The organism is Stenotrophomonas geniculata ATCC 19374 = JCM 13324 (assembly GCF_001431625.1).
GTDB classification, from domain to species: domain Bacteria; phylum Pseudomonadota; class Gammaproteobacteria; order Xanthomonadales; family Xanthomonadaceae; genus Stenotrophomonas; species Stenotrophomonas geniculata.
Window position 1 is genome coordinate 1 of record NZ_LLXT01000108.1, and the last position, 52,723, is coordinate 52,723.

At 66.5% G+C, this 52,723-nt stretch carries 58 protein-coding genes and 1 pseudogene; 28 read left to right on the forward strand and 31 right to left on the reverse strand.

Features of this window, described 5'->3' with window-relative positions:
- Position 1 precedes the first annotated feature (1 nt).
- The 15 genes from ARC63_RS11780 to ARC63_RS11845 form a co-directional block, all read right to left on the reverse strand.
- Complete coding sequence (locus ARC63_RS11780) at positions 2-496, reverse strand: hypothetical protein (protein WP_057503376.1); 495 nt, start codon at positions 494-496, stop codon at positions 2-4.
- A gap of 162 nt (positions 497-658) precedes the next feature.
- Complete coding sequence (locus tag ARC63_RS11785; protein WP_057503377.1) at positions 659-1,615, reverse strand: hypothetical protein; 957 nt, start codon at positions 1,613-1,615, stop codon at positions 659-661.
- 56 nt (positions 1,616-1,671) lie between these two features.
- Positions 1,672-2,025, reverse strand: a complete 354-nt coding sequence (locus ARC63_RS11790; protein ID WP_057503378.1) for a capsid cement protein — start codon at positions 2,023-2,025, stop codon at positions 1,672-1,674.
- A gap of 53 nt (positions 2,026-2,078) precedes the next feature.
- Positions 2,079-3,284, reverse strand: a complete 1,206-nt coding sequence (locus tag ARC63_RS11795; protein WP_064968337.1) for a hypothetical protein — start codon at positions 3,282-3,284, stop codon at positions 2,079-2,081.
- Between the two features lie 296 nt (positions 3,285-3,580).
- The gene (locus ARC63_RS11800) at positions 3,581-4,150 is read right to left on the reverse strand and encodes a phage virion morphogenesis protein (RefSeq protein WP_057503380.1); all 570 of its coding nucleotides are present in this window, start codon (positions 4,148-4,150) and stop codon (positions 3,581-3,583) included.
- Entirely contained in the window at positions 4,150-5,427 is a 1,278-nt protein-coding gene (locus ARC63_RS11805; protein WP_057503381.1) for a phage head morphogenesis protein, read from the reverse strand. The genes ARC63_RS11800 and ARC63_RS11805 overlap by 1 nt, the downstream gene beginning before the upstream one ends.
- 3 nt (positions 5,428-5,430) lie before the next feature.
- The gene (locus tag ARC63_RS11810) at positions 5,431-6,957 is read right to left on the reverse strand and encodes a DUF935 domain-containing protein (protein WP_057503382.1); all 1,527 of its coding nucleotides are present in this window, start codon (positions 6,955-6,957) and stop codon (positions 5,431-5,433) included.
- Positions 6,954-8,693, reverse strand: a complete 1,740-nt coding sequence (locus ARC63_RS11815) for a hypothetical protein (RefSeq protein WP_057503419.1) — start codon at positions 8,691-8,693, stop codon at positions 6,954-6,956. The genes ARC63_RS11810 and ARC63_RS11815 overlap by 4 nt, the downstream gene beginning before the upstream one ends.
- 2 nt (positions 8,694-8,695) lie before the next feature.
- Positions 8,696-9,250, reverse strand: a complete 555-nt coding sequence (locus ARC63_RS11820) for a DUF3486 family protein (protein WP_064968335.1) — start codon at positions 9,248-9,250, stop codon at positions 8,696-8,698.
- A gap of 4 nt (positions 9,251-9,254) precedes the next feature.
- Positions 9,255-9,578, reverse strand: coding sequence for a hypothetical protein (locus ARC63_RS11825; protein ID WP_231298635.1), 324 nt, complete (start codon positions 9,576-9,578; stop codon positions 9,255-9,257).
- Positions 9,575-9,892 (reverse strand): hypothetical protein, encoded by a 318-nt coding sequence (locus tag ARC63_RS11830; protein WP_057503384.1) that lies wholly within the window; start codon positions 9,890-9,892, stop codon positions 9,575-9,577. The genes ARC63_RS11825 and ARC63_RS11830 overlap by 4 nt, the downstream gene beginning before the upstream one ends.
- Positions 9,889-10,395, reverse strand: coding sequence for a lysis system i-spanin subunit Rz (locus ARC63_RS11835; protein WP_057503421.1), 507 nt, complete (start codon positions 10,393-10,395; stop codon positions 9,889-9,891). Before ARC63_RS11835 ends, ARC63_RS11830 begins: the two co-directional genes overlap by 4 nt.
- Positions 10,395-11,054: a lysozyme gene (locus ARC63_RS11840; RefSeq protein ID WP_219629382.1), complete on the reverse strand. Its 660-nt coding sequence runs from the start codon at positions 11,052-11,054 to the stop codon at positions 10,395-10,397. The genes ARC63_RS11835 and ARC63_RS11840 overlap by 1 nt, the downstream gene beginning before the upstream one ends.
- Positions 11,055-11,107: 53 nt before the next feature.
- Entirely contained in the window at positions 11,108-11,581 is a 474-nt protein-coding gene (locus tag ARC63_RS23715) for a hypothetical protein (RefSeq protein WP_231298636.1), read from the reverse strand.
- 34 nt (positions 11,582-11,615) lie between these two features.
- Complete coding sequence (locus ARC63_RS11845) at positions 11,616-12,002, reverse strand: helix-turn-helix domain-containing protein (RefSeq protein ID WP_064968338.1); 387 nt, start codon at positions 12,000-12,002, stop codon at positions 11,616-11,618.
- A 110-nt stretch (positions 12,003-12,112) separates the two neighbouring features.
- Between ARC63_RS11845 and ARC63_RS11850 the strand changes: the two genes are divergently transcribed.
- From ARC63_RS11850 to ARC63_RS11965, 24 genes and pseudogenes are all read left to right on the forward strand, one after another.
- Positions 12,113-12,322, forward strand: coding sequence for a hypothetical protein (locus ARC63_RS11850; RefSeq protein WP_024957605.1), 210 nt, complete (start codon positions 12,113-12,115; stop codon positions 12,320-12,322).
- Positions 12,319-12,552: a hypothetical protein gene (locus ARC63_RS11855; protein WP_057503387.1), complete on the forward strand. Its 234-nt coding sequence runs from the start codon at positions 12,319-12,321 to the stop codon at positions 12,550-12,552. Before ARC63_RS11850 ends, ARC63_RS11855 begins: the two co-directional genes overlap by 4 nt.
- Positions 12,549-12,842 (forward strand): helix-turn-helix domain-containing protein, encoded by a 294-nt coding sequence (locus tag ARC63_RS11860; protein ID WP_057503388.1) that lies wholly within the window; start codon positions 12,549-12,551, stop codon positions 12,840-12,842. The genes ARC63_RS11855 and ARC63_RS11860 overlap by 4 nt, the downstream gene beginning before the upstream one ends.
- The gene (locus ARC63_RS11865; RefSeq protein ID WP_231298637.1) at positions 12,842-13,792 is read left to right on the forward strand and encodes a DUF3102 domain-containing protein; all 951 of its coding nucleotides are present in this window, start codon (positions 12,842-12,844) and stop codon (positions 13,790-13,792) included. The genes ARC63_RS11860 and ARC63_RS11865 overlap by 1 nt, the downstream gene beginning before the upstream one ends.
- A gap of 1 nt (position 13,793) precedes the next feature.
- Positions 13,794-15,608, forward strand: a complete 1,815-nt coding sequence (locus ARC63_RS11870; RefSeq protein WP_057503390.1) for a DDE-type integrase/transposase/recombinase — start codon at positions 13,794-13,796, stop codon at positions 15,606-15,608.
- Positions 15,605-16,780, forward strand: coding sequence for an AAA family ATPase (locus tag ARC63_RS11875; RefSeq protein ID WP_057503391.1), 1,176 nt, complete (start codon positions 15,605-15,607; stop codon positions 16,778-16,780). The genes ARC63_RS11870 and ARC63_RS11875 overlap by 4 nt, the downstream gene beginning before the upstream one ends.
- Positions 16,781-16,808: 28 nt before the next feature.
- The gene (locus tag ARC63_RS11880) at positions 16,809-17,018 is read left to right on the forward strand and encodes a hypothetical protein (RefSeq protein ID WP_158003732.1); all 210 of its coding nucleotides are present in this window, start codon (positions 16,809-16,811) and stop codon (positions 17,016-17,018) included.
- A complete protein-coding gene (locus ARC63_RS11885) occupies positions 17,011-17,253 on the forward strand; it encodes a hypothetical protein (RefSeq protein ID WP_057503393.1) in 243 nt (80 codons plus the stop codon). Before ARC63_RS11880 ends, ARC63_RS11885 begins: the two co-directional genes overlap by 8 nt.
- Complete coding sequence (locus ARC63_RS11890; protein WP_057503394.1) at positions 17,253-17,555, forward strand: hypothetical protein; 303 nt, start codon at positions 17,253-17,255, stop codon at positions 17,553-17,555. The genes ARC63_RS11885 and ARC63_RS11890 overlap by 1 nt, the downstream gene beginning before the upstream one ends.
- A 1-nt stretch (position 17,556) precedes the next feature.
- Positions 17,557-17,946: a hypothetical protein gene (locus ARC63_RS11895; protein WP_024957596.1), complete on the forward strand. Its 390-nt coding sequence runs from the start codon at positions 17,557-17,559 to the stop codon at positions 17,944-17,946.
- Positions 17,936-18,211 carry a hypothetical protein gene (locus ARC63_RS11900; RefSeq protein WP_040006676.1) on the forward strand — a complete coding sequence of 92 codons (276 nt, stop codon included), beginning with the start codon at positions 17,936-17,938 and terminating at the stop codon, positions 18,209-18,211. The genes ARC63_RS11895 and ARC63_RS11900 overlap by 11 nt, the downstream gene beginning before the upstream one ends.
- Positions 18,204-18,431, forward strand: a complete 228-nt coding sequence (locus tag ARC63_RS11905) for a hypothetical protein (RefSeq protein ID WP_008265784.1) — start codon at positions 18,204-18,206, stop codon at positions 18,429-18,431. Before ARC63_RS11900 ends, ARC63_RS11905 begins: the two co-directional genes overlap by 8 nt.
- Positions 18,428-18,907 (forward strand): hypothetical protein, encoded by a 480-nt coding sequence (locus tag ARC63_RS11910; RefSeq protein ID WP_057503395.1) that lies wholly within the window; start codon positions 18,428-18,430, stop codon positions 18,905-18,907. Before ARC63_RS11905 ends, ARC63_RS11910 begins: the two co-directional genes overlap by 4 nt.
- Complete coding sequence (locus ARC63_RS11915) at positions 18,907-19,161, forward strand: hypothetical protein (RefSeq protein WP_057503396.1); 255 nt, start codon at positions 18,907-18,909, stop codon at positions 19,159-19,161. Before ARC63_RS11910 ends, ARC63_RS11915 begins: the two co-directional genes overlap by 1 nt.
- A complete protein-coding gene (locus ARC63_RS11920) occupies positions 19,158-19,769 on the forward strand; it encodes a DUF3164 family protein (protein WP_057503397.1) in 612 nt (203 codons plus the stop codon). The genes ARC63_RS11915 and ARC63_RS11920 overlap by 4 nt, the downstream gene beginning before the upstream one ends.
- A 1-nt stretch (position 19,770) precedes the next feature.
- Positions 19,771-20,442: a hypothetical protein gene (locus ARC63_RS11925; protein WP_057503398.1), complete on the forward strand. Its 672-nt coding sequence runs from the start codon at positions 19,771-19,773 to the stop codon at positions 20,440-20,442.
- Positions 20,439-20,756, forward strand: a complete 318-nt coding sequence (locus tag ARC63_RS11930) for a hypothetical protein (protein WP_064968336.1) — start codon at positions 20,439-20,441, stop codon at positions 20,754-20,756. Before ARC63_RS11925 ends, ARC63_RS11930 begins: the two co-directional genes overlap by 4 nt.
- On the forward strand, positions 20,743-21,651 hold the full coding sequence (locus ARC63_RS11935) for a recombination-associated protein RdgC (RefSeq protein WP_057503399.1): 909 nt from the start codon (positions 20,743-20,745) through the stop codon (positions 21,649-21,651). Before ARC63_RS11930 ends, ARC63_RS11935 begins: the two co-directional genes overlap by 14 nt.
- A gap of 3 nt (positions 21,652-21,654) precedes the next feature.
- Positions 21,655-22,368 carry a DUF2786 domain-containing protein gene (locus ARC63_RS11940; RefSeq protein ID WP_082587862.1) on the forward strand — a complete coding sequence of 238 codons (714 nt, stop codon included), beginning with the start codon at positions 21,655-21,657 and terminating at the stop codon, positions 22,366-22,368.
- Positions 22,369-22,539: 171 nt separating this feature from the next.
- Positions 22,540-23,004: a regulatory protein GemA gene (locus ARC63_RS11950; RefSeq protein ID WP_057503402.1), complete on the forward strand. Its 465-nt coding sequence runs from the start codon at positions 22,540-22,542 to the stop codon at positions 23,002-23,004.
- Between the two features lie 5 nt (positions 23,005-23,009).
- Positions 23,010-23,357: a Mor transcription activator family protein gene (locus ARC63_RS11955; protein ID WP_057503403.1), complete on the forward strand. Its 348-nt coding sequence runs from the start codon at positions 23,010-23,012 to the stop codon at positions 23,355-23,357.
- A 39-nt stretch (positions 23,358-23,396) separates the two neighbouring features.
- Positions 23,397-23,720 (forward strand): phage protein Gp27 family protein, encoded by a 324-nt coding sequence (locus ARC63_RS11960; RefSeq protein WP_057503404.1) that lies wholly within the window; start codon positions 23,397-23,399, stop codon positions 23,718-23,720.
- A gap of 111 nt (positions 23,721-23,831) precedes the next feature.
- A pseudogene (locus ARC63_RS23260) lies at positions 23,832-23,924 on the forward strand (BlaI/MecI/CopY family transcriptional regulator); the annotation flags it as partial.
- 3 nt (positions 23,925-23,927) lie between these two features.
- Entirely contained in the window at positions 23,928-25,919 is a 1,992-nt protein-coding gene (locus ARC63_RS11965) for a M56 family metallopeptidase (protein ID WP_057503405.1), read from the forward strand.
- 93 nt (positions 25,920-26,012) lie between these two features.
- Here ARC63_RS11965 and ARC63_RS11970 read toward each other — a convergent pair whose 3' ends face one another.
- The 4 genes from ARC63_RS11970 to ARC63_RS11985 all read right to left on the reverse strand — a co-directional run bounded on the left by ARC63_RS11970 (position 26,013) and on the right by ARC63_RS11985 (position 31,111).
- Positions 26,013-26,327, reverse strand: coding sequence for an I78 family peptidase inhibitor (locus ARC63_RS11970; RefSeq protein ID WP_019336670.1), 315 nt, complete (start codon positions 26,325-26,327; stop codon positions 26,013-26,015).
- A 78-nt stretch (positions 26,328-26,405) separates the two neighbouring features.
- Positions 26,406-27,428, reverse strand: a complete 1,023-nt coding sequence (locus ARC63_RS11975; protein WP_049408928.1) for a ribonuclease H-like domain-containing protein — start codon at positions 27,426-27,428, stop codon at positions 26,406-26,408.
- The gene (locus ARC63_RS11980; protein ID WP_049408927.1) at positions 27,425-29,914 is read right to left on the reverse strand and encodes a DEAD/DEAH box helicase; all 2,490 of its coding nucleotides are present in this window, start codon (positions 29,912-29,914) and stop codon (positions 27,425-27,427) included. Before ARC63_RS11980 ends, ARC63_RS11975 begins: the two co-directional genes overlap by 4 nt.
- 93 nt (positions 29,915-30,007) lie before the next feature.
- Positions 30,008-31,111 (reverse strand): hypothetical protein, encoded by a 1,104-nt coding sequence (locus ARC63_RS11985; protein ID WP_057503406.1) that lies wholly within the window; start codon positions 31,109-31,111, stop codon positions 30,008-30,010.
- A gap of 240 nt (positions 31,112-31,351) precedes the next feature.
- On the opposite strand from ARC63_RS11985, the gene ARC63_RS11990 reads away from it, so the two are divergent.
- Both ARC63_RS11990 and ARC63_RS11995 read left to right on the forward strand, forming a co-directional pair.
- Positions 31,352-31,870: a hypothetical protein gene (locus ARC63_RS11990; protein ID WP_057503407.1), complete on the forward strand. Its 519-nt coding sequence runs from the start codon at positions 31,352-31,354 to the stop codon at positions 31,868-31,870.
- Positions 31,871-31,910: 40 nt separating this feature from the next.
- The gene (locus tag ARC63_RS11995; protein WP_057503408.1) at positions 31,911-32,585 is read left to right on the forward strand and encodes a hypothetical protein; all 675 of its coding nucleotides are present in this window, start codon (positions 31,911-31,913) and stop codon (positions 32,583-32,585) included.
- 112 nt (positions 32,586-32,697) lie between these two features.
- Here ARC63_RS11995 and ARC63_RS12000 read toward each other — a convergent pair whose 3' ends face one another.
- The 9 genes from ARC63_RS12000 to ARC63_RS12040 are packed head-to-tail and all read right to left on the reverse strand — an operon-like array spanning position 32,698 to position 45,061.
- The gene (locus tag ARC63_RS12000; protein WP_057503409.1) at positions 32,698-34,506 is read right to left on the reverse strand and encodes a hypothetical protein; all 1,809 of its coding nucleotides are present in this window, start codon (positions 34,504-34,506) and stop codon (positions 32,698-32,700) included.
- A complete protein-coding gene (locus tag ARC63_RS12005) occupies positions 34,503-36,683 on the reverse strand; it encodes a hypothetical protein (RefSeq protein ID WP_057503410.1) in 2,181 nt (726 codons plus the stop codon). Before ARC63_RS12005 ends, ARC63_RS12000 begins: the two co-directional genes overlap by 4 nt.
- On the reverse strand, positions 36,680-37,801 hold the full coding sequence (locus tag ARC63_RS12010) for a BatA domain-containing protein (protein WP_057503411.1): 1,122 nt from the start codon (positions 37,799-37,801) through the stop codon (positions 36,680-36,682). Before ARC63_RS12010 ends, ARC63_RS12005 begins: the two co-directional genes overlap by 4 nt.
- A complete protein-coding gene (locus ARC63_RS12015; RefSeq protein WP_057503412.1) occupies positions 37,798-38,694 on the reverse strand; it encodes a DUF58 domain-containing protein in 897 nt (298 codons plus the stop codon). The genes ARC63_RS12010 and ARC63_RS12015 overlap by 4 nt, the downstream gene beginning before the upstream one ends.
- Before the next feature lie 7 nt (positions 38,695-38,701).
- Positions 38,702-39,685 (reverse strand): AAA family ATPase, encoded by a 984-nt coding sequence (locus tag ARC63_RS12020; RefSeq protein ID WP_057503413.1) that lies wholly within the window; start codon positions 39,683-39,685, stop codon positions 38,702-38,704.
- A 16-nt stretch (positions 39,686-39,701) separates the two neighbouring features.
- A complete protein-coding gene (locus ARC63_RS12025; protein ID WP_012509667.1) occupies positions 39,702-40,409 on the reverse strand; it encodes a DUF4159 domain-containing protein in 708 nt (235 codons plus the stop codon).
- Positions 40,409-41,743 carry a TldD/PmbA family protein gene (locus ARC63_RS12030; RefSeq protein ID WP_053509475.1) on the reverse strand — a complete coding sequence of 445 codons (1,335 nt, stop codon included), beginning with the start codon at positions 41,741-41,743 and terminating at the stop codon, positions 40,409-40,411. Before ARC63_RS12030 ends, ARC63_RS12025 begins: the two co-directional genes overlap by 1 nt.
- Positions 41,744-41,764: 21 nt before the next feature.
- Positions 41,765-43,399 (reverse strand): TldD/PmbA family protein, encoded by a 1,635-nt coding sequence (locus ARC63_RS12035; protein ID WP_057503414.1) that lies wholly within the window; start codon positions 43,397-43,399, stop codon positions 41,765-41,767.
- Between the two features lie 30 nt (positions 43,400-43,429).
- Positions 43,430-45,061, reverse strand: a complete 1,632-nt coding sequence (locus ARC63_RS12040; RefSeq protein WP_057503415.1) for a TldD/PmbA family protein — start codon at positions 45,059-45,061, stop codon at positions 43,430-43,432.
- Between the two features lie 685 nt (positions 45,062-45,746).
- Between ARC63_RS12040 and ARC63_RS12045 the strand changes: the two genes are divergently transcribed.
- The gene (locus ARC63_RS12045) at positions 45,747-46,361 is read left to right on the forward strand and encodes a DUF938 domain-containing protein (protein WP_010487244.1); all 615 of its coding nucleotides are present in this window, start codon (positions 45,747-45,749) and stop codon (positions 46,359-46,361) included.
- Here the strand turns inward: ARC63_RS12045 and ARC63_RS12050 are convergent, their stop codons facing one another.
- The 3 genes from ARC63_RS12050 to ARC63_RS12060 form a co-directional block, all read right to left on the reverse strand.
- A complete protein-coding gene (locus tag ARC63_RS12050; RefSeq protein WP_057503416.1) occupies positions 46,362-47,684 on the reverse strand; it encodes a type II toxin-antitoxin system HipA family toxin in 1,323 nt (440 codons plus the stop codon).
- 3 nt (positions 47,685-47,687) lie between these two features.
- Positions 47,688-47,945 (reverse strand): helix-turn-helix transcriptional regulator, encoded by a 258-nt coding sequence (locus ARC63_RS12055; protein WP_010487243.1) that lies wholly within the window; start codon positions 47,943-47,945, stop codon positions 47,688-47,690.
- Positions 47,946-48,105: 160 nt separating this feature from the next.
- Complete coding sequence (locus tag ARC63_RS12060; protein WP_057503417.1) at positions 48,106-51,792, reverse strand: indolepyruvate ferredoxin oxidoreductase family protein; 3,687 nt, start codon at positions 51,790-51,792, stop codon at positions 48,106-48,108.
- A gap of 169 nt (positions 51,793-51,961) precedes the next feature.
- Between ARC63_RS12060 and ARC63_RS12065 the strand changes: the two genes are divergently transcribed.
- Positions 51,962-52,597, forward strand: a complete 636-nt coding sequence (locus tag ARC63_RS12065; protein ID WP_057503418.1) for a tetratricopeptide repeat protein — start codon at positions 51,962-51,964, stop codon at positions 52,595-52,597.
- Positions 52,598-52,723 lie beyond the last annotated feature (126 nt).

Genomic DNA, 52,723 nt, shown 5'->3' on the forward strand with positions numbered 1-52,723 from the left:
GTTACTCCAGCTCTTCCGGGGTGGCCGGTTCGTCACCGAGGACGCCAGCATCCTGGTAGGCCTGCGCCTCTTCCCACGTCATCTCGATCCACGCCGGCGGCTTGACGACGACGTCGTTGTGCTTGAACGGGCTGAGCACTTCGAAGCAGGCAGACAGCCAGAGACCGTTGGACAACGCGGGATCCGTCGAATGGTCGCCCGTTGCAACAGCATCGAAAGAGGTAGAGGCGTCACCCGAAGGCGTACCCGCCTCGGCGCCGGCATCCTGGTCCGCTACAGACTGATCGCCCGGCGGTTGGTCGACGGCAGCGCCATCGACCTCCGAGGCGACCGTCTCGGCGGGCTGAAGTTCGCCGCGGCCTTCCTCCGGAACCCAGCCGCCCTGCGCCGGCGACGCGTCGGCAGCCTTCTCTTCCGTGACGGCCGGCACATCGGCCGGCTTGCCGTCCTGGACGGGCTTGGGTGCGCTGGGCGGCGCAGTGCGGGGCTTGGCCATGACGAGATCTCCGAATAGGTGTGGTGCCGTGCTCTCCGGCTGTCACGCATGGTTTTGCTGTGCTTCGCACGGCCAGGTCCCGCGTTCGCCTGGTGCTGCCGCTCGCTGGGTTGTACGGGTAAAGCGGCAACTACGCCGACTATCCTTCGCCGGCTCCCTTCATCACGCTGCGGGCGCGCCTGCGTTCTGGATCAGGTAGCCCGCGACCATGCCGCTGAGCACCGGAGTGCGGTTGTTGTTGACCGGGTGAATCCAGGACTGGCGGTTCTCTTCGCGATAGGCCTGACGCACATTCGGCTCGCCCGCCATGCTGTAGGTGTAGCCATAGCTCGGTCGCGCGCGGTTGCGGCGGTTGCCGCCGCTCGGCGGGGCCACGAACGCTAGGATCACGTCCTGACCCCACACATCGCCCAGGTCATCATCCTGGCCGGTAGCCACCACCGCCTCACCAATGTAGATGTTCGGGATTTCCCACATCGACGCCAGGATTTGGGTGGTCAGTGCATTGAAGCCGCGATGCTTGAGGTAGTCCTGAATCTTCGGATTGGCCTTGGCTGCTTCGAATGCCGCCGCCGACAGGATCGCCGTGTTCGGCCGCATACCGATGCTGGAACGAATGGCCTCCTTGCCGACGCCAATATCAGCAGTCGGATCACCAGAGGCGCCGCGCCAACGATTGACGCCCACCAGAGCGACCTTGTGTTCGTTGTCGTAGTTGGCCGCATTGCGCGCTACGTCAGCGCACTCACACTCGTGTTCCAGCTCCATGATGTCCAGGACGATATCCACCGCGTCCTGCGAAGCGTCCAAGCCTGGGCCGTTGGCCGCCTCATTGGCGGTTTCATCCGGAACCACCGCCTCCAGTGCTGCAGGGATGATGGCGTAAGGCTTGCCCTGGTAGCCGAACTGGACGCGCTTGGTTGCTTCGCCCGGCGCGCGCTTGGTGTTGTAGCGACGGAAGCCTTCCTTTCCGAACGTCAGGATCTGACCACCAAAGGTGGCCACATCGACGCGCGGGAAGAGGTACTGGCCAACGTTGCCGGGGCGGACGTAGCCGAGTGCATGGGTGGTCAGGATCGGATCGATGATGCGAGCCTGACGGAGAGTCTGCTGGGACATGGAAGGTCTCTCTGCGAGATGGTGAGAACGATGAGCGGCGGCAGTTGTGGCTGAGATCAGCCGGTGGTCGCTGGCGCGTTGGGGATCAGGAGCACTTCGACGCGGTCACCATCTGCCGCGGCAGGCTGCAGAGCCTGAGCAACGACAACGCCGGTAGTGCGAGCAATGAGTTTTCCAGTAGATCCCACCTGCAGGTAGGCACCGTCGTCAAACGCTCCGCCAGCAGTGGCGATGCTGGTGCCCACCACATCAACGGGCACCCGGTCGCCCACCAGTCCACTGGTGTTGGTCACACCGAAGGCGTTGCCGCCGGCGGTGGCGTACTGTCCGTCACGACCGACGACGCGCTCGGCTTCCAAGGCGACTGCTGCGATGACAGCCAGGGTGAGCAGCGAGATTTTCTGAGTCATGGTTCTGCGCTCCAGCGCGAGGAATGAGTTGAGAAGCTGCGTTTGGATACAGGTCAGGAGACCGCTTTGACTGCCGTGAGGTAGTCCACCCCCGCGTGGGTACGCTGGTAGTCCAGCGCCTTGTTGTGCAGCGCAAGCCGTTCCGGGTCGACCTGGGTGCCAGCCGGTGCAGCGAAGTTGGCCGCGCCTGGCCCCACACCTTCACCACCAGACTTCTCACTGAAGTCCACGGCCTTGGGCAGGCTGGTCAGCAGCTCGCGCAGCACCGATTCGGCCGGCTTGGACACCGTCGTTTCACCCTCGGCGAAGTTCAGCGGATCCTTGCCATTGGGCTGAGCCAACAGCAGTTCCACCACGGCCGGCTGCTGGCGCGGCAGCAGCTTGCCTTCCTTCACCAGGCCTTCGGCGAACGCCACTGCGTCTTCGCGTCGCGCGGCCTGTTCACGGGCGGCGAGGGCCTTCTCGCGAGCGTCCAGGGTGGAAGCCTGCTGGTCGAGCTGCTGCTGGCGCTGTGCGTGCTCGACGTTGTTCTGCTGGGACATGGGGTCGATCTCCGATTTGACCTGTTCACGAGTGGGAGGCGGTGCCTGGACGGGCGCAGGTCCATCGAGGGCGCTGCGCGGGAACTGGGTGAGCAATGGCGATGCGAAGAGGGCCGACGTGCGCGAGTTTTCGTCATCGCGTGTGCTGCTCTCGATGCCGCGGATCTGCCAGTCCGGAATGACCTGGTCAGCCGTCTCCAGGCCCTGGGTATCGATCAGCCAGTCGCGGAAGCGGCGGAACAGATCCGTCAGCGTCCAGCCCAGCGGGGCCAGCGACATGGCAAAGCACGCAGCGTCATCGCCTTCGGCGAAGGAGGCCGACTTGAGCCCCTTTACTGCCGGCGGCTGCGCGCCCAGGAAGCCGATGTGGCGCAGGTAGTACTTGCCCGGCGTCGGGTTCCCCGGCGAATCGGGCATGAAGATGGAGGCGCTGATCTTCTTGAAGCGGCCGTTGTTGACCAGCTCCGCGAAGGCAGGATCTACCTCGTGCGGTTCGGCCATCAGGAGGCCGTCCTTGGCCTGAAGCACTTTGCTCCAGCCATAGGCCGGGTCGTCGGTTTTGGGATGGCCCACCACAATGGGCGCTTCGTGCAGCGCCGGATCGTAGCTATCGGCGATCTGCTGCACATCCGCCTCGCTGAAGGTCAGCGTGCGGCCGTCTTCGGCAACGTGCGTGCCGGCTTTGAAGATCTGCAGGGTGGCGGCGGGCTGGTTCATGCCGCCAGTTTTCCCGCGCCAGAGGTCGCTGTCTTTGAAACTGGTTTCCAACTTTCGAGGGCGGCAGCGGACTGGCTCATGCCCTCCTTTTTCCCGCAGTACCGTCTCACGTCTTGGGACGGTGCATTGCAGAGAATTTCAACCGCAGATGCACGATGCGCGTGCGGTGATCGTCCTGCGTGGAAACAAGTGCCAGTATCGGCCGCACAGGTGTGTCAGACACCAAGCCGGTGTGGGTGACGCCCGAGTGTGGCGGCGCGCCTGTAGCGGCGCGCAGAGCGCCTCCCACGCGACGATCAATCGAAGGCGCCGCTCACGTGATCTTGAGCGATATCCAGCAGCTCTTTCTCATCCTCGCGACTGACGCCAAGCCAAGGGCGAGCAGCGATGGTGTTCGTGTAAGCAGGCATCGTGATCGAGCGCCTATAGCGCGTATTCTTGCGATTGGCTTTGACGAACCGGCTACCGCCTTTGCCAGTCTTCAAGTAGATCTTGGCCGGGCGCGCCGGGTGACGGATGGTGCCGCCGAACTGATGGATGGCGCCATAGGGCGCATTGGTACCAACCAAGACGGCCTCATTCCCATCCGTTTGCCACGATGCCATGTCGCCGAGCATGTGGAAATCAAACTTCAGAATCGGGACGCCGGGGCGCTTCTTCTGTTTCCAGCGTTTGTAGCTTGGCTCCAGTGCACGCCATCGCTGTCCGGTCGGATCACGCTCCTTCTTGGCTCGCTCGCGTGTCGACCTCAGCAGGTACTCGCCCCAGTCTCTCAGGATCAGTTGCCGTGCTTCGCCCTCCAGCTGGCGCAGCGCATCAGCCAGCGCAGGTGTTGCCGAATCCAGGGTGACTTCGAGCTGCGCCATCAGAGTGCTCCCTGCAGCAGCTGCAGCGTGCCATCGGCGACGCTGCGCTTGAGATCAGAAGGCATCAGCATCTGCAGCTGGGGCTGGATGGTGCTGACGCCCGTTTCCGAGATGGCCACGTCGACCACCATGAAGGCCGGGCGCCCCACCGCAAGGACATACCGCAGGTGGCCTGCGGCCACGTCCAATAGGATGGCCACCGCATCGAGCAGGCGGATAGGCAGCTCGGCTGCGGCGATGGCGACCGCGCCAGGCCGAGTGATGGGGAGCTGCTCAGCCAACACTGCAAAGGCCGCCGTCGCTGGTCGAACGGCAGCGCGCTGCAGCTGCGACACCAGACCGGGAGACAGTGCGCCGGCCAGGTAGCGAGCAGCGTGCGCGGCATCGGCGTCAATGCTGGCCAGCCAGCTTGCGTAGCCGGCCTGCAGGGCGTCCCTGGCACGCGGCCGCGCCAAGGCCTGGGCGGCACTGGCGGCAGCGGGCGCCGCTGGCAGCCGCGCGCCCGTCTCCAGTGCACTCTGCAGAGCGGAGGTCAGTTGGCCTGTCAGCGAGGGCGGTGTGACCGGACCACCACGGCCACTGGGCCAGTGGTCCGCCGTTGCTCCAGGCGCGTAGCCGAAGCCAGGATCGACGCCTGCCGGCGTCAGCACCGTGCGCGGTCCACCGGGACTGCGCTGCCCGACCGTCACCGACTGCATCACAACCTCAGGGGCCGTGTCGGGGCCGTCCTTGCCCAAGCGGCGCAGATCGCGTTCGTTGAGCGCATCGACGTAGCACTGGCAGCCCCAGCCGTTGGCCGGATAGTGATAGCGCCACCAGGGATCATCATGGCGTAGCACCATGCCATTCCAGGACACGTGCAGTGGCCGGGGGTGTTCGACGGCATCGTTGTGGTTGTAGCGCCAGAACGGCCGTACCTTGATCAGCTGCTGCAGCTGGGCCCAGCGCCCGGCGTTGTAGCTCTGACGCAGGTTGGTTTCGTAGATCACCCGCGAGCGCCAGTTCCGGCCGCCGTTGTAATCCCAGCCATGCGTGGCCACGATGCGGTCGAAGTCTTCGCGGAACTGCTCCAGCGTGCGGCCTTCGGCGATGACACGGTCGATGGACTGCCGGAAGTCGGCCAGCAGTGCGTCACGGTTGGCACCGGCCACCATGAAGCTGGTGTCGTGCTCGGCCTCCCATACGTCCAGGTAGCTCTCGGTGAGCACGTTCTTCTTGCGACGGAAGAACTCGATCTGCTCCTGGAATGGAACTTGGGCGTAAGCAACTCCGGCCATTGGTCAGTCTCCTACACCTTGGACGTCGCTGCGGCCGGCCAGGGTCGCGGCCGTCATCGCATCGGCCATCACCGAGGCGTAGTCGTCCAGGGTCATGTTCGGGTGCAGCTCAAACAGCCGGTCGCGCAGTTGCTCCAGCGAGTCGACCTCATCGACCAGCTGGCGGATCTGCTCGACCCATCCAGCACCAATGGGCGACAGCCGGCGATCGAGCTGCTGGCCCAGCTCGACAGCAGGATCGGGCGTCTTCGGGGTGCCGTCGGCAAAGGCGGCGGGATAGTGCCTGCGCAGCAAGCTGACCACCGCACCGCCGGCGTCGGCGAACTGGGCGCCATCGATCGCCGTCGGTACCGCAGGCGGATCCTGCGGCGCCTGGACAGGCTCGTAGTTGTCGCCGTAGGTCTGATCCATGTAGACCTGCTTGGGCCTGTAGCCCAGGTCAAGGATCTTCTTGTCACGGCTGGCGGTAGCGTCCAGATCCTCCGGCTCTTCCGTGACGCGATAGACCCGAGGAATGGCCGCGCCAGGGAAGTTCCATTCGGTGAGCCAGCGCGCTGGCCCCTTGTTGAAGGACTCGCACACCAGGTCGGCATCGGAGGTGATGATGTCGCGGCGCACCTCGCGCTGCAGCTGGTCGTTGCCCAACTTGCCTGGCGTGCCTTGGGTACTGGCGGTCTGGCCCAGCACCACCTTCTGGATGGTGGCATCCATGTAGTCCTGCAGGGCCTTGTAGTCGGCCGTGCCACTACGTCCGGCCTCCAGCAACGCCAGCTCCATTCCCTTGGGCATGATGATGCCGCTGTCGGTCTGGATCGCGCGGGTGGCTTGCAGCAGCTTGGCCTTCTCCGGATCGGTTGCGTTGGTGTCGTACTTGCCCACCGCAGTGGGCATGCCGAACTTTTCAAGGAAGATCAGCCAGAACTTGAGCCCGTTGCGCTTGAACAGCACCGGCCAGTACAGCCAGTGCGCCAGGCCCAGGCCATATGGCTCATCGTCGTGGTCGGCACCGGAGCAGAAGTTCCAGAAATAGGGCGCGTGCGCAGGCACGCCCTCGGTCATCTGGGTCTGGGTGAGTAGGCGCAGGTCACCTTCCTTGCCGTAACGGAAGCGCCGACGGTTACGAACCTTGATGTCCTTCAGGCCGATGCGGGTGCCGTCGACCTTGTACAGGATCTCCGCCACGCCATAGCCGTAGAACACGCCGAAGAGCATCTTGCGGGTGACGTTGTCCCAGCCGATGCCGTGCAGCTGCTCCTGCAGATACTCTGCCGCTTGGCGGTCGATACGCTTCTCGCCGCCGGGCTCCACCTGCCATTCGCAGGCCACCACCGAATCCTGGCGAGAGCCGAAGGTGGTCTTCACCTCCGGGTCGGACAGCACCTGTTCGTAGATCTGAAGGTCGTAGCCGCCGCGGTTGCGCAGGACACTGTCAAAGGGCAGCAGCAGTGGCCCGGTGTAACCACGGGTGATGTCGGTGCCATCGGCAGTGGTGGCAATCTCGCGGCCGATCTCTGGGCGGGCGGTCGTCATGCAAATCCTCCAAAATCATTTCCGCCGCTGACCGTGCCGAAGGCATCATCGGTCACGACGGTGGCCACGCCGTCGGCTCGGCCGTCGCCGATGTAGGCGCGCGCGCCGGCCGCCTGGAACTCGATGGGCACCGAGGTGACGTGGTTGAGTGCGGCAAACTGCATCAGCACGCCGGCGATCGCGCCGTCGCCGTGGCGCACCAGCTCCGGATCCTGTAGGTCCTTGCGCTCCAGACGCGGCACCATCGGGATGCCGTCGACGTACTCCACTGCGCGGTGGTCGTCTTCCAGGGACGCGTCCCTGGGCAGACTGAGGAAGCCGTCTTCGAACAGCGCGATGTACTTGGGCATCCATTCGCCGTACCAGGGGCGCGACAGGGTGACCTCGTGGATTGGGCCACCGATGTAGCGGCCCGTCTCGGCATCGAGCTCAGCCCGGCCGTAGCGGTCGCCGGTGTACTCCATCAAGGTCTGGCCGGGACCAGTGGCATCGCCGGCGAATGACCAGCGGCCAGGGAATCCTTCCTTCAGCGCGTCCAACAGCGCCCACAGGATCTGCTCCTGCTGTCGGGTGGGCGCGTTGGCCATCTCGATCAGGAACGGCACGTCGCGGCGCAGATCCTGCCCGACCTTGGCAGGCTTGATGACCGAAAAGTGACGGTGGCGCGCGAAGTCCATGCCGATCGCCCAGCGCCCGGTGAACCCGGCTACCGCAGCGCGCAGCACTGGCAGCAGCGTGGTGGCGATCCAGACCGAGCACCAGATCTCGCGCTCCTTCTCAGAGCGCTTGGGGAAGTCATCATCAAAGACCAGGCGCAGCACTGGCCGGGCCTCGGGCATGGCCCGATCGATCCAGACCGAGGGGATGGCAGAGCCATCGCCATCGCGCGGGATGACGTCCAGCTCCTCGCGCATGGCGGCCTTGCGCGGGCCGTAGGCCGAGCGGATCGCGGTGTACCACTCTTTCTTGCCCTCGGCGGTGGCCACCTTGCCACGCATGGCGCAGACCCGCTCGTACAGGCCATTGGACACCGCATCATCGAAGCTGATGCGGATCACACCGGCCTTCTTGCCGTAGCGACCGGCTTGGACGTCCTGGACAAGCTGGTTGAACGGGTTCTTCTTACCCCGATGGGTGGACCACACTCGGATGCGACCGCCCCAGATCAGCAGCGCGGTGGCCGATTCGAGCACCTTGGCCACGTCCTTGTGAAGCGCCGCTTCGTCGATGTTCACACGGCCCTGTAGGCCGTGGATGTTCTCCGGGCGCGAAGACAAGGCGGTGATCCGGAAACCGCTGGCGAACCGAACACGGAATGCCTGGATCTGGCGGCTTGTGCCGTCAAGCAGCTGATCGTGGAAGATGTGCTGCTCGATCCTGGTGGCTTGGCCACGCGCAATGATCGGCGCGAACTTGGCGACGTAGCCGATGTACTCCAGGCCTTTTTCCCTGGTATCGGCGATGTACCAAATGTTGTCGCCGCCGTCCTCTTTTGAAGTGGCAGCAGTGATGGTGTCGTCCAACGCCTGGGCGAAGGTGACACCGGTACGTCGCCCCTTTTCGCAGACCGCGATGTCGAGCAGCGCCTGCATCCGCAGCCACGCGGTTTGGTGGGCCATCAGAACACCGGCCGCCAACGGGTCGAAGTCGGCAGGGATCTCACGGACGCAGTCGGGCAGCTCGTCCCATTCGACGAGGCGCTCGGTATCCGGCAGAGGCCGCAAACTGTCGACCACGGTCAAACTCCCATCAGCACTTGCTCGCGCCAGAACCGCGCATCCTCAGCGGAGAGGCCACGCGCCTGCGCTGCGCTTTCCACTCGGGTGGCAGCATCCAAGAGCGCTTTCTGGCGGACCTCGCCCGCCCATTTCTCGCGAACGATGGAAGAGCGGGTCAGTTCGGCAATGGCCTTGGCCGCCTTGCTGTACAGCGCAATGCGATCGGCTGGGGAAATGCTCTCATCGTCCTGGTCGGCCGCTTCTTGGAACTGCAGCAGCGCTTCGAACAGGTCGGTCTGCAGCAGGCCCAGCAGTGCACTGCCGCGCTCGGCGGCATTATCCGGCGCCTGCTCGGCCACCAGTTTCATGGCTTCGGTGCTGGCGCTGATCGAAGCCAGGCGGCGCTTGAGCCGCTTGGCGCGTTCGTTGACGGTGGTCTTGCTGATCTCGTAGCCCTGCTCGCCCAGCCATTCGGACAGCGCGATGCTGCCGCCGAAGGCGTTGGCAACCAGACGCCGTTCCAGCTCTTCACGCACGTCGGCCGGCAGCAGGTCGATCTTGCTCACAGGAGGCATGGGGTCACCAGTACTTCGGCGGGCGCGCGATGCCCGGCCCGCAGTCGATGCTGTACTCGACAATGTCCACACCGTGGCGCGTCAGCTCAGCCGACCACGGCCCCGAAGGGGATTTGGTGATTTGGATCAAGCGGCGAGTGTCCAGGTAATCCAGCTCCCTGCGCACTTCCAAAGCGGTGGCATCCGGATACATGTCTTGGGCGGCGCCGGCCAGGACGGCTTCGCCGATCGGATACGGGCGAGAGCGATCCAGCACCAGCAGCATCAGCCAGCGCAGCTGCTCCCGGCGCAACTTGCCCAGATCCGGGCCCTGATTTCCGTGACTCACGGCGTGTTCCCCTTGCTTTGCATGTTCGTGATCTTCGAGGCCACTGCATCGAGCTTTGCCTCGATGACGCTCTGCCCGCGGGCATAGTCCTCGCGGCGGACGTATTCCTTCGCAACTTCCAGGCGGAAGTCGGTGAGGTGGTTCTCAACCTCGCGCCAGCGCTTGCTGTCGTTGATCAGGATGGCCAACTGCTGATCAGTGCGTTGCTGTAGTTGGTTCACCAGCCAGCGACCGCCGGCGATCAGGCCGCCGAGCAGGGTGATGCCGATGCCGGCGAACCACACCAGGTAGAGCGGCTGCACTTCAACGATCATGGGCTGGTCTCGGCGGAGAGGCGCTGTCCAGTGAGGGCGCTGATGGAGCGCTGACAGGCCAGGACGTGTTTGTCGGCGTCGCGCCCGACTCGAACAAAATCGCCCGCAACCTCTGCTCGTAGTTGGGCGCTCGCATCACGTTCGACGGCGCCAGAGACGGCTTCGGACAAGCGGGCGGTGTGGCAGGTGGCAAGGTCGTTGCGCAGCCTGAGATTGCCAGAATGCACGTCAGCCACAACAGCAGCTGGGATGGACGCGGACGCCTCCCGATCATGTTCATGTTCGTCTCCGATCTGGGCCATCACCGTGGCCTGGGTGTGCTCGGTGTCGCGAGCGCTGCGCTCGTCTTCCAGCTGCGATTGAAGGGTGGTCACGCGCTGCTGGGACGTGGCGTCGCGAGCCTGGGCATCCAGGGCATTGCCGCGGTAGAGAAAGGCCGCGGCAATGGCCACCAGCAGGAGCACCAGCAGCAGGGCGATCGTTACGATCAGTGCGCGAATCATCAGTACCGGCCCTCGCACATCGCGCGCTCAGCGGTGCGGCGGCGTTCAAGCCCTTTGTATGGCCGGCCGCCGGCGTTGGCCCAGTTGCTTAGCTGGGCACATGCAAGATCCCAGCGACCTTGGTTGGCGTAGACACGGATCCGCGGCTGCTGGCCGTTGCGCAGGGTGCACAGGCCGTCCTTCACCCCGGCGCCGCCAGGGCCCACGTTGAAGGCGAACGACGTCAGTGCGGCTGCCTGGTAGTCGGTCATCGGCACCTTGATGCAGCTTTGCACGGTGTTCCAGGCGACACCGAGGTCCGACTGGAGCAGGCGCTCGCACTCTGCGCGGGTGTAGGTGCGCTGTTCTACCTTGGCCGTATGGCCGTAGCAGACCGTCAGCTTGCCGACGACATCACGATAGGGCTGGGCCGAGTAGCCCTCGAAGGGCTGCACCAACCCGAGCAGCAACGCCAGCATGGTTGCCAGCATTCCGCCCGCGATGGGCAGTGCCTTGTTACCGGGTTGCTCTGCTGCCATGCGCCATCTCCAGGGAAAGATGGCCGACGGGCAGACGAGGATGCCCGCCGGCCAGGTGCGCCATGCGCACACCAAACCGATGGGCAGAGTTTCAGTCTTTGACTGATCGTCGTCTTTGAAACTGGTTTCGAGGAATCTCACGCGCGCGCGTGGGACTGTGCAGATCCCTTCGCGACGTGCGTAGCTGCAGAAGACTATTCGCCCTTGGGCTTATGCGCTTCCCACCAACTGTTGACAGAGGCAGCGGGCGGTGTTTCCGGTTTGGAAGGTTGATAACCAGGATTTACAGCGGAAGGTGCGATCGCCGCAGGACCCGGGGCTTCTACCCTGGGAATTTCAACGTCTCCACATCGCTTGGCGGCAAAAGCCCCCTGAAGCTGAGCTCGCCTTTCCACTGACGTCCTCTTTGCTTCATTCCGTTCGATCACATTTCCGATCCCAAAGTCACCCAAAAAGCTGGCAATGGACATGCCGCTGAACTTTGCTTGCTGCTCGACCTGCCTATCAAAGGCATCCACCTTGGATAGTTCAATTCGGATCTGCTCACAAGAATAGTTCAACGTCTCGTAGCCAGTTAACGGCTGCAACCGGCCATAGCGTTTGGTGGCACAGCCGCTGACAGATATCACCAGCACTGCGCCAGCAATAGCGAGCACTTTCCACTTCATGTTTTCCCCCTGGTTGATTTGCTCTTACGCCACATCACTCTGACGAGCCGTGCTTTTTCGTTTTGAGTTCCGGTTTCGACTGGGCGAACGCAGCACTTGTTTTTTCAAGAGCCACCTTCGCGTCTTCAGGACTGTTCCGGTAGTTGTTCAGCAGCATCGCCTCGCGACTTGTCAACTGCACCCCTTCTCCTGATGCGCCCATGCCGGTGAGAAGCCAGAGCGGTTGAGTACCGAATAGCAGATTCAATTTAACGAGCAGTTCGACCTCTACTGGCCGCGTTCCCGCCTCGTACCGGATGAGCGTGGTTCGCCCGATGCCGAGCAGCTCAGCGAAGTCCTTCTGGCTTCTATCGCCCCGGATCAACCTAAGCCTTTCGCCGGTGTCGCGCCGGCTGTCGTTCTCTGAGTTTCCGTCAGTCATTTTGTTCCCGCTCGGGTATTGACAAGTGTTCCCGAACGGGAACATCATTACTTCCACTGGCAGCGCCTACAGCAGCCAACCAATGGAACAAGGATCAAAGGATACACGCGATGAGCGAACCCGCCCCCAGCCTGGATCTTCACCTCAAGGTCCGCACCGCCTTCGTTGGCAAGGGCACCAGTCTCCGCGGCTGGTGCATGGAGAACGGCGTCCCCCCGCAGAACGCCCGGGACGTCCTCATCGGGCGTTGGAACGGCCCGAAGGGTCAGGCCCTGCGGCGCCGGCTGCTGAAGGCCGCAGGCCTGAGCGCCTCAGCATGAGCACCGCCGGCCGCCCCCTGGACGAAGTCCCGACCCGCGAACTGGAGCTGTTGCTTGCCTCGGCCCGTGACCAGTACGCCACCGCTGTGAACAACTGGCAGTGCGCCGTCGAATCAGACGAGCCGCTGGCCAACACCCTGCCGCTGGCTGGTGCCGTCGACGCAGCCGACCGCCGCGCCGTCCGGATCCTGACGGAGCTGGCACGCCGTCAACAGGGTGCTGCGGCATGAGCGAGCAGAGCATCTTCACCCGCCTGCTGTTCACCCTGGCCGGGCACAGCCGCACCGGTCTGCGCCTGAAGCCGATCGCCGACGGCATCGGCGAATCCCCCAGCACCACGCTGCGCAACCTGCAGCGCCTGGCCGAAGACGGCCTGGTCGAACGCTCCCCCTTCGACCAGGAAAACTGGCGCCTGGCCCCCCGAATTGTCCAGATCGCCTTGGCCCATCAAGCCGAGGTGGCTCGTGAAGAGCGCCAGCTGGACGACTTCAAGAACCGCTACAGCCGTAGCCCCAACTGATGACGAGGATCGAAATGGCAGAGAAGCAACTCAACAAGCGCGGCGCCAAGCCGCTCGCCCAGGCCGAGCCAGTTGTCCAGGATCTGGACGCGGAAAAGCTGGCCGAGCGCAGCCAGGAGCTGGTTACCCTCGGTGAGCACCAGAGCGAGGTGGTGGATCAGTTCGGTGACGGCCTGCCGTGGCACCCGGACCACTACGAGAACGCCATTCGCGGCGAACTGCGCCGGGGCTGCGAAGCCTTCCTGCGCGCCGGCCGCTACCTGGTGGTTGCCCGCGAATGCGCAACGCATGGCGATTGGCAGGGAATGCTTGAACGCCTGAGCATCGAGCCCCGGCAAGCCCAGCGCATGATGGAGGCCGCTCGTCGCGTCTCCATGCTCCCAAATGCGTCGCATGCGACGCATTTGGTGGCTGCCACCAAGACCCAGAGTCGGCTGATCGAACTTCTTTCATTGCCGGAGGAGCAGTTCACCGAGCTCGCGGAACAAGGTGAGACCGGCGGGCTCTCTCTCGATGACGTCGAGACGATGTCCCGTGCCGAACTCCGCGCCGCCATCCGCGACGCCCGCGCCGACCTTGAGGCCAAGGATCAGCGCATCACCAAGTTGAGCGACGATCTCAACAAGGCGGAGGAGAAGACGGCAAAAGCGCAGAAGAAGTGGAAGAAGGCCACTCCGGACGAGCAGTCGCAGGAACTGCTGACCCAACTGGAGCTCGCAACCTCCCAGGTCCGTCTAGCCATCGCCACCGGCAGTGAAGAAGCCGGCTTCAGCGGGGCGGTGATCGCGCTCATGCAGCACGCCGAGCAGCACGACCTCAATGTTGATGAACAGGTGGCCGGGATCATCGCCAGCCTGATCAACGACCTGCGCCTTGTCCGCGACCACCAGGAGGTGGGCGTCACGGTGATTCATGACCGCCGCCTGGCCGACTGGAAGCGGGAGGGCTGACATGGCCCTCAGCGCCAGCTTGATCGAGCAGGCCGCCGCTGACCTGCTCTGCGCCGAGCACGGCCAGAAACGCGCCATTGCCGAGCGATACGCCGCCGAATGGGGCTGCAGCGTACAGACGCTGTACCGACAGGTCTCGAAGCTGACCTGTTCGCTGAAGCCGCGCAAGCGCCGCAGCGATCGGGGCAACTCCGACTGGACCCAGCAGGAACTGGAACTGATTTCCGCTGTGTTGCTGGAGTCGCGTCGCGGCACCGGCAAACGCCTGGCCAGCATCGGCGAGGCCATCGACATGCTGCGCGCCAATGGCATGGTGCGCGGCGAGACTGTGGATGCCGGTACCGGCGAGATCCGACTGCTGAGCGAGAGCTCGGCAGCCAAGGCCTTGCGCACCAACCGCTTGCACCCTGATCAGCTGTCGGCACCCGCACCGAAGGTACAGCTGGCCAGCGAACATCCCAACCAGGTGTGGCAGGCCGATCCCAGCCTGTGCGTGCTGTATTACCTCAAGCGCCAGGACGGCCTGCATGCGATGCCGGCAAGCGAGTTCTACAAGAACAAGCCCAAGAACCTGGCGCGCGTCGAGAACGAGCGCGTCTGGCGCTACGTGTTCACCGACCACACCAGCGGCGCCTTCTACGTGGAATACGTGCTGGGCGCCGAGAGCGGCGAGAACCTGTGCCGCACCTTCATCAACGCCATGCAGTACCGCGGTGCGGCTGATCCGTTCTGTGGCGCACCGACGATGGTGATGGTGGACCCGGGCAGCGCCAATACGGGTGCGATGTTCAAGAACCTGTGCGCGGCCCTGGGTATTCGCATCTGGATCAATCAGCCGGGCCAGCCGTGGGCAAAGGGCCAAGTCGAAAAGACCAACGACCTGATCGAACGCAAGTTCGAGCACCGCCTTCGCTTCGACAACGTGCAGAGCTTGGAGCAGCTCAACGCATCGGCGTGGCGTTGGATGCGCAACTTCAATACCACCGCTCAACACACCCGGCACAAGTCCTCGCGCTACCAGGCGTGGATGACGATCAAGCCCGATCAGCTGCGCCTGGTACCGGCGACCGAGGACTGCATGAAGCTGGCCACCCGCGCACCGGAACTGCGCAAGGTCAACCCGCTGCTGCGGATCAGCTTCCTGGGCAGAACCTACGACGTGTCGGGCGTGCCGGGCGTGATCGTGGGCCAGAAGCTCACGGTCGCCCGCAATGCCTTCGGTAGCGAGTTCGGTGCGCAGGCGCTGTTTACCGACGATGCTGGCCGCGACACCTGGTACACGATGGAGCCGCTGGAAGCAGACGCATACGGGTTCACCGGTGCGGTGGCGGTCGGCACATACCACGCGCACGCCGACACCCCGGCGGACACAAACCGCAAGCGGGTCGAGCGCCTGGCGATGGATGCCGAGACCGACGAGCAAGCCAAGGCGCAGCGCAAGGCCAAGGCAATGCCGTTCGGTGGCCGTATCGACCCCTACAAGTCGGTGCAGCAGGCGCCGGAGATCCAGCACCTACCGCGCCGGGGTCATCGCGTCGACGTCGCGGTCCCCGATGTGGTCGAGGCCCCTCGCTTCACGGTCGATTCGGTCACGCCCATCCGCGCCGAGCTGCCGCCGCTGAACCATGTGGAAGCGGCCATGCGTCTGAAGCCTCTGCTGGAGGCTGCGGGTTCGGCCTGGACGGCTGACCACTATGCCCGCACCGCCCAGCGCTGGCCTGAAGGTTTGCCGGTGGATCAGGTCGAATCCTGGGCACAGGCCTTGGCGACGCCTGAGCGTGGCGGCCTGCGCCTTGTGGAAGGAGGTGCTGCATGACGCTGCGTCTGAAGCGCCTGCTCACCGAGGCTGGCATCAAGCAGGGAGACCTGGCCAGTGCTGCAGGTCTGAGCCGTCCGGCCCTCAATGCCTTGATCAACCACGGCCAGTTGCCCACCAGCTGCGATCCGGCAGCGGTGCGCGCTGCCATCAGTTCCTGCCTGACCCAGCACGGCGTAACCGACGCCCACTGGCATGAAAAGGAGGGGCCGACGTGCGGGGTCACGCCAGCCCCGGTTTCCCCACCGCAAGACACCGATAACGACAACGACATTCACGACGAGGAAGATCCCATGCTACTGCGTTTTCAGGCTTTGACTCCACAGGCCAAGCGTCACTTCGGCCTCACCAGCAATCCTTTCGCCGATCCGGCCAGCGCCGAAGAGGTGTTCCTGTCGCCGGACATTCGCTATGTCCGCGAGAGCATGTACCAGGTAGCCCGCCACGGCGGCTTTGCTGCGGTGATCGGCGAGAGCGGTGCTGGCAAGAGCACGCTGCGCGAAGATCTGGTCGATCGCATCCAGCGCGAGGAACAGGCCGTCATCGTGATCCAACCCTACGTGCTGGCCAGCGAAGGCAGCGATGCCGTGGGCAAGACCCTGCGCAGCCACCATATCGCCGAGGCGATCATGGCCGCTGTCGCCCCGCTGGCCAAGCCGAAGAGCAGCCCCGAATCCCGCTTCCGCCAGCTGCACGAATCCCTGCGTGACAGTTCCCGCTCGGGCCACAGCCATGTGCTGGTGATCGAGGAGGCTCACAGCCTGCCGCTGCCAACCCTGAAGCACCTCAAGCGCTTCCGCGAGCTGAAGGACGGCCTGCGCCCGCTGCTGTCGGTGATCCTGATCGGCCAGCCCGAGCTGGGCGTGAAGCTCTCCGAACACAACCCGGAGGTGCGCGAAGTCGTGCAGCGCATCGAAATCATCACGCTTCCGCCACTGGATAACGAGCTGGGAGCGTACCTTTCGCACCGCTTCAAGCGTGCCCAGGTGCCTCTGGACAAGGTCGTGGAACAGGGGGCCATCGATGCCCTGCGCGCCAAGCTGGTCCCTTCGCGCGGCGCAGGGTCGCTGCTGTACCCGCTGGCCGTCCAGAACGCGCTGACCGCGGCGATGAACCGCGCCGCTGACCTGGGCGTGCCAACCGTCACCGCTGATGTCGTGCGGGGGGTGTGAGATGGCGATCCGAACTGAGGGCTGGCCGGTGGCAGAAGCGATGGTGAGGGCACCGCAGGGCGACCAGTGGCCGTTCGCTACCGAGGCCATCCTGATCCCCTTCGATGTTCAGGATAAGCCCGAGCCGATCAACCTGGACATCCTGCAGGTGGTGATCGTGCCCCGCGCCAGCTGGGAACGGATCATCGCCCATGTCCCAGCCGACGTGCTTCAGCGCGAAGGGGTGGCGAATGGCTGACCGCGCCGCCACCGACGGGCTGCCGTACCTGCGCAGCTTCGCGCATCAGCTGCTGCGCGAAGCGGAACTCCCCGATCGCCAGGTGACGGTGATGCACCGGGATCTGTTCCGCCGAGCGCACATCGACTGGCGGGACGGCCAGAACATGGCCTCGCTCCTGGACAGCCTCAACCTGCAGCAGCTGCGTGCGCTGGTCGACCAGCTGCGCGACGGCGACGACGACGAGGAGGAGTGATGGCCGTTCCGACGCTCAAACGCTGCCACGGGCAGGTGCGCAACCGGAAGAGCCACAGCGCCCACCCCAAGCGCCATCGGCCCGTAGGGATGGTGGCGAGCAAGCCGCCCTTCCTGGAGGACTCAGCGGTGGCCACGCTGTACATCCTGGACATGCAGACCGGCGGCGAGTACGGGATCGATCTTCTGCCCAGCTATGGCATTCAGGTCACGTCTTCCAGCACCAGCAAGCGCTGGTACCTGGATGCGGACGCAATCGTCGACCTGGCCGTCGCCGCCGGCATTGATCGGAGGGCCGACTGACATGCAGCTGGCCCTGCTACCGCAAGAGCTGTCCCCACAGACGGTGCTTTTGCAGCTGCAGGGCCGTCGCGGCGCCGTCAACGGCATCACCGCCCGCGACCTGGTGCAGCAGATCACTTCACGTACCAGCACCGCCGACGAGCGCCGCCTGCGCCAGATCATCGAGCAGCTGCGGCGCGAGGGACACCCGATCTGCGCCCACCCGGCTCACGGCTACCACCTGGCCGCCAGTGCGGCCGAACTGGATCGCGCCTGCACCTTCCTGGTCGGGCGCGCCATGACCTCCCTGGAGCAGGTCAGCGCGATGAAGCGCGTTGCGCTCCCGGATCTGTACGGACAACTCGGGCTGGACAAGCCCGCTACCGACGAGGAATCCAACCATGAACCATGAACGCAATTCCGACGTGCTGTATGCCGCCGCCAACACGGCACGCGAGCTGGAGAACAGCGGCATCGAGATCCTGGGCCTGCACAGCAATGGCCGTCGCGCGGTGCTGATTCTGGACCGCCCTCCCACGATGGTGGGTGGCCACCTCAAGCGCCGCCAGCCCAACGGCAGCGGCGGGCAGGACCGCGTGATGGCCGCTGAGTACCAGGGCGTGCAGCTGGAGTGGACCCAGCGTCCTCCGATGCTGCGGGAGGTGGCTCATGGCTGAGCGCGGCCAGTTCCTGGTGGTCCCTGCTGAGTGGGTGGGTGGCGACACCTTCACCGACTCGGACAAGGCGATCGAAGACGCCCAGGCCCGCAGCAAGGTCGACGGCAAGCACCGCGCGGTGGTTTGCGTGGTCGCTCGCACTACGCCCAGCCCTGCACCGGTCATCGTGCTGACGCGTACGGAAGCCGGCATCACGCAGCCGCAGGTTGTTCAGCCATGAGCGCCGTCCCCAGCCCCGCGCTGCAGCATGCTATCGCCCTGTCGCTGGGCGGCAGCGTGGTCCGGTCTGACGACCTGATCGACCGGGTGATGGAGCACGGCTTCCAGTATCGCGGCTACGTGTCCAACGCGGTCGCCAAGGCGGTGCGATGCGGAATGATCCTGCGCGTTGGCGAAGGGCCGGCCCGCAACTACCGCCTCAACCCCGACTGGAAGATCGACCCGACGGCGTTGGCCGCCGCGCAGGCACAGCGCGTGCGTGGTACCCGGCCAGGGACGACAGGGACGCAGAAGGCCCAATCTGCTGCTGGCGGCTACAAAGGCCCCGCTTTCGACAAAGGCCCCCTGACGCCGTCCATCGGCACCGTATGCCAGTCCCAGGAGGATCTGGAAGGTGAGTTGCCGCCTTACCTCGGTGGCCGCCTGGTCGATTCGCTGCACAACCACTTCGATCGCATCTTCGGCGGGGTGGAGTGATGGCACGTACAGGCCGTCAGCGCTACGACCACTTGCGCGCGATGCGCTTTGCACTGTGGGCCCGTACACAGAACCCGCGCCAGCTCACCCCACAGCGCATTTCCGGCCTGCTCGGCATCTCGCTGGATGCCGCCCGCCGCTGGCGCGCCGACTGGTTCACCGCCAACAGCCCTATCCATGTCGAAGGCGTCCCGGACGTCCTTCGGCCCACTCAACCGTTTGTCACCCCCGCCGCCCAAGGAGGCGCCCAATGACCCCATCCATTCCCGAAGGCTACCGCGAGGACCGTAATGGTCGGTTGGTGCCCGAGGCACAGATCAAACCGATCGATCTGACGCGTGACCAGCTGGTGCAGGAGAAGATCCAGCGCGCCCTGGAGCTGCGCGAAGCCCTGCGCACCTTCAAAGCGGATACGTTCACCGATATCGGCGCGTTCGTGCAGCTCAGCGGCGAGCAGTACGGCGCCAAGATCGGCGGCGACAAGGGCAACGTCAGCCTGTATTCCTACGATGGCCGCTTCAAGATCCTGCGCGCCTGCCAGGACACCATCCAGTTCGATGAGCGCCTGCAGGCTGCCAAGGCCCTCATCGATGAGTGCCTGAACGACTGGACCGAAGGCTCACGCGCCGAGCTGCGCACCCTGGTCAACAGCGCCTTCAAGGTGGGCCAGGACGGCAGCATCAAGACGGCAGAGGTGCTGTCACTGCGCCGGCTGCAGTTCGATGACGCCCGCTGGCAGCGGGCAATGACCGCGATCAGTGATGCGGTGACGGTGGTGGGCAGCAAGACCTACGTGCGCTTCTACGAGCGCGATGCACGGGGTCAGTACCAGCCGATTTCCCTCGATGTGGCGGGGGTCTGACATGCCCAAGATCCGAGACACCTGCACCTTCCGCTTCGACGGCGTTCGCGGTGCACTGAATGCCAACACCCTGGTGCTGGCAGTGGCGATCGCCGACCAGGCTGCGCGTGCGAACGTGGAGATCCATGCTCCGTCCATTGAGCTGGACGGCGTGCGCGGCTACGACTCGACTTGCGGCTCTGTAAGCGGGCCAGTTCGCGGCAGCGTCCAACTGGCCTTGCAGTACATCGAGGCCCGAGGCGACGGGTTTCCCTGGCGACTGAAGCGCCACATTTCGCAGCCGACCCTGCTGTTCTTCGAGGAGCGTACCGACGTTGAGGTGGCCACCTCCGGCCCGCGCAACGCGTGCGTCAACTGCGACATGCCCACCGGCTTGGCGGAATCGCCGATGTGCGGTCCGTGCGCCCAGCGGGCGGTAGGTGCGATGGCGTCTACCACGGCTGACGCGATCCGGCGCATGGACGGGCTCGACTTCGTGTGTGGCCTGCGCGACCCGCAGACGAAGCGGAACGTGGCCACGGCCATTGCTCGCCAGGTTGGGCATGGCATGGCCGAGAAGTGCGAAGCCCAAGCCGAAGCGGCCCTCAACGCCATTCTCGAGCTGCTGCTCCACCCGCCGGTGCTGGTCTTGCAGCGCAGTGGCCCAATCAACCTCCTGGGGGTGCACTCGTGATCGCGTACTGCTGGGCCAATGGCCAGATCGGGTTCGGCACGAGTGTGCCGGACGGTGCGATTTTCATCGCAGAAGGAAGCGGCGCACAGCTGCGCAAGGTGATCAGCGTCGCAGCCAGGCACGGAAAGGGACTGCTGCAGGGGATGCTGCTTGTACCGGGCGTGCCAGAGGCGCAGACGCAGCGGGAAAAGGGTGACGCACTGGGCCTCTGGTTGGCGTGGTGTTCCCAGCATCCGCGCCGCCTGCGTTGGGGTGCAATGAGCGCCGCCAACGGTGGCACCAACTCAGAGGAGAACCGCCATGTTCGTGCGTAACCTGGTGCTGTTCCGCTTCCCAACCAGCACCGACTTCTCCGAAGTGGAGACGGTGCTGCCGTATGGCGTGCTGGAGCCGGTCGGCCCTCTGGAAATGAACTCTCGCGGCTTCATTTCCCCCTTCGGCCGCGAGGAGCAGGAGCACCTGTCCTGCCGGCAGGGCGACTTCCTTTGGCTGACCGTGGGCGGCGAGGACAAGATCCTGCCCGGCGCGGTGGTCAACCGTGCGCTGGAGAGTCGTCTTCAGGTCATGGAACAGGAACAGGGGCGTCGACCGGGTGGCCGTGAGCGCAAGCGCATGAAGGACGACGTCCTGCACGAGCTACTGCCCAAGGCCTTCGTCAAGAACAGCCGCCACGACGCTATTCTGGACCTTGCCAACGGCTATGTGGCCGTGGACACCTCCAGCCGCAAGGTGGCTGAGGCCTTCGTGTCCGATATTCGCGGCCTGCTCGGCAGCTTCCCGGCGATGCCGCTGAATGCCGAAGTCGCGCCGCGCTCGGTCCTGACCGGGTGGATCGCTGGCGAGCCTCTGCCGGAAGGCCTGTCCCTTGGCGAGTCCGCCGAGTTGCGTGATCCGGTCGAGGGTGGCGCCAAGGTGCGCTGCAGCGACCAGGAACTGCGCAGCGACGAGATCGACAAGCACCTGGATGCCGGCAAGCAGGTCACCAAGCTGGCCCTGGTGCTGGAGGACGCGCTGTCCTTCGAGCTGGGCGATGACCTGGTGTTGCGCAAGCTGAAGTTCCTGGACGGCGCGCTCTCCCAACTGGAGCAGGCCGATGCCGACGGCCGCCGCGCCGAGTTCGACGCCCGCTTTGCCCTGCAGAGCGGCGAGATCCGTCGCCTGTTCCTGATGCTGGAACAAGCCTTCCAGCTCTCTGGCCGGGAGGGTTGATCGATGACCCGTGATCAAGCTTTGCGGAAGATCCAGGCATGTCTCCGCCTGGCGGCCTCATCCAATGCCACCGAGGCGGCGACGGCACTGCGCCAGGCTCGGGCGCTGATGGACCGCTATGGCCTCACCGAGTCGGACGCGGCCACCAGTGAAATCGGCGATACCGAGGCCGCAACCGGCTTTCGTGGTGGTGATCTGCCCCAGTCGTTGATTGCCCTGGCCGCCTTGGTTGCCGATGGCTATAGGTGCCGCGTGATCGGCAATCGCCAGCGTGGGATGTCCTTCAAGGAAGAGCAGTTCATCTGGCAGGGCCGTACCACGCTCCGCTTCTTCGGTGCTGGTGCCGATCCTCAGATCGCCGCATATGCCTTCACCGTGCTGCGCCGCCAGTTGCAGCGCGACAAGGCCCGTCACGTTGCACGCGTTCGTAAGTTGGCGAATCGCCAGCGCCGCGCAGAAGAGTTTGCACTCGGCTGGGTGGCTGCGATCTACCGACTGTTCCCGCGTGCAGAGCTGCCGGAAGGGCGCCGTGAGTCTATCGACGCAGCGGTGAGCCTTCGTTGCGGCGAAGTTGAGGTCAGCACCGGCAAGCAAATCAAAGGTGGGCGGTCCAAAGCCGACGATTACGCCAGCGGCTATGACGCAGGGCGGCAGGCCAAGCTCAACCAAGGCCTGGAGGAAGGTCAGAAGAAGCTGGAGACGACCGGTGGCTACTGAACGAAGGGCTCCCCTTACCAAGAAGTCCCAGATCGCCGACGTCCTGACGGCTGGCGGCCGCATCGTGGCCGGATCCCGAGCCGGCCTGCTGCGGCTTCTGGATCAGTCCGGCCTGGAGGTTCCGGCGTGGCAGATCGCCCTCCGAGCCGCCCAGGCCGCAAGGAGCAAGGCATGACCCGCGCTCGCAAGGCCGGCGACGGCCGTAACCGGGTACTGGCCGCGATCCACGCCGGTGCCAAGAAGCTCAGCCTCTGCGAGGACGTCTACCGTGACCTGGTCGAGCGTGTATCCAGGGAGCATGGCGTTGCCCAGCGCAGCGCCGGCAAGTGCGATCGCCGGCAGCTCGATGCGATCGCCAATGAGTTGCGCCGCCTGGGTGGCATCCCCGCCAAGGCAGCGTATGCGGCCAAGCGCTGGGCCGGTCGTCCCAAGGGCGACCTGTCCCCGCAGCTGTCCAAGATCGAGGCGCTGCTGGCCGATTCGGGGCGCGAGTGGGAATATGCACATTCGGTGGCCCGCCACATGTTCAAGGTAGGACGCCTGGAATGGTGCAACCCGGATCAGCTGTCCAAAGTGATTGCCGCTCTTCAGATCGACGCCAATCGCCGTGCCCGGCGGGAGGCTCCTTCGGCATGAGGTCGATGGAGGCCCGCCGTAACGCGCTGTTGGACAATGCTGCTGAGGCGGCGGCCAAAGCTGCGCGGAAGTTCGGCCTCGATGACGATGCAGCCGAGCATATCGGAGCGGTAGTGGCCGATATGTTGGCCGAGAACTGGGGTGGCCAAACGATCTACTTTCCTCAGGATGCAGCCTTTAAGCTCACCCCTCGCGAGCGTGAGATACTCGAGGCCCAACGAACGGGCACAACGATCCCTGCCCTGGCGAAGCAGTACAGGATGTCCGAACAGGGCATTCGCAAATTGCTGGCTAGAGCCATCCTTCGGGATCGGAACCTGAACCAGATGAACCTGTTCCTCAACTCCCCTTGATTGCACCTTCCGAGAGAAGCTATGCCCAGACCGCCCAAAATGGCCACGTTGCCACCTGAAATTCTGGCCGAGGCACACGAAAGGTTGCGGAAGAACGGGTATTCCCAGTCTGTCGAGCTTTCCAAATGGCTGGCCGACCTCGGATTCTCGATCAGCAAGACGGCTATCAATGACTACTCCCAGCAACTTCGTACGCTTGATGCTGAGGGTGGGGGTGTCATCGCCACGATGATGCAGCGCCGCCGACAATCCGGGGCTTTGAACAGCAGCAAGATCGGTCTACTGGTCGAACTTGGCCAGCTGAGGGTCCGTGAGCATCAGATCCTCGCCGAGCTCGCGGCCTTGGAACGAGCAGGCGACTGATTGCACCAGGCGCAATCAGTCGCCGACGTAAGCGAGCGGTAGTCCCGCTTTGTCCGGGATAGTCCCGCATTTATCACGCCAGCGGCCCCCATATATCCCACCCCTGCACACTACCTGTCGCAGCGCCAGCAGGTCAGCGACAACGAGCTGGCCGAGCTGGAAGCGCTGGTTGCCCAACTCCAATCGCGTCGCCACGAGGGCTGAGCCATGGACACCACGATGCTGATCCCGATGCTGGAACGGCTGGGCTGGACCAGCCTGCAGACCGTGCTGCTGGTGGCCCTGGTGTATGGCCTGTGCCGCGCGCTGCCGTCGCTGTCGGCGGCCACCCGCTGCCGCCTGTGGTGGCTGGTCTCGCTGCAGGCCGTGCTCGGCCTGTTCTGGAGCCAGCCGCTGCAGCTGGCCTGGCTGCCGGCACCGCAGGCGGTGGCGATGACCGCCACCGACGTTGCCGCTGATCTGGTGTACCCACTGGCGCCGGAAGCCTCGGCGCAGCTGCTGGCCGCGATGCCGATGCCTGCGGCGGACGTGCCGGCGGTTGCGTGGTGGGCGGTCGCACTGGCTGCGCTGTGGCTGTCCGGCGTGCTGCTGATGGCGTTGCGCACCTTCGGTGAGTGGCGCCGCTGCCGCGCACTGCTGGCTGCGGCCCATCCCTGCGAGGACGAGGCGCTGGTGCAGGCCCTGCAGCTGGCCTCCGACGCGCACGGCGTGCGCCCTGCGCCGCGGCTGTGGATGAGCGCGCAGGTGGACTCGCCGCAGCTGATCGGGCCGTTCCGCCCAGTGCTGCTGCTGCCGGCCGGCGACAACGCCCTGCAGGGCGACGCGCTGGACCTGGCACTGACCCACGAACTGCAGCACCTGCAGCGGCGTGACCTGCAGTGGGGCCTGCTGCCCGCGTTGGCGCAGCACCTGTTCTTCTTCCACCCGCTGCTGCGGCTGTCGGTGCGCGAATACGCCCAGGCCCGCGAGGAAGCGGTGGATGCGGCGGTGGTCGGCCAGCACGGTGCCAGCCGCCAGGCCTATGGCCGCCTGCTGCTGCAGCTGGGCGTGGCACCGCAGCCGCACCTGGGCGTGGCCAGCGCCGCACCAAGCACCACCAGCCTCAAGCGTCGCCTGCTCTCGCTGCAGTCGCACCGGTCCTGTCCGCGTCTGCTGGCGATCGCGTTGACTGCCGCGGTGGTGGTGGTGGGCGTGGCGCCGATGCGGCTGGTCGCAGCGCCGGTGCCGCCGGCACCGCCCGCGCCGCCGGCTGCACCGAAGGCCGTGGTGCCCCCGCCGCCGGCGCCGAAGGTTCCGCCTGCTCCGCCGATGTCGGCGCGCGCGCCGGCGGTGCCGGTGGCCCCTGCGCCGCCCGCCGAGCCCGCCGACGTCGAGGAGCTGTCCGGCCCGGACGATGCGGATGTGGCGGTTGACGTGGATGTCGACGTCGACCCCGGCATCGACGCCGGCCGCAGCACCTCGCGCAGTTCCTCCATCACCACCTACGGGCGGCTGGATCTGAGCACGTCGCCGCCGCAGGCGTTCGTGCTGGTCGATGGTGATTCAACCTTCGCCAACGGCGGCATCGACGACGTGACGCTGGCGCGCAAGCAGCTCGGCAAGGGACCGGCGCTGTGGTTCCGCCAGGGCAGTGAGCGCTACATCGTGCGTGACCCGATGCTGGTCCAGTCGTTGCAGCGTGCTTACGCCGGTGCGTCCGACCTGGGGCAGCAGCAGAGCGCACTGGGTCGCCAGCAGAGTGCGCTTGGTCGCCAGCAGAGCGCACTCGGCAAGCAGATGGGCGAGATGGGCCGGCTGCAGGGCGAGGAGGCGCGCCGTATCGCGTTGGTGGCGGTCGAGGCTGCGCGCAGTGCGATGAGCGCGCACGACATCAATCGCGAAGCCGCCGCCGAAGCCGCGAAGGCGGCACGCGGGGCGACCAGCGACGCCGCAGTTGCGCGTGAAGCCGCCCGTGAGGCGGCCGCCGAGGCACGTCGCGCGATGCAGGAAGCCCGCAGCCAGGCCGCACAGTCCAGCCGCACCCGCGACATGAACCGCTTGGCCAGCCAGCAGGCCGAACTGGCCAGCCGCCAGGCGGCGCTGGGCAGCCAGCAGGCCGCGCTGGGCGAACGCCAGGCGCAGGTGCACGCGCGGGCGGCACAGCAGGCGCAGCTGGTGATCGCCCGCGCATTGGCCAGCGGCAAGGCCGAGCGCCTCTGAAAACGGCGGCAGCGCCGGGCCATGCCCGGCGAGCGCAGCGGCACACCTGAAGAGGGAAGGCGCCGGGCATGGCCCGGCGCTACCAGCGGAACATCAACCGCAGCTGGCGCGCTCGATCTTGTTCTGCGCGTCCACCTGCACGGTCACGCGGTCCTGGCGGAAGTCCATGGTCACCGCCATGCCGGGTTTGACTACCCGCGCACCGCGCGCGCCGCTGTCAGCCACCAGCTTCTTGATCGTGGCTTCGTCGGCGGTCTTGCCGGTGAAGGCGTCCAGCGCCTCCGGCCTGCATTCGTGCGCGGCATCGGCCACGGGCGCCGGCGCGGGATCGTGGGAGGTGCTGCTGCCAGCGTGACTGCAGGCGGCCAAGGGCAGGATGGCGAGCAGGACCAGGGGACTGAGGCGCATCGTCGGGCTCCAGGCGTGGATGGTGGCGGCAGTGTCACCGCTGTCACCGTCAGGGCATGTCAACGCGGCCCTGCGCCGTTACTGCCCGACCAGTGCCAGCGTCTCGCGCTCGCGTTGCTCCTCGCGTACCAACCGTTGCAGCAGCAGGGCCAGGGTCACTACGTCCTGGTGATTGTGGTCGGCCACCCGGCGCAGGTTCACCGCGTCGCCGCCACGCAGGAAACGCAGCCATGCGCCCGGGGCTTCCGAGCCCGGCAGGTCGTCCTCGCGCACCACGCGCAGCAGCTGGCGTTCGATGGTGGACAGCTTGCAGTTCTCCCACGTGCCGCGATAGCGGCGGCGCGTGGGATAGAGCAGGTCGACGTGATCCAGTGCGGTGATCGGGCAACGTTGCCGGGCCAGCCGGTAACGCGCTTTCAGCAGCGGTGCGTCATAGCTGCGGCCGTTGTAGCTGCAGAACACGGTGGACGGTTGCAGCCAGCCGGCGAAAGTGGCCAGCATCGCGTCCTCGGCGGCCATCGTGGCCATCAGCAGCTGGCGGATGCGCAGGCCTTCGCCACGCTGTGGGCACACATGCCAGTCCGCAGCGCCGATCATGAAGGCGCGGGTGCCGGTGCCGCCGGCCAGGCCGGTGGTCTCGGTATCGAAGAACAGCAGGTCGCGCGCGGCCACGTGCTCGCCGTCGCGACGGGCGAAATCCAGCGACAGCGGCTGTGCCGGGATCGCCTGCGGCTGCAGCGATTCGATCAGGAACAGGCCCGGTGCGATCTCCTCACCTGGCAACTGACGGTCCTGTGCGCTGGCGCGAGCAGGTGCGGGGCCGCCGCGCGTGCGCAGGCCGAGCAGGCGATGCAGGCTGCCCACTTCGGGCCGACGCAGCGCGGACGGCGCCGTGGCAGGTGCCGCAGCGCCGGTCGGCTTGTGGCGGATCTCCTGCTCGACCCAGGCGAACACCGAACGCTCGGCCGGTGGTTGCCGCGCATCGTTGGCGGCCACGGGTGCCGGTGGCGCAGGGGGCACGTCGGCCGCAGCCGGTGTGCTCGCCTTCGGGTCGCCGGCCTGCCTGCGCAGCAGGCGCAGCTTGTCCAGGCTCAGGCTCACGGCGCCAGCAGCTCCATCGGATCGCGCACGGGCACCACCACGTCGGGTACATGCTGGCAGGCATCGGCATCGAACAGGTCGAGCACGCGCAGTGCCAGCGCGCGCGGCGAAGTCTCATCCTCTTCCTGCGCGGCCAGGACGGGGCCGACACAGGCCGGGCAGCCGGCCTTGCAGTCGCAGCGCTGCACCAGTTCGCGCGCGCGCTGCACCAGTTCGGCCTGGCGCTGCCACAGCGGTTCGCTGAGGCCGACACCCCCGGGGAAGTTGTCGTACAGGTACACGGTGGGCACGAACTCCTGCAATAGCTCGACAACGCCAGGATCACCCTCGCTGCCACGCAGCTGGCCACGGCCGCTCTGGTCGGCGATCGCGAACCAGGAACCATCGCCGTTGCCGACCGACTTCTGCAGGTCGCGCGCATCGGCCATCACCGCCACGGTGGCGACGATGTGCAGCGCATACGCTGCGCCGAGGAAGCCATCCAGCGCATCCTGCTTGCTGGCGAACGCGCGCAGCAGCAGCGCCTGTGGCAGCTGCCACCACACCGCCGTGGTGTGCAGTTCCTGGTCGGGCAGGTTCACCGGCCCGTAGCCGATGTTTTCGTGGGTGTAATAGCGGATCTTCTTGTAGCCGGCTACGCGGCGTACCACGTGCACTTCGCCGTGGTGCGAATCACCACGGCCGGCCACGCCGCCATCGAAGCGGTCGAGCACCTTGAGCTTGGTGAAGTCGATGCTGTCGGTGTAGTAGTCCACGTGGGTGCGGGTGACGTAGGCCTTGCGCCCGTCCCAGTCCAGCGTCTCCACCTGGTACGGAGTGGACTGCACCATGTGGATGGCGCCTTCGTACAGGGTGAGTGCGGCGGCGGAATAGTCGACTTCGGCGATGATCTGCTGGCGGCCATCGCTGCGGTCGACCACCACGAAGTTGCCGTCGGCCACCGCGCGCAGGCTGACCGCATTGGCGGGATAACTGTCGGCGATCCATTCCCAGCGCTCGCCTTCGCGGTGGATCACTTCGGTCTCGGCCAGCGCTTCCAGGAACACTTCCGGATCGATCGGGCCGAAGCCATCGCCGACCCGGAACGGCAGCTCGAAGGCTGCGCAACGGATGTGGTCGAACAGGATCAGCGGCTGGTCCGGCGCGATGCGCGCGTGCTCGGGCGAGGCTTCGGCGAAGAAGTCCGGATGTCGCACCACGTACTGGTCCAGCGGCTGCGAACTGGCCACCATCACCCCCAGCGCGGGCTGCTGGCGGCGACCGGCGCGGCCGAAGCGCTGCCAGGTGGCGGCCACGCTGCCGGGGTAGCCGTTGAGGATGACCACGTCCAGGCTGCCGATATCCACGCCCAGTTCCAGCGCCGAGGTGCTGACGATGCCGTCGATGTTGCCGGCACGCATCGCGCGCTCGGTCTCACGCCGCTCGGTGGGCAGGTAGCCACCGCGGTAGGCGCGGATGCGCGGCGGCTTGCGCGGGTCGTGGTCGAAAATATCCTTCAGGTACTTGGTCAGCACTTCCACCATCAGGCGTGTCTGCGCGAACACCAGGGTCTTCAGCCCGGACTTGATCGCGATGCGCGCGATGCGGTTGCTCTGCGATCGCGCCGAGGCGCGCAGGCCCAGGTCCGGATTGATCACCGGCGGGTTCCACAGCAGCACCTGCTTCGGCCCGCTGGGCGCACCGGATTCGGTGATGGCGGTGACCGGCGCTTCGATCAGCGCCTCGGCATGTGCCTGCGGGTTGCCGATGGTGGCCGAGCACAGGATGAACTGCGGTTGCACGCCATAGAACGCGCAGATGCGCTTGAGCCGCCGCAGTACATTGCTGACATGGCTGCCGAACACCCCGCGGTAGGTGTGCACTTCGTCGATGACGATGTAGCGCAGGTTCTCGAAGAACTGCGCCCACTTGGTGTGATGCGGCAGGATCGCCTGGTGCAGCATGTCCGGGTTGGAGACCACGATGTCGCCGTGCAGGCGGATGGCCTGGCGTGCATCGCCGGGGGTGTCGCCGTCGAAGGTGAAGGCCTTCACCCCGAGGTCGCCAGCGCGGTTGAGTTCCAGCAGCTCGGCCACCTGGTCCTGGGCCAGTGCCTTGGTCGGGAACAGGTACAGCGCCTTGGCTTTGTCCTGCATGGCCGCACTGACCACCGGCAGGGTGTAGCACAGCGACTTGCCGCTGGCGGTGGGGGTGACGATGGCCACGTGTTCGCCGCGCTGGCTGGCCTCCCACGCCTCGGCCTGGTGGCTGTAGAGCTGTTCGATGCCACGCGCCTTCAGCGCGGCGGCCAGCGCCGGCGGCACCGACCCGGGAATGGGCGCGTAGCGGCCTTCGCGGCCGGGAATGGCGAAGCTGCCGGTGATGCGGTCCTGGTAGCGGCGCTGCAGGCGCGCGCTGAGCAGGGCGCCGTCGCGGGCGGGCAGGCCGTCGCGGGTAGCGAGCTTCTGCTCGGCGTCGGCGGTGCGCTTGGCGAGTTCGTAGGCCATGGAAAGTGGAGCCGGGACGGATTGCGAGGGGTCACATGGCACCACATCCACGTCTCAGGATGTGAGACATCGCGCGCGAAGGGCGTGAACCGTTCAGTGCCACGGGTCCGGACGCTGCGCGATGTCCGCGTCAAGCGCCTCGCTGCGGCGGAGGAACTGCACCATGCAGACCACAGACCGCACCGCATGCCAGCCCAACGCCAGCAATGCCACCGCCTGCCAGCCAGACGCAAGCGGCCAGCCCGGCTCCAGGCGCTGCGACCACGGCATCCAGGCGGCGCCGAAGACCAGCACGCACAACAGCAGGCCCAGCCACGCCAGTTGCCAGAACCCTCCCGTGGGCGGATAGCGCCGTCGGTCGCTGGCCAGGCACCACGCCGTGCCAGCGCCCAGCACTGCGCCGTCACAGGCGCGCACATCCAGCAGCATCGAGCGCCCGCGGGAGAATGCCGCAGCGTGCTCCCAATTCTCTGGAAGCTGCACACGCCGGTCATTGCCCAGCAACCACACCCGTGATGTCTGGGCAGTACGCTGGTGCGCGCGCAGGCGCCCGCGTACCCGCAGCACGCGCTGCGCTGTCGCAGGGCCGTTGCGGCGAGGGAAGCCCAGCCAGGCCGCAAGACCGGCGATGGCGAGCAACGGCATGGCGAGCAGGCCCGGGACGCCGGTGGCGGCCCACAGCGCCAGTGCGGCAATCAGCAGCGGGGACGGGCGCAGGCCGGGACCCCGTCGCATCGAGATTTCTTCGGGTGTCTCCAGGCGCTCGCCACAGACGCGGCTGGTGGCTGCATCCGGCCGTGCAGCAGCGATGGTGAAGCCATTGAGACGCACCACCATGGCCACGTGATCACCCAGTACCACGTCAGCTTCATTGTCTTCCGAGAGGTAGGGCCATGCCTGTCTTGGCACCAGCACGGGAATGCCACCCAGGAAGCCGTCACCGACCGGGAAGCTGTTCCGCCACGCCCCACCGGTGAAGGCGCCATGCAGCCGCTTTACCTGGTCGTCGTGGTCGCAGCCGGTCAACGCGCGCACCGGTGCCAGTGCCATGTGTTCGTCCGCGCCCAGCGTCCGCAGCGTGCTGCTGCGGCGCAGCGAGGCGAGGCCGGTGCGGACACGCGATGTCCATTCGGCGGCGGTCGCGGTGACCACCAGGCACACGACCGCCAGACCCACCAGTACTGCCGCGCGCGACATCAGCAGGCGACTGGCCGACGCGGCGGGCGTGTGGAGGGAGCTGTCATCAGGGATGGGGCTTACCGGGAAAACCGCAGGATGCCGTCCCCGCCTCCCGAGGGGAATGAAGTTCGTTGCAAACTTCGGCGCCCAGGCCGCGCAGCGATGATGCGTGACACACCCTGAATGCCCCCGCCGATGCCAACGAAATCTGAAGCCCGCATCCGTATCCTTGTTCACTGGACGCAACCAACAGGGTGGATGGCTGTGGCACAACGTGGAACGCAGGGAGTACTGCTGGCCAGCCTGTTGCTGGCGGGCGTCGCGCAGGCGCAGCAGGCAGCGCCGGTAGCGGTGTCCGATCCTGTGCCCGCTCCCCCTGCTGATGCCCCGGCAGCACCTGCCGCGCCGATCTCCACCACCCTGCCGCAGGACAATGTCACCACACTCGGCGAAGTGCGTGCGCTCAAGCCGGAAGACGAGCCGCTGGACCTGTACCGCTTCAAGAATCCGGTGAAGTTCGGCGACAACCGCTTCAGCCGCGACTGGAGCGAACCGCCTTCGCCGGAGCAGGTCAGCATGGGCGGCGGCTACATCATGATGGGCGTGGTCAAGGGGGTGATGGCGGCGGCCAAGGGGATCAACAAACTCACCGGCGGACCTGCGCAGATCCAGGCCGCCGTGGCGCGGCCACCGCCCGAGCTCAGTGCCGAGCAGCAGCAGCGTGCGCTGCGGTTCTCCCAGGAGCAGGATGCCGGTGATGCACCGCCGGTGAAGTAGACCGGTATATCCTGCTGGCTCCCCCACCGGTAGGGCTGCCATGTTCCTGCGTTCGATCTGCCTGTTGGCCGCATTGCTGCCGGTCTCCGCCTTCGCGGATGGCATTGCCGATGATGGCGCCTGCCGCAATGGCGCGTTTCCCTCCGAACAGAGCCGGTTCGCCCTGGCGCGGGTGGTCGATGCACCCCGTCTGTATCTGCTGGGTGACATGGATGGCTGCCCGGCGAAAGGCGAACCGGCCTGCCGCCAGCGCAGCTATGTGGTCAATGGCGATACCGTGGTGACCGGGCGCGACCTGGGCCGCTATCGCTGCGCGTTCTTCCCGAACAAGGTGGGTGGCAGCGCCGGTTGGGTCGACCGCAGCAAGCTGCAGGCGTTGCCGGTGGTCGTGCCAGGGCTGCAGGATTGGGCGGGCGAGTGGAAGGATGGCGACAACGGCCTGAAGATCCGCGTGCAGGGCGGGCAACTTCATGTGGAGGGTGACGCCTACTGGCCCTCAGCCAACCCCACACCGGAACAGCGTCCCTACGGGCCGAACATGGGCCAGGTGGAAGCGCGGGCGACGCCGCGTGGTGCTGATGTGGAATTCGTCGAGGACACCTGCAGGGTGCGAGTGCATTCGCTGGGTGAGGTGCTGATCGTGGCCGACAACAGCGAATGCGGTGGCATGAACGTGCGTTTCAACGGTGTGTACCGGCGCGCCGGAAAACGTTGAAGGGCGCATGAGGGATGGGGCCAGTAGATCCACGCCACGCGTGGGTGCGGGCTCGCGATCCAATCGGTGGGGTCAGAGCCCTTTCGCGAACGAAGGGGATCCGACCCCAGGCTCAGCGCCGTCGCTCCAGCCACCACAGTAGCGATGCGCACAGCACGAACGCCAGCCACCACGGCCAGCGCGAGCCCGGCACGGGGTGCATCACCGACGCGTCTGCAGGCGTGCTGGCAGCCAACGCCTGCGTGGTCGCATCGATCATCGCCTGCCGATGCAGCGTCGGTGCATCCTTCGGGTCGAACACATAGCGCCAGACAACGCTGTCGCCATGCGGCAGGCGCTGCCAGCCTGCCTCACGGGGCCACCAGCCGGCGCAGCGCAGCGCCGATGTCGCGCCATCGACAATCAGGGGTACAGCGTCACCACGTTTGTTGAAGACCTGCAGCGGCGCTTGCACGCCACACAGCGCCTGCCGTTCGCCTGCCCAGCTGATCGGCTGCGGTGACCACAGCGCATCATCGCTGCTCTGTGCGCGCGCCAGCGTGGCCACCACGCTGCTCCAGAGTTCGCCATGGCGGTCATCGCGCCCGGCCAGCACCCAGCGCCAGCTGTCGGTCAGCGGCAGCAGGCCGATGCGGCCCCTGCCAACCGCGCGCCAGCCACCGATGGCATTGCCGGTACGATCGTGCAGCAGCGCGTTGCTGCCCGGCGGCTGCAACGCCAGTGCTTCCAGCGAAGGCAGCGCGGCACTGTGCGAGCTGCGGTCGGCCTCTTCGCCGTAGCCGGTCGGCAACGTGCCGGCGGCAAGCGGGCCACGGCGTGCGGCGAGGATCGCGCTCTCGCCATCGCCGGGAAGTTCGAGGGTGCCGCTGCTGCCATCGCCCTGCACGGGCAGGTCCAGATCGCGGAGACGCTGGCGCGCACTGGCCGAAGGTGCGCCCGCGCTGCGGACCAGCACGCCCAATCCATCGCGCAGGGCCTGGCGCACGGCGGCCAGCTGGCCCGCACTCAATGCCGCCAGGCTGCGTTCGTCCAGCAGCAGCAGATCGCTGCGCGTGAGCGATGCTGCATCAATCGCCACCGCGCCATCGCCGATGCTGAGTCCGGCCCCGGTATCCGCCTGCACCTGCACACGGATGCCGGCATCGGCCGCCCAGCGGCGCAGGTACTTCAGCTCTGGACCCGGCGCGCTGGCGCGCACCAGCAGGCGCAGCGGTGCGGCCGGCAGGGTCTGCTGCGGCACCGGGACGCTGTCCACCACATGGCCGTCGGCATCGAGCAGGCGCAGCTGGAACACGCTGCGGCCTTCGGCGCGGGCGATGCCGCTCAGCTGCACGCGGCCGTCGTCGGCAACGTCCGTGCGATCGACCACGCTGCCGGCCGGGTCGAGCAGTTCTGCTTTCGCCTTTGCCGCGCCACGCGCCTGGGCGAGTACTTCGAAGCGTGCACCGGGGGCCACATCGGCCGGTGGTTGCAGCGCGATCCAGCCGCGCGGCTCCGGTGCAGCCTGCCAACGTACATCCGGTGGCAGCAGCGCGTCGCGGTCCCGTGCGGCCAGGCCCGCACCGACCAGCGTCAGCGTGGAGGCTGGATGCTGGCGCAGCGCGGTGGCCAGGTCGGGTACGCGCTGTGCGCCGGGCACATCGGCAGCTTCGGGCAACAGCAACAGTGTGCTTTCGCTGGCTGGCAGTGCACCCGCCTTGTCGGCCCCAGCGCCGAGCACGACCAGGCCAGCGGCGGATCGCTGATGCGTCGGAGGTACCAGGCAGACATACAGCAGCATGGCAGCGGCGATCTGCAGTGCGATGCCGATCCAGCGGCGACCTCGGTGCGCTGTGCTTCCACGCAACTGGCGCACGCTGGCGATGACCACGACCACAGCAAGTGCCAGCGCAATCCACAGGTTCAGGCTGGAGGGGGTCATGGCTGCGCCTCCAGCGCATCGAGGTAGCGTTGGCCCATCGCATCGGCCGCACTGCGCCGCATCGCCTGCGGCAGTGGACGTTGCAGTGCCCGCCACAGCTGTGCGCGCAGGCGCAGGCGGCAGTCGTGGCAACCGGGCTCGATGCGCAGCTGCTCGATGGCGGCGGCCAGATCCAGTGCATCGGGCAGGTAGGCGGCGTTGCGCTGCTGCCAGGTCGCGAGCGCATCGAGATCCGGTGCGCCGTTGTCATCGCCGAGGCGTTGCCAGGCTTCAACAATGGCCGGGTCCGGCGGCGTGCGCGCGGCCAACGGCAGTTCACGACTGGCCAGTCCGGCGCGATCACCGCCGAGTCGACGGCCTTCATCAATCGGTGGCAGCTCCGGCCCGACCCGGGCCAGATAAATGCGTTCGGCCTGCTGCACCTGCTTGATGAAGCCCAGCGCCTTGTACGCGAAGGGCAATGCCTGTTCCGGACGGCCCTGGCGCAGCTCGCCTTCGGCCGACCACATCTGGTCCAGCGCGGCCTTCAACGTGGCGCGGGTCTGCGGATCGAGCAGGGTCGCCGCCTCGGCGTGGTCATGGGTGTGGCCATACTCGGAGAGCACGTCGGTGGCGCTGCCGAACACCGGTGGCGTATCGGCATTGGCCGGCTTGCCGCCGTGGTCGTGGCCATGCGCGTCGTGCGCGCCTGCATCGGCGCCATGGTCGTGATCGTGCTCGTCGTCATGGTCGTGGTCGTGGTCGTCTGCGGCCGGCGTATCGCTGGTGGGCAGGTCACTGGTCGGCGGTGGCTTCGGCGCACCTTCGCTTTCCTCGCCCAGGAACTGGCCGTAGCGCAGGCGCAGGATGCGCTGGTCGACACCGATCGCATCGCTGCGCTTCACGAAGTCCTCGGCGGCCAGGCTGCGTCGCTGCCGGATCAGGGCTTCGGCATCGATGATGATCTGCCGCTGGCTGCGGAAGTACGCAGGCAGGGTCTTCTTGATGCGGCCTTCGAGCTCTGCACCAAGCGCGACTTCGGCGCTGGGCAGGCGCAGGATCACGCTGCTGCTGCGCCCGGTCTGCGGCGTGGGTGCATGATTGTCGCGCACCTCCAGCTGGGCGATCACATCGTTGCCGGGCTGCGCGCCCAGCGACGCCAGATCCAGGGTGTGGGCGAAACGCCGCGCGGTGGCTTCGCCGCTGCCGGCAAGCGTGACGCTGCGCTTCACGAAGGTGATGTTCTCACCGCTGCCCTGGGTGGTGGTGATCGACAGCGTTGCCTGCGCCGCGACACCGTAATCGTCGTTGGCTTCGAAGCGCAGTGCCCACTGTCGTTGCCCCGGCGTGCCCAGCACCAGGCTGGCCGTGGGCTCCAGTACGCGCACGCTGGGTGCACGGTCGGCCACCACATCCAGCCGATGCAGGCGGGTCTCTGCCAGTGCCGGTTCGCTCACCACGCGGTACAGCACCGGCGCGCGTGCCACATCCTGCGCCTGCCACTGTCCTTCGTGCTCGCTCAGCGGCAACCTGCGACCATCGTGGAACTGCAGCCATGCCTTGTCCGGTGCACGGTCGAAGCGTAGCGACCAGGACAGCCGGCTATCTGCGGCGACCTTGGCGTCCAGCGCATTCTGGGTAAGCGTGGCCTGGCCGGTATAGACCGGTGCGTCGATGCGCAGGCGGGTGGACTGCAGGCGTAGCGGGCCTGCGGCGGCCGTGCTGCCGGGCGCCGACGTGCGGACTGGCGCGGAACCGGGGTTCGAACGTGGCCAGCCGACTGCCAGCACAACAATGGCCAGGCCCGCGATCCAGCACAGCGCCAATGCCCCAACCGGCCAGTGTGGACGCAGCTCCGGCATCGCGCGTTCCAGCGTGGCCAGCACATGCGCACGCTGGCGCTGCTGCAGCGGATTGAGCGTGGCGGCATCGGCGAACAGCAGATCGGCACTGTCCTCGCTGGCACCGCTGCCATCAAGGTGGCGGTGCAGCCACTGCCGGTCCAGTTGGCGGGCATGCGCAGTGGCGAAGCCCGCACACGCGAGCAGGCTGATCGTACCGACGACGCAGGCGATATCGAAACCTGCCAGACGCAGGGCCAGCACCGCCGCAGCCAGCGCCCATGGCAGGCCCAGCAGCAGGGTGATGAGCGCACGGCGCCGGCGCGCACGTTGCCAGGCGTGCTGCCAGGTATTCATGCGGCCACCCTGCGGCGGGCGCTGCTGGCCATCCAGCGTTCCAGCGCGAACAGCAGCACGATGGCCAGCAACAGCCAAGGCGTCGGCTCACGCAGCGGTGGTGTTGCAGCAGGCAATGCGGCCCGCTGCGGTGCCTGGTCACGTGCATCGCCCAGGCGCGGAGCCGTGGGTGGCTGCAGCGCCAGCAGCAGGGCACGCGGCAACTTCGGATCGCGCAGCGCGGCGTTGCTCGTGGTATTCCAGTCGCCCGGCAGCGCCAGCAGATAGCCGTGGCCGACGCGTTGTTGCCACAGCAGCGGTGCGCCCTCCGCGTCGCGCAGCAGGATGCGGGCGTCGGCAGCGGGCTTGCCGGCGGTGATGACACGACCGCCGTCGCGCAGCCACGCCTGCCAGTTCGCCGGCAGTGCATCGCTGCGGCTCCACACGCCGATCTCGCCGCGTTCGGGCAGGGCATCCAGCGACAGCGGAGCGAGCGGTGCCTGCACGCCCCATGCGCGCTGCAGTGCGTTCAACCAGTGCTGGGCAGTGGCGGATGCCTCGCCGTGCGCGCGCAGCTGCGGCAATGCCGCTGCAGTCTGCGGCGGTGTGACCGGCATCGGCTGCGTGTGCCATTGCACGTCGCGCGACAGCTGCAGGCGGGCGCCATCCAAGCCGGGCAGGGGATCGGGAACGTGCACGGTCAACGCGGTGCCCGCGGGCAGCTGTGCGTCCAGTTCGCGCAACAGGCTGGGCAGGGATGCGCTGGATGCCGGTGGTGCCTGATCGATGGCGGGGAAGCCAGGTGCCAGCCAGTGCCAGTTGCCCTCTTCGGCGGTGCCGCGCAGTGCGGCGGCGTCCATCCCAGGTGCCACTACCGTCCAGGCAGCGGGGACAGGGGCAGGGCCGGTCAACGCAGGTCGTGCCAGCAGAAAGGCCAATGCAGCCAGCAACATCAGCCGCACCAGAAGCAACGGCCAGTCATCGAAGCGGATGCGCTGGCGCGGCCGGATCTGTGCACGCAGCCAGCGCAGTGCAGCGAAATCCAGTGGCGTGTACGGATGGCGCCGGGCCAGGTGGATCAGCAGCGGCAGCAGCCCTGCGGCGAGCGCGGCCAGGCCGAGCGGGAACAGCAGGGTCATGCAGCGCCCCCACGGCCGAACAGCGCCTGCAGCGGCTGGTCCAACGGTTGGTCGAGCCAGCCGGTGGCACTGGCGATGCCGCTGGCCTGCAGGCGCGCACGTAATGCGCTGCGTGCGTCAGCGAAGCGCTGCAGGTAATCGGCGCGGATCGCCGCGCCGTCGCCCAACAGTTCCTCGCCGGATTCCGGGTCGCGGAAGCGGTGGCCGGCGTCGAACGGGAAGTCGCGCTCGTCGGCGGTCAGGATCTGCAGCAGTGCCACTTCGCGGCGTGCGCTGGCCAGCTGTTCCAGCAACACGATGCCGGCGTCGTCGAAGCCATCACCGATTGCCAGCAGCAGGTCGCCCGGGCGCACGCGTTCCCACAGCGGGCGCAGGCGTTCGGCCGCAGGCCACCCACCGCGGGCCTGTAGGGCGTTCAGTTGCAGATGCACACGGTCGCGCTGGCGCGCGCCGTTCGCTGCGGGTACCAGCTGCAGGCCATCGCCACTGATTGCCAGCAGGCCAAAGCGGTCGCCCTGTTGCAGGGCCAGTTCGACCAGGCATGCGGCCACGCCGCACATGTGGTCCAGGCGCGTGCGTTGCGGCGCCGCGCGATCGGCCTGGCCGGCCGAGGCGGTGGCATCGAGCAGCAGCCAGACCGTGATCGGGCTTTCGCGTTCGGATTCGCGCACGAAAAAGCGGTCCGAGCGCGCGTACAGCTTCCAGTCGATCTGGCGCAGTTCGTCCCCGGGCTCGTAGGCTCGGTACTGAGCGAATTCGAGACCGGCACCGCGGCTGCGGCTGGCGTGCTGGCCGATGCCGCTCGCCCCGCTGGCCAGGCGCGGCCGCAACCGCAGCAGGCGCAGGCGCGCACGCAGTTCCGGTGGCAGGGTCAACGGTGTACCTGCGTTCACGCGTGGCTCAACCCGGGAACGGCACGGCCTGCAGCAGCGCAGCGACCACGTCGTCGGCACGCTTCTGCTCGGCCTCGGCGGCGAACGACAGCAGCAGGCGATGGCGCATCACCGGTGCGGCCAGCGCCTGCACATCCTCACGGGTGGCGGCAAACCGGCCCTGCAGTAGCGCACGGGCCTTGGCGGCCAGCACCAGCGACTGCCCGGCACGCGGGCCGGCGCCCCATTTCACCCATTGGTTGATGGCGGCCGGCGCGCCGTCGCCCGGACGGCTGGCGCGTACCAGGCGGGTGATCCAGGCCAGCACATCGGGGCTGACATGCACCTGGCGCACCGCGGCCTGCAGGGCGATCACCGCTTCGGCATCCATCACCTTCGGCACCGCGTCGGTGGCACCGCCGGTGGTCTGTTCCAGGATCTGCCGCTCCTCTTCTTCGCTGGGGTAATCCACCAGCACATGCAGCAGGAAGCGGTCCAGCTGTGCTTCCGGCAGCGGGTAAGTACCCGCCTGCTCGATCGGATTCTGCGTGGCCAGCACGAAGAACGGCGCCGGCAGCGCGTAGGTGGTACCGGCGTAGCTGACCGTGCGTTCCTGCATCGCCTCCAGCAGCGCGGCCTGGGTCTTGGGCGGGGTACGGTTGAGCTCGTCGGCCAGCAGCAGGTGGGTGAAGATCGGGCCCTGCTGGAAGCGGAAATGGCGATGACCAGTGCCGTGGTCTTCCTCCAGCAGCTCGGTGCCGAGGATGTCGCTGGGCATCAGGTCGGGGGTGAACTGCACGCGCCGGAACTGCAGTTCCAGCGCCTGGCCGAGCGAGCGCACCAGCAGCGTCTTGCCGAGCCCGGGCGCACCTTCCAGCAGGCAGTGGCCACCGGCCAGCAGGCCGATCAGCAGCTGCTCGACCACCGTGTGCTGGCCCACCACGGCGCGTGCGAGCGCAGCGCGCAGCTCATCCAGGCGCGGCAGCAGGGAATCGAGGTCGGGGGTGGTCATGGGCGTGCAGGTCCTATCAATTGTTCAACGCGTACATCACGATGTTGACGCCGAAGCGGGTGTTGTCCTCGGCCAGGAAGCGCTTGTTGCGCCAGTCGTAGTCCCACTCGCAGCCATAGTCCTTGTTGCTGTAGAGCAGGCCCAGGCGGCCGTCGACCTCGATGCCCTTCAGGTAGTCGTGCACCAGGTCGTCGCCCCAGCCGTTGAGTTCGAAGCTGGTGGCGGGCGGGCCATCGGGGAAGCGGAAGAAGCTACGGTACAGCGCGTGGCTGTTGGGCAGCTTCTGCAGTGCCTTCGGACCAAACAGGCGACCCATCTGCGCCTCGAATGAGGTGGCGAACAGGCCGTCGATGTCATGGTTGCAGTCGTCGACGAAGACGAAGCCGCCATTACGCACATAGCGCACGAAGTTCTGCCGCTCGGCGGCGTTGAACTCCACCAGCGTGTGCCCGGCCAGGTAGCAGAACGGTGCTTCCAGCATGCGCGGGTCGGCCAGCGCTACCACGTGTTCCTGCGGGTCCACGCGCAGCGAGGTGTAGTCGATCAGCGAGGTGATCAGGTTGGACGGCATGCGCGCGTCCACGTCCCAGTCGCCGGAGTCGTACTGCAGGCGGGTGAACCAGAAGTCGTAGCGCGAACTGCGCGGGCCTGCCTGCGCGAAGGCCGGCAGCGCCGCCGCCGAAGCGGCAGCGGCCAACCAGCGCAGGCAGGCCCGGCGATCCATCAGACCGCGTCGGACAGCGAGGTGAAGGTGAAATCGCGCAGCTTCATCGGCGGGATCATCATCACGTAGCTGGATTCATCACCGGCCACGCGCACCGGCTTGCCCAGCTCTTCGATATTGTTGAGCATGATCACCGGCGATTCGTTGAAGCGGAAGTTCTTCACCGGGTGCTTGATCTGGCCGTTCTCGATGTAGAAGGTGCCGTCGCGGGTGAGGCCGGTCAGCAGCACGGTCTGCGGATCGACCATGCGGATGTACCAGGTACGGGTGACCAGGATGCCCTTCTGGGTGCCGCGCACCAGTTCGGCGGTGCTCTTGTCGCCACCGCTCATCAGCAGGTTGCCCGGCGTGGCCTTGGCGGTCTTGCCCTGCTTCTGTGCCCAGAAGCGCGAGTAGTCCAGGTTGGCGATCCTGCCGTTCTCGATGATGGCCATGCGCTCGCGCGGCATGCCCTCGCCGTCCCACGGCAGCACCGGTGCGTCCGGATGCCACGGGTCGGCGATCATGGTCACGCGCGGGTCGTAGACCTGCTCGCCCAGCTTGTTGCCCCCGCCCTTCTTCGACAGGAAGCTGCGGCCTTCATCGGCCGAGCGTGCGCTGAAGAAGTTCATCATGAAGCTGATCAGGCCCGCGGCTGCGGCGGGCTCCAGGATCACCGTGTACTTGCCCGGTTCCAGCGCCTTGGCTTCGGCCGATTCGGTGGCCTTGCGCATGGCGATGCGGATGTCCTGATCGGCCTTGAAGTCGGCGGCATCCTTCAGGTTGCGGCCAACCCAGCCCGAACCACGGCCATCTTCGGTACGCACGGTGCAGGTGTAGTCGAAGTTGGTCGTGCGCTGGTAGGCGAAGTTGCCGTTGCTGTTGGCGGTGGCCTGGAAGCCCTGGCCGTCTTCGAGGAAGCCGGCGGCGATCAAGCCGTGGCCACGGCAAGGAGCGATCGAATCGGCGGCGACCTTGGCGCGGAAGGCCGGATCAATCGCTGCAGTGGACTCGCTGAAGGTCGGGCTGGCGCGGTAGCTCTGCTTGCCGATGGCCGGCATGAACTCCGGATTCTCCGGCGCCAGCCGGGCCAGATCCTCGGCACGACGCACCACGCGTTCCAGCGCGGCATCGTCGAACTCGTTGATCGAGGCCGTGCCGACGCGCTTGCCGAAGGCGACGGTGACTGCCAGCTCGGTGTTGTCGACGATGCCGCTGGTGGAGACATTGTTCAGCGCGAAACGGATGTTGCCGCTGATCGCGCCGGCCAGCACGGCGGTGCACTCGTCGGCCTTGGACAGGGCGATGACCTTGTCGAGGATGGCCTTGGCCTGGGCTTCGGTGAAGATACTCATGGTGTAAGGGCTCCTGACCGATCAGCCGAGGCTGCGTGCGGTGTTGATGACGTTGATGCCGTTGAAGCGCGCGGTGGACGAACCGTGCGAGACCGCCGAGACCTGCCCCGGCTGGCCCTTGCCGTCGAAGAACGAACCGCCCAGGCGGTAGTCACGCTCGTCGGCCACGGCGGTGCAGGCATTCCAGAACTCCGGCGTGCGGATCTGGTAGGCCACGTCTTCCAGCATGCGGGTGATCTGGCCGTTCTTGATCTCGTAGAACAGCTGGCCGCCGAACTGCGCGTTGTAGCGCTGCTGGTCGATCGAGAATGAACCGTCACCGATGATGTAGATGCCGTTCTCCACGTCCTTGATCAGGTCCGGCACGCTCAGCGGCTTCTTGCCCGGTGCCATCGACACATTGGCCATGCGCTGGAACTGCACGCTGGACCACGAATCGGCGTAGCAGCAGCCATCGGACTCGGTCTTGCCGAGGATGTGGGCCTGGTCGCGGATGGTCTGGTAATCCACCAGCTTGCCGTCGCTGATCAGGTCCCAGCGCTTGCACTTCACGCCTTCGTCGTCATACGCGACCGCGCCCAGGCTGCCCGGCTGGGTCTTGTCGGCGAAGATGTTGACCAGCTCGCTGCCGTACTGGAAACGCTGCTCGCGCTTGTCCAGGGTGGCGAAGCTGGTGCCGGCGTAGTTGGCCTCGTAGCCGAGTACGCGGTCCAGCTCCAGCGGATGGCCGATCGACTCATGGATGGTCAGCCAGGTATGCGACGGATCGAGTACCAGGTCGTACTTGCCGGGCTTGACCGACGGCGCCTTCAGCTTCTCCTGCGCCTGCTTGGCCGCCGCGATGGCGTCTTCCTTCATGTCGTAGGACGAACCGTAGTTCACCACGCCGTTGGGCGTGAGCACCTTGCCGCTGGCGGCGCCGTCCAGGTACTCGTAGCCCAGGCCCATCGGCGAGGACAGGCCCTCGCGGGTGCGGAACTTGCCACTGGCCTTGTCGATCGCGGTGACCGTCATCGGCGCCCAGATGCGATGCACGTCCTGGTCGATGTAGGAACCATCGGTGGAGGCGAAGTACTTCTGCTCGTTGACCAGGAACAGCATCGAGTTGACGAAGCTGGCACCGGCGCCCATCGCGGCGGCATTGACGTCCAGCAGCAGATCGACCTTTTCCTTGATCGGCACCTCCATCGCATTCTTGCGGATCGGCGTGCGCCAGCTCACCTCACCGACGCCCGGCGCCTTGGCCAGCTGCACCGGTGCCGTCTGCACGCCGGCGTTGGCCTTGGCGATCGCTGCGGCCTGCTGCGCGGCCCTGGCCACCTCGGCGGTGCCCAGCGCATTGGTGGCGGCGAAGCCCCAGGCACCGTTGACGATCACGCGGATGCCCACGCCGGTGGACTCGGTGTTCACCACGTTCTGCACCTTGTCCTCGCGGGTGATCACGAACTGCCGCAGGTAGCGGCCGATGCGCACATCGCAGTAGGTGGCGCCGGTGCTGCGTGCGGCCTGCAGTGCGGCGTCGGCCAGGCGCTTCTTCAGCCCCAGGTCCAGCGTGCTCTGCAGCTGTTCGGCGGCAATCGCCTTGCCGAAGAAGGAGGGCACGATCAGCCCACCCGCGGTAAGCCCGGTCAGGGCCAGGAAGTCACGTCTTTGCAAGGCTGCTCTCCATGTCGAAGGATGGGTGGCTCAAGCGCCGAGACTGCGCGCGGTGTTGATGATGTTGATGCCGTTGAAGCGGGTGGTGGACGACCCGTGCGAGACCGCCGAGACCTGGCCGGGCTGGCCCTTGCCGTCGAAGAACGAACCGCCCAGGCGGAAATCGCGCTCATCGCAAATGGCGGTGCAGGCGTTCCAGAACTCCGGCGTGCGGATCTGGTAGGCCGCGTCCTCGACCATGCCGGCGATCTTCCCGTCCTTGATCTGGTAGTACAGCTGGCCGCCGAACTGCGCGTTGTAGCGCTGCTGGTCGATCGAATACGAGCCACGGCCGTGGATCCAGATGCCGTTCTCCACGTCCTTGATCATGTCTTCGACGCTGAGCGGCTGCTTGCCGGGCGCCAGCGAGACATTGGCCATGCGCTGGAACTGCACGCTGGACCAGGAATCGGCGTAGCTGCAGCCGTGCGAGGCGTTGCGGCCGAGGATATGGGCTTCATCGCGGGTGGCCTGGTAGTCGACCAGGATGCCGTCGCGCACCAGGTCCCAGCGCTGGGTCTTCACCCCTTCATCGTCGTAGCCGACCGCACCGAGGCTGCCCGGTTGGGTCTTGTCGGCGAAGAAGGTGACAATGTCGCTGCCCCAGCGGAAGCCGGCATCGCGCTTGTCCAGCGTGGCGAAGCTGGTGCCGGCGTAGTTGGCTTCGTAGCCGAGCACGCGGTCCAGCTCCAACGGGTGGCCAACGTTCTCGTGGATGGTCAGGAACAGGTTGGACGGGTCCAGCACCAGGTCGTACTTGCCGGGCTTCACCGACGGCGCCTTCAGTTTCTCGCGCGCGTGGCGGGCGGCGGCGATGGCGTCTTCGACCGGGTCGTAGGAATCGCGGTAGGCGGTGATGCCGCCGGGCAGCTGGACCTTGCCACTCGCATCGCCATCCAGGAACTCGTAGCCCATGCCCATCGGCGAGGAGAGGCCGGCGCGGGTACGGAACCTGCCGCTGGCCTTGTCGATGGCAGTGGCGGTGAATGGCAGCCAGATGCGATGGATGTCCTGGTCGATGAAAGAACCGTCGCTGGAGGCGAAGTACTTCTGTTCGTTGACCAGGAACAGGGTGGAATTGATGTAGTCGGCGCCCGCATTCAGCGCGGCGGCGTTGAGCGCCAGCAGCAGCTCGACCTTGTCCTGGATCGGCACCGCCATCGCGTTCCTGCGGACCGGCGTCTGCCAGCGGACCTCACCCACCGACGGCGTAGGCGCCAGCTGCACCGGCCGGGTCTGGATGCCGGCGTTGGCGCGGGCGATGGCCGCCGCCTGCTCGACCGCAGCGCGCACGGCGGCCTCGGTCTGCTGATGGGTTGCAGCGAAGCCCCAGGCGCCGTTGACGATCACCCGCACGCCCACGCCGGACGATTCGCGGTTGGTCACGTTGCCGACCTGGTGTTCGCGGGTGATGACCGACTGGTTGAGATAGCGGCCGATGCGGACATCGCAGTAGCTGGCCTTGGCGGTGCGCGCGGCGGCGAGCGCCACGTCCGCCAGGCGCCGGCGCTGGGCGGTATCGACCGGTGCGAGCAGCTGCTCGGCGGCGATGGCGCGGGAATGCGGCAGCAGCAGGCCCGCCAGGCCCAGACCGGAAAAAGCCAGGAACTCACGTCGTTGCACAGCGTTTCTCTCTCTCGCTTGCGTGCGGTTGGCAACGGGCCGGACCGATCACGTCAACTCCTCGACTTTCGCCAGCGCGGCGCGTCCGGGCAAGTGACTGCAGTCATGGTTGGGAGGGTTTCGGCAGGGCTTGCAGCCCTGCACCTGCTCAATGCAACGGCAACGGCCAAAGCCAGAGCCAGAGCCAGAGCCAGAGCGGCATTCCGTGGGTTGGCGGGGCGGTGTCGGATTGCGGGGACGCCGCAAGTACGTCCGTGTAGGCTTGGCAGCCGCATCCATGCGGCTGACACCCCGCAATCCGACACCGCCCCACCTTCGACAGATTCCGTGTGCTGTTGGTGGGTGTCGACCTTGGTCGACACAATCTGTCAGATATCGAAATGTATCCGGGGTCAGATCCGTTTTCCCGTGGAAAACGGATCTGACCCCAAGAGCCGTTCCAACAGACCGCAGGAAACCGGCGAAGGCGGGGTGGGTCCGGTTGCGGGGGCGTGAGCCGCATGGATGCGGCGACCGAGCCTCCATGGACGGATTTACGGCGTCCCCCGCAACCGGACCCACCCCGCAATCCCACAGGAAGCCCGCTGTTGCTGTTGCCGTTGCTTCGGCGGGTGCAGGGCGCCGCCCTGCCGAGCAACACCCCCTCGTGCACAATGGGGCTGACCCCGCCTGGACACCGTCCCTGATGTCGAGCAAGCCGTATTCAGAAGCCTGCGAGCGCAACCGCGAACCGATCGCCACCGCACTTGACCCCTGGATGGGCGACCGGCACCGGGTGCTGGAGATCGGCAGCGGCACCGGCCAGCACGCCGCCTTCTTCGCCGAACGCTGGCCGTGGCTGCGCTGGCAGCCCAGCGATCATCCGGACCATCTGCCTGGCATCGAGGCGTGGCGCGCCGAGGCGGCGCTGCTCAACCTGCTGCCGCCCGTGGCGCTGCAGGTGGAACTGCCGCCGGCAGCGGGCCTGACCCTGCCGGAGGGCAGCTCGTTCGATGCCGCATTCAGCGCCAACACGTTGCACATCATGGGCTGGGAGTACGTGCAGGTACTGTTCGGCGCGCTGCCGCCACTGTTGCGTCACGGTGCGCTGTTGGCGGTCTACGGGCCGTTCAACTACGGTGGCCGCTACACCAGTGACAGCAATGCGCAGTTCGATGCCTGGCTGAAGGCGCGTGATCCGCGCAGCGGCATCCGCGATGTGGAAGCCGTGCATGCGCTGGCTGCGGACAATGGCTTCACCCGCCTGCGCGACGTGGCGATGCCGGCCAACAACCGGCTGCTGCTGTGGCGGCTGGGGTGATCATGCGTCGGAGGCCATGCTGGAAAGTCGAGCGGCTGCAGCACGTAGTCCGTTGAAAATCGGTTCGGACACGCTCGCTGGGAAGTTGCTTGGGAGCTGATGGGTGACGTGCTCGATGGCGGGTTCGACGGCTGCAATCAGTGCTTCGATCCACGGTTCTGCACCATCGGCAACACCGCAGGCGCGCGCGGTTTCGTTCCAGTGCCGGCGTCGCACAAGGTGCAGTTTCCGGTGGCGGTTCTTGCCCTGCACGGCCATGGCGAGCTGTGCGTTTCGTGGGTCGAGTTGATTGGATCCTCTACCGAGGATGGGATACACCGACAGCACGTCGTAGACGGGCGTCAGTCGGAAGCGTCCGCCGGCTTCCAGGTGAACACTGAAATTCTTGGCGTGGCCGTCGGTTGCGGCCAGCATCCAGAAAAGAATCTGCGTCTTGAAGAAGATCGCGCGATCCTCGGGGTGTTCGGACTGTCGAAGCAGATCCATGATCGGGACGATGCCAGGGCCGCCATCGGATTCATACTTTCTGGCAGCGGGCAGACCAAAGACCTGGCACATGTCTTCCTGTGGCAGGCGCAGCCACCACCGGCGATCCGCAGACAATCGACGGTCAAAACGCTCGACAATGAGCGCGCGTTGATCGTCGAAACGTCCCATCTGCGTCTCTGCTACGGGAATTCCGAAGGCAGAAAGCAGATGCATGCACAGCCACTCATTCTCCAAGGACTGATGCATGTCTGCCCGCATGTTGCCAACGATGCCCAGTGGCAGCTTGAAGATGTGCGTGGATGGTGTGCTGCCGGTAGGAATGCACCATTTGCCGGCATGCAGCAGAAGACCGGTCTTTTCCTGCGCACCTGCGATGGAAATGCGGAACGCATCATCACGGGTGGGTGCGCCAGGCAGGTTTCCTGTCGTCACCTGACGCAGGATCGTAGCGACACCAGCTTCGTCCAAGACTTCGCACGTAATCTGCTGGATGTCCCCGGGTGGATGCGCAGGCGGCAGCAATTGCACTGCGCCCACACAATCCCGACCAATGGCTTCAAGAAGATCGAACGTATCGCTGCTGCGCGTGGCGAACCGGTCGCGGATCCGGTTGCGTATTGTGACGTTGTCGGGGAGAAGGTTATCGAAGTAGTCGTTGACGACGTTGCCCCGATGGCTCTCGCCATCCGGGAGCAGGGGGAGCGAGAGCGACAACGGTCGGGACTGGGGCGAGCTGACCCATTGGCTGACGTACGACAACCGGGATGACCCATTCCGGACCTCATCCCAAAGCGCGACCTCCACACCATTCATCCAGACCCGCAGCGTACCCATGGCTCACCACTCCAATGACGACAGGTTCTCCTGGGGACTTCGTTGTTGCAGGCTGACCTCCAGACCCAGCACAGCCCAGATCCGCATCAGGCGTTCAAAGCTTGCTGATGCAGGGTCGCGTTCCAGCGCGCCCACTGCCTGGCGGCTGATGCCAAGTTGCTCCGCCAACTGAGCCTGGCTCAGGCCCGCCTGGCGCCGGAAAGCGCGCATCAGAGGCGCAAGTTGTTGTGCTGTCCTCACCGTGTGCAGCGGCCTGTCCATACCGGCAGTCCCCAGGAAAAATGACCGTACGCCAACGCGTACGCAAAGGATAGGTTGCTTTACGACAAGCAACCTATCGCTTTCTCGTTGAGGAGGCAACCTATCGATTGCTATATCGCCATGCAATCAATAGGTTGCCTTTCCGTGATGCAGCGACGAGTCAAGCCACCTGCACGATATGCAGCGCCTTCGGATTGCGCCACTGCGCCAGCAGCGCCGCTTCCCGTGCCTTGGCCTGCGCGAAATGCGCTTCCTTGACGTGGCCGAAGCCGCGGATGTGCTCGGGCACGCTGGCGATCTCCACCGCCAGCGCCAGGCGGTCGTCATCGAGGCCATCCAGCAGCAGCTGCACGGTCGCCTCGTAATCCCCGATCAGTTTGCGCTCCATGCGGCGTTCCTCGGTGCGGCCGAACACGTCGAGTCGGCCGCCACGCAGGAACTTCAGCTTCGCCAGCAGGCTGAAGGCCTTGAACATCCACGGGCCGTATTCCTTCTTCAGCAACCGGCCCTGCTCGTCCTTCTTGGCGAACAGCGGCGGTGCCAGGTGGAAACGCAGCTGGTAGTCGCCCTCGAACTGCTGCTGCAGCCGGCGCTGGAAGTCGCCGCTGGTGTACAGGCGGGCCACTTCGTACTCGTCCTTGTAGGCCATCAGCTTGAACAGGTAGCGGGCCACGGTCTCGGTCAGCGCGGTGGAACCACCGATGCGGTCGGCTTCGGCGGCGCGCACGCGCTCGACCAGGCTGCGGTAGCGGTTGGCGTAGGCGGCGTCCTGATATTCGACCAGGAACGCGGCGCGGCGCTCGATCATTTCATCCAGCGAGCGCGACAGGCGCGCATCGTCCAGCGGCAGGAACGCCACGTCGCCGCCATGCGAGGGCAGGCCACGCAGTTCGCGTTCGTCGCCGGTGTTGCGCGGTGCGGCGGTGGCACCCCATTCGTTGCCTTCCCACTCGCCCGGCGGCAGCGGGTGCAGCGGGCCCGGGGTGGATTCGGTATCGGTGTGGCGGTTGCGCACCAGGCCGGCCGCCTGCTGCACGGCCTGCGGGTCGACCACGGCCAGGCGACCCCAGGCGAAGGCCTGCTGGTTCATCGCCACGGCGGCGCCGTTGAGTTCGATGGCGCGCATCAGCGACTCGAACGACAACGGTACCAGGCCCTGCTGCCACGCGTAGCCGAGGATGAACAGATTGGCGGCGATGGCGTCGCCCAGCAGCGCGGTGGCCAATTGGGTGGCATCGAGCAGCAGCGGTTCCTCGCCCCCCAGCGCCACGCGCACACCGGCCACGATGTCGGCGGCGGGGAACTGCATGTCCGGGCGGGTGGTGAAGGTGCCGGGCATCGCTTCGTAGGTGTTCAGCACCACCTGCGAACGGCCGGCACGCACCTTCGACAGCGCCCAGTAGTCGTTGACCACCACCATGTCGCAGCCCAGCACCAGGTCGGCTTCACCGGCGGCGATGCGCACGGCGTGGATGTCGTCCGGTCGGCGGGCGATGCGGATGTGCGTGGTCACCGCGCCACCCTTCTGCGCCAGGCCGGTCTGGTCGAGCACGGTCGCGCCCTTGCCTTCCAGGTGGCCGGCCATGCCCAGCAGCGCGCCGATAGTCACCACGCCGGTACCGCCCACGCCGGTGATCAGGATGTTCCAGGGCTGTTCCAGGGTGCTGCGGATGGTCGGCGCCGGCAGGTTGTCCAGCAGCGTGGAGGCATCACGCTTGCTGCCCTTGCGCGGCTGGCCGCCGTGTACGGTGACGAAGCTCGGGCAGAACCCGTTCACGCAGGAATAGTCCTTGTTGCAGTTGGACGGGTCGATCTCGCGCTTGCGCCCGAACTCGGTTTCCTTCGGCAGCACCGACACGCAGAAGCTCTTCTTGCCGCAGTCGCCGCAGCCTTCGCAGACCAGCGAATTGATCATCACCCGCTTCTGCGGGTCTTCCATCTTGCCGCGCTTGCGGCGGCGGCGCTTCTCGGTGGCACAGGTCTGTTCGTAGATCAGGATCGAAACACCCTTCACTTCACGCAGGCGCTTCTGCACTTCGTCCAGTTCGCTGCGGTCGTGGAACTCGACATCGCTGGGGAAGTGCTCGCGCTGGCCGGTCCACTTGCCGATGTTGTCCGACAGCACCACGATGGTGTGGATGCCTTCGGCGCGCATCTGCTTTGCGATGTCCGGCACGCTCAGCGGGCCGTCCACCGGCTGGCCGCCGGTCATCGCCACCGCATCGTTGTAGAGGATCTTGTAGGTGATGTTGACGCCGGCGGCGACCGCCTGGCGGATCGCCAGCGAACCGCTGTGGAAGTAGGTACCGTCGCCCAGGTTCTGGAACACGTGAGGGGTGTCGGTGAACGGCGCCTGCCCGGCCCAGGTCACGCCTTCGCCACCCATGTGGGTGAAGGTATCGGTGCTGCGGTCCATCCAGGTCACCATGTAATGGCAACCGATGCCGGCCAGCGCCCGCGAGCCTTCCGGCACCTGGGTGGAGGTGTTGTGCGGGCAGCCCGAGCAGTAATGCGGTACGCGCGGGAAGCTGGCGCGCGGCAGCGCAAGCTCGGCTTCCTTCTCCTGCATCCACTGCAGGCGCTGCTCGATCGATTCGTTGTTGAAGAACTTCTGGATGCGGCGGCCGATCACGCCGGCGATGGTGGCCGGCGTCAGTTCACCGGTGGACGGCAGGATCCATTCGCCGCTCTCGTCGTACTTGCCAACGATGGACGGGCGCTGGCCCCAGCTGGCCGGCCAGTTGAAGAACTGTTCCTTCATCTGGCGCTCGATGAAGGCACGCTTCTCCTCCACCACGATGATGTCTTCCAGGCCCTGCGCGAAGCGGGCGATGCCTTCCGGCTCCAGCGGCCAGGTCATGCCGACCTTGTACACGCGGATGCCGATGTCAGCGCATGCGGCTTCATCCAGGCCCAGGTATTCCAGCGCCTGCAGCACGTCCAGGTAGCTCTTGCCGGTGGTGACGATGCCCAGCCGCGCGCGCGGCGCGTCCATCACCACCTTGTCGATGCCGTTGGCGCGGGCGAAGGCCTGCGCGGCCTTCACCGCGTAGCGGTGCAGGCGCATTTCCTGGTCCAGCGGCGGGTCCGGCCAGCGGATGTTGAGGCCGCCCGAGGGCATCTCGAAGTCTTCCGGCAGCACGATGCGGCGTGCCATCGGATCGACCTCCACCGAGGCCGACGATTCCACCGTCTCGGCGATCGTCTTGAAGCCGACCCAACGGCCGGTGTAACGGCTCATCGCCCAGCCCAGCAGGCCCATGTCCAGGATGTCCTGCACGCCGGCCGGGTTCAGCACCGGCATCATCGCGCTGACGAATTCGTCTTCGCTGCCGTGCGGCAGGGTCGAGCTGCGGCAGGCATGGTCATCGGCGGCCAGCGCCAGCACGCCGCCGTAGCGCGAGGTACCCGCAGCATTGGCATGCTTGAACACGTCGCCGCAGCGGTCCACGCCCGGGCCCTTGCCGTACCACATGCCGAACACGCCCTGCACGTTGGCGCCGGGGAACAGGTTGGTCTGCTGCGTGCCCCACACCATGGTGGCGCCCAGGTCCTCGTTCAGGCCGGGGGTGAACTTCACCTTGGCGGCCTCAAGATGCTTGCGCGCGCGCCACAGCTCCAGATCGAAGCCACCCAGCGGGCTGCCGCGGTAGCCGCTGACGAAGCCGGCACTGTCGATGCCTTCGGCGGCGTCGCGCAGGCGCTGCATCAAGGGCAGCCGCACCAGCGCCTGCACGCCACTCAGGTAGATCCGCCCCTCGTTGCGGGTGTACTTGTGGTCGAGCGTGTAATCACGGTCGATCAGGTCGGCGGAAGAGGGCGAAGTGAGTTGCGCGGTACTGGTCATGGCTGGCCCGGTAGGATCGGCTGGCACCGGCCGCGTGCAGGCACGCGGCGGGAAAGGCGCGAATTGTAGCAGTGGGGCCGCGCAGGCCCCGGCACTCGCGCCCGTGGCGGTGCTGGGGTTAGGATCGGGAAGAGAGAGGGAGGCTGCAGTTGCGGCCTGGGGAGAAGGGATGTCAGTTCCAGGAAAGATCCTGGCCAGCGTGCTGCTGGCCTCGGGAGTGGTCACTGCGTGGGCCGCGCCGGTCGTGCCGGCACCACAGGAGTTCTACTTCGACAACGACCCGGCGGCCACGCCGATGGTGGCGGTGCACGGCGAGGGCGATGACCTGGTGGCCCAGCTGGTCAAGCTGCGTGAACGCGGCCGCCGCGCGGTTGAGGCGACGGTACAGCTGGCATCGGTGGCCGGGGCGCAGGGTCGCGGTGAACTGGCCGAGCAGCTGTACGGCGAAGCTCTGAAAGAGGCCCCGGCGCAGAGCAGCAGTGGCCGCAGCGTGCGCTGGAACTACGGCTGGGACCTGCTGCGCCAGGGCAAGCCGGAGGCAGCGCTGGAACAGTGGCTGGCTTCGGCCGGCAATGCGCGCAGCAAGCCCAGCTGGGTACCGCCGACCTATGCGCTGGCGCTGTGGCGGATGGGGAAGAAACAGGAAGCGGTGCAGTGGTATGCGGCTGCGGTACGCACCGAGCCGACGCAGTGGAATACCACGGCCAACTATGGGCAGCTGCTGCCGCAGTGGCGGGAGGACGAGCGTGCGTCGCTGGCCGAGGTGCAGCAGGCGTGGGTTGCCGCGCCGCCTGCCTGGCCCTGAGGGAGGGGTTCGGCCGGGTTGCACCCGGCACCCGCAGAGGCAACAGCCAAAGCCAAAGCAACAGCAACAGCGGGCAATCCGTGGGATGGCGGGGCGGTGTGGGTTGGCAGGACACGCCGTAAACCC

Excerpts from the sequence above, each read along its gene's own strand:
- ARC63_RS11870 (WP_057503390.1), top strand. The coding sequence starts at position 13,794 with ATGGCCCTCAGCGCCAGCTTGATCGAGCAGGCCGCCGCTGACCTGCTC.
- ARC63_RS11850 (WP_024957605.1), top strand. The coding sequence starts at position 12,113 with ATGAGCGAACCCGCCCCCAGCCTGGATCTTCACCTCAAGGTCCGCACC.
- ARC63_RS12005 (WP_057503410.1), bottom strand. The coding sequence starts at position 36,683 with ATGAATACCTGGCAGCACGCCTGGCAACGTGCGCGCCGGCGCCGTGCG.
- ARC63_RS11910 (WP_057503395.1), top strand. The coding sequence starts at position 18,428 with ATGAGCGCCGTCCCCAGCCCCGCGCTGCAGCATGCTATCGCCCTGTCG.
- ARC63_RS11935 (WP_057503399.1), top strand. The coding sequence starts at position 20,743 with ATGTTCGTGCGTAACCTGGTGCTGTTCCGCTTCCCAACCAGCACCGAC.
- ARC63_RS11820 (WP_064968335.1), bottom strand. The coding sequence starts at position 9,250 with ATGCCTCCTGTGAGCAAGATCGACCTGCTGCCGGCCGACGTGCGTGAA.
- ARC63_RS11895 (WP_024957596.1), top strand. The coding sequence starts at position 17,557 with ATGCAGCTGGCCCTGCTACCGCAAGAGCTGTCCCCACAGACGGTGCTT.
- ARC63_RS11785 (WP_057503377.1), bottom strand. The coding sequence starts at position 1,615 with ATGTCCCAGCAGACTCTCCGTCAGGCTCGCATCATCGATCCGATCCTG.
- ARC63_RS12045 (WP_010487244.1), top strand. The coding sequence starts at position 45,747 with ATGTCGAGCAAGCCGTATTCAGAAGCCTGCGAGCGCAACCGCGAACCG.
- ARC63_RS11845 (WP_064968338.1), bottom strand. The coding sequence starts at position 12,002 with ATGACTGACGGAAACTCAGAGAACGACAGCCGGCGCGACACCGGCGAA.
- ARC63_RS11855 (WP_057503387.1), top strand. The coding sequence starts at position 12,319 with ATGAGCACCGCCGGCCGCCCCCTGGACGAAGTCCCGACCCGCGAACTG.
- ARC63_RS12055 (WP_010487243.1), bottom strand. The coding sequence starts at position 47,945 with ATGGACAGGCCGCTGCACACGGTGAGGACAGCACAACAACTTGCGCCT.
- ARC63_RS11830 (WP_057503384.1), bottom strand. The coding sequence starts at position 9,892 with ATGATCGTTGAAGTGCAGCCGCTCTACCTGGTGTGGTTCGCCGGCATC.
- ARC63_RS12050 (WP_057503416.1), bottom strand. The coding sequence starts at position 47,684 with ATGGGTACGCTGCGGGTCTGGATGAATGGTGTGGAGGTCGCGCTTTGG.
- ARC63_RS11890 (WP_057503394.1), top strand. The coding sequence starts at position 17,253 with ATGGCCGTTCCGACGCTCAAACGCTGCCACGGGCAGGTGCGCAACCGG.
- ARC63_RS11985 (WP_057503406.1), bottom strand. The coding sequence starts at position 31,111 with ATGTCGCGCGCGGCAGTACTGGTGGGTCTGGCGGTCGTGTGCCTGGTG.
- ARC63_RS12065 (WP_057503418.1), top strand. The coding sequence starts at position 51,962 with ATGTCAGTTCCAGGAAAGATCCTGGCCAGCGTGCTGCTGGCCTCGGGA.
- ARC63_RS11940 (WP_082587862.1), top strand. The coding sequence starts at position 21,655 with ATGACCCGTGATCAAGCTTTGCGGAAGATCCAGGCATGTCTCCGCCTG.
- ARC63_RS11810 (WP_057503382.1), bottom strand. The coding sequence starts at position 6,957 with ATGACGACCGCCCGCCCAGAGATCGGCCGCGAGATTGCCACCACTGCC.
- ARC63_RS11900 (WP_040006676.1), top strand. The coding sequence starts at position 17,936 with ATGAACCATGAACGCAATTCCGACGTGCTGTATGCCGCCGCCAACACG.
- ARC63_RS11965 (WP_057503405.1), top strand. The coding sequence starts at position 23,928 with ATGGACACCACGATGCTGATCCCGATGCTGGAACGGCTGGGCTGGACC.
- ARC63_RS11995 (WP_057503408.1), top strand. The coding sequence starts at position 31,911 with ATGTTCCTGCGTTCGATCTGCCTGTTGGCCGCATTGCTGCCGGTCTCC.
- ARC63_RS11805 (WP_057503381.1), bottom strand. The coding sequence starts at position 5,427 with ATGGCCGGAGTTGCTTACGCCCAAGTTCCATTCCAGGAGCAGATCGAG.
- ARC63_RS11790 (WP_057503378.1), bottom strand. The coding sequence starts at position 2,025 with ATGACTCAGAAAATCTCGCTGCTCACCCTGGCTGTCATCGCAGCAGTC.
- ARC63_RS23715 (WP_231298636.1), bottom strand. The coding sequence starts at position 11,581 with ATGAAGTGGAAAGTGCTCGCTATTGCTGGCGCAGTGCTGGTGATATCT.
- ARC63_RS11950 (WP_057503402.1), top strand. The coding sequence starts at position 22,540 with ATGACCCGCGCTCGCAAGGCCGGCGACGGCCGTAACCGGGTACTGGCC.
- ARC63_RS11885 (WP_057503393.1), top strand. The coding sequence starts at position 17,011 with ATGGCTGACCGCGCCGCCACCGACGGGCTGCCGTACCTGCGCAGCTTC.
- ARC63_RS11865 (WP_231298637.1), top strand. The coding sequence starts at position 12,842 with ATGACGAGGATCGAAATGGCAGAGAAGCAACTCAACAAGCGCGGCGCC.
- ARC63_RS11925 (WP_057503398.1), top strand. The coding sequence starts at position 19,771 with ATGCCCAAGATCCGAGACACCTGCACCTTCCGCTTCGACGGCGTTCGC.
- ARC63_RS11915 (WP_057503396.1), top strand. The coding sequence starts at position 18,907 with ATGGCACGTACAGGCCGTCAGCGCTACGACCACTTGCGCGCGATGCGC.
- ARC63_RS11960 (WP_057503404.1), top strand. The coding sequence starts at position 23,397 with ATGGCCACGTTGCCACCTGAAATTCTGGCCGAGGCACACGAAAGGTTG.
- ARC63_RS11990 (WP_057503407.1), top strand. The coding sequence starts at position 31,352 with ATGGCTGTGGCACAACGTGGAACGCAGGGAGTACTGCTGGCCAGCCTG.
- ARC63_RS11860 (WP_057503388.1), top strand. The coding sequence starts at position 12,549 with ATGAGCGAGCAGAGCATCTTCACCCGCCTGCTGTTCACCCTGGCCGGG.
- ARC63_RS12010 (WP_057503411.1), bottom strand. The coding sequence starts at position 37,801 with ATGACCCTGCTGTTCCCGCTCGGCCTGGCCGCGCTCGCCGCAGGGCTG.
- ARC63_RS11780 (WP_057503376.1), bottom strand. The coding sequence starts at position 496 with ATGGCCAAGCCCCGCACTGCGCCGCCCAGCGCACCCAAGCCCGTCCAG.
- ARC63_RS11980 (WP_049408927.1), bottom strand. The coding sequence starts at position 29,914 with ATGGCCTACGAACTCGCCAAGCGCACCGCCGACGCCGAGCAGAAGCTC.
- ARC63_RS11800 (WP_057503380.1), bottom strand. The coding sequence starts at position 4,150 with ATGGCGCAGCTCGAAGTCACCCTGGATTCGGCAACACCTGCGCTGGCT.
- ARC63_RS12020 (WP_057503413.1), bottom strand. The coding sequence starts at position 39,685 with ATGACCACCCCCGACCTCGATTCCCTGCTGCCGCGCCTGGATGAGCTG.
- ARC63_RS12025 (WP_012509667.1), bottom strand. The coding sequence starts at position 40,409 with ATGGATCGCCGGGCCTGCCTGCGCTGGTTGGCCGCTGCCGCTTCGGCG.
- ARC63_RS12030 (WP_053509475.1), bottom strand. The coding sequence starts at position 41,743 with ATGAGTATCTTCACCGAAGCCCAGGCCAAGGCCATCCTCGACAAGGTC.
- ARC63_RS11795 (WP_064968337.1), bottom strand. The coding sequence starts at position 3,284 with ATGAACCAGCCCGCCGCCACCCTGCAGATCTTCAAAGCCGGCACGCAC.
- ARC63_RS11970 (WP_019336670.1), bottom strand. The coding sequence starts at position 26,327 with ATGCGCCTCAGTCCCCTGGTCCTGCTCGCCATCCTGCCCTTGGCCGCC.
- ARC63_RS12000 (WP_057503409.1), bottom strand. The coding sequence starts at position 34,506 with ATGACCCCCTCCAGCCTGAACCTGTGGATTGCGCTGGCACTTGCTGTG.
- ARC63_RS11955 (WP_057503403.1), top strand. The coding sequence starts at position 23,010 with ATGGAGGCCCGCCGTAACGCGCTGTTGGACAATGCTGCTGAGGCGGCG.
- ARC63_RS11835 (WP_057503421.1), bottom strand. The coding sequence starts at position 10,395 with ATGATTCGCGCACTGATCGTAACGATCGCCCTGCTGCTGGTGCTCCTG.
- ARC63_RS11875 (WP_057503391.1), top strand. The coding sequence starts at position 15,605 with ATGACGCTGCGTCTGAAGCGCCTGCTCACCGAGGCTGGCATCAAGCAG.
- ARC63_RS11905 (WP_008265784.1), top strand. The coding sequence starts at position 18,204 with ATGGCTGAGCGCGGCCAGTTCCTGGTGGTCCCTGCTGAGTGGGTGGGT.
- ARC63_RS12060 (WP_057503417.1), bottom strand. The coding sequence starts at position 51,792 with ATGACCAGTACCGCGCAACTCACTTCGCCCTCTTCCGCCGACCTGATC.
- ARC63_RS11920 (WP_057503397.1), top strand. The coding sequence starts at position 19,158 with ATGACCCCATCCATTCCCGAAGGCTACCGCGAGGACCGTAATGGTCGG.